This is a genomic window from Geomonas sp. Red276, assembly GCF_054784495.1.
Genome location: NZ_BLXW01000036.1, coordinates 1 through 52,223, shown reverse-complemented (window position 1 = coordinate 52,223; position 52,223 = coordinate 1). Strand labels below are relative to the sequence as shown.

Annotated in this window: 41 protein-coding genes and 1 pseudogene; 31 read left to right on the top strand and 11 right to left on the bottom strand. The window is 61.6% G+C overall.

Going from position 1 to position 52,223, the window contains the following annotated elements; genetic code table 11:
- Window positions 1–187: 187 nt before the first annotated feature.
- Window positions 188–493: a glutathione peroxidase gene (locus tag ACYVL5_RS19365; protein ID WP_460597222.1), complete on the bottom strand. Its 306-nt coding sequence runs from the start codon at window positions 491–493 to the stop codon at window positions 188–190.
- 54 nt (window positions 494–547) lie between these two features.
- Entirely contained in the window at window positions 548–1,039 is a 492-nt protein-coding gene (locus ACYVL5_RS19360) for a glutathione peroxidase (protein WP_460597221.1), read from the bottom strand.
- 429 nt (window positions 1,040–1,468) lie between these two features.
- Between ACYVL5_RS19360 and ACYVL5_RS19355 the strand changes: the two genes are divergently transcribed.
- Window positions 1,469–2,659 (top strand): FIST signal transduction protein, encoded by a 1,191-nt coding sequence (locus ACYVL5_RS19355; protein WP_460597220.1) that lies wholly within the window; start codon window positions 1,469–1,471, stop codon window positions 2,657–2,659.
- 17 nt (window positions 2,660–2,676) lie between these two features.
- Window positions 2,677–4,530, top strand: a complete 1,854-nt coding sequence (locus tag ACYVL5_RS19350; RefSeq protein ID WP_460597219.1) for an ATP-binding protein — start codon at window positions 2,677–2,679, stop codon at window positions 4,528–4,530.
- A 32-nt stretch (window positions 4,531–4,562) separates the two neighbouring features.
- Here the strand turns inward: ACYVL5_RS19350 and ACYVL5_RS19345 are convergent, their stop codons facing one another.
- Window positions 4,563–7,508, bottom strand: a complete 2,946-nt coding sequence (locus ACYVL5_RS19345; protein ID WP_460597218.1) for a hypothetical protein — start codon at window positions 7,506–7,508, stop codon at window positions 4,563–4,565.
- 581 nt (window positions 7,509–8,089) lie between these two features.
- Here ACYVL5_RS19345 and ACYVL5_RS19340 point away from each other — a divergent pair.
- The 14 genes from ACYVL5_RS19340 (at window position 8,090) to ACYVL5_RS19275 (ending at window position 29,201) form a co-directional block, all read left to right on the top strand.
- The gene (locus ACYVL5_RS19340; protein ID WP_460597217.1) at window positions 8,090–8,821 is read left to right on the top strand and encodes a hypothetical protein; all 732 of its coding nucleotides are present in this window, start codon (window positions 8,090–8,092) and stop codon (window positions 8,819–8,821) included.
- A gap of 469 nt (window positions 8,822–9,290) precedes the next feature.
- A complete protein-coding gene (locus tag ACYVL5_RS19335; protein ID WP_460597216.1) occupies window positions 9,291–9,686 on the top strand; it encodes a type IV pilus modification PilV family protein in 396 nt (131 codons plus the stop codon).
- A 10-nt stretch (window positions 9,687–9,696) separates the two neighbouring features.
- The gene (locus tag ACYVL5_RS19330; protein WP_460597215.1) at window positions 9,697–10,755 is read left to right on the top strand and encodes a PilW family protein; all 1,059 of its coding nucleotides are present in this window, start codon (window positions 9,697–9,699) and stop codon (window positions 10,753–10,755) included.
- Between the two features lie 4 nt (window positions 10,756–10,759).
- Entirely contained in the window at window positions 10,760–11,257 is a 498-nt protein-coding gene (locus tag ACYVL5_RS19325) for a PilX N-terminal domain-containing pilus assembly protein (protein WP_460597214.1), read from the top strand.
- Between the two features lie 9 nt (window positions 11,258–11,266).
- A complete protein-coding gene (locus ACYVL5_RS19320) occupies window positions 11,267–14,770 on the top strand; it encodes a pilus assembly protein (protein WP_460597213.1) in 3,504 nt (1,167 codons plus the stop codon).
- Between the two features lie 881 nt (window positions 14,771–15,651).
- A complete protein-coding gene (locus ACYVL5_RS19315; protein WP_460597212.1) occupies window positions 15,652–18,159 on the top strand; it encodes a PAS domain-containing protein in 2,508 nt (835 codons plus the stop codon).
- Window positions 18,160–18,491: 332 nt separating this feature from the next.
- The gene (locus ACYVL5_RS19310; RefSeq protein ID WP_460597211.1) at window positions 18,492–19,898 is read left to right on the top strand and encodes a sigma-54-dependent transcriptional regulator; all 1,407 of its coding nucleotides are present in this window, start codon (window positions 18,492–18,494) and stop codon (window positions 19,896–19,898) included.
- Between the two features lie 440 nt (window positions 19,899–20,338).
- A complete protein-coding gene (locus ACYVL5_RS19305; RefSeq protein ID WP_460597210.1) occupies window positions 20,339–22,222 on the top strand; it encodes a hypothetical protein in 1,884 nt (627 codons plus the stop codon).
- Window positions 22,223–22,240: 18 nt separating this feature from the next.
- Window positions 22,241–22,594 carry an STAS domain-containing protein gene (locus ACYVL5_RS19300; RefSeq protein WP_460597209.1) on the top strand — a complete coding sequence of 118 codons (354 nt, stop codon included), beginning with the start codon at window positions 22,241–22,243 and terminating at the stop codon, window positions 22,592–22,594.
- 3 nt (window positions 22,595–22,597) lie between these two features.
- Window positions 22,598–22,963, top strand: coding sequence for a response regulator (locus ACYVL5_RS19295; RefSeq protein WP_460597208.1), 366 nt, complete (start codon window positions 22,598–22,600; stop codon window positions 22,961–22,963).
- Window positions 22,960–25,263 (top strand): chemotaxis protein CheA, encoded by a 2,304-nt coding sequence (locus tag ACYVL5_RS19290; protein WP_460597207.1) that lies wholly within the window; start codon window positions 22,960–22,962, stop codon window positions 25,261–25,263. Before ACYVL5_RS19295 ends, ACYVL5_RS19290 begins: the two co-directional genes overlap by 4 nt.
- On the top strand, window positions 25,256–25,762 hold the full coding sequence (locus tag ACYVL5_RS19285) for a chemotaxis protein CheW (protein WP_460597206.1): 507 nt from the start codon (window positions 25,256–25,258) through the stop codon (window positions 25,760–25,762). The genes ACYVL5_RS19290 and ACYVL5_RS19285 overlap by 8 nt, the downstream gene beginning before the upstream one ends.
- Window positions 25,763–25,789: 27 nt before the next feature.
- Window positions 25,790–27,511 (top strand): methyl-accepting chemotaxis protein, encoded by a 1,722-nt coding sequence (locus ACYVL5_RS19280; protein ID WP_460597205.1) that lies wholly within the window; start codon window positions 25,790–25,792, stop codon window positions 27,509–27,511.
- 85 nt (window positions 27,512–27,596) lie between these two features.
- The gene (locus tag ACYVL5_RS19275) at window positions 27,597–29,201 is read left to right on the top strand and encodes a methyl-accepting chemotaxis protein (protein ID WP_460597204.1); all 1,605 of its coding nucleotides are present in this window, start codon (window positions 27,597–27,599) and stop codon (window positions 29,199–29,201) included.
- Between the two features lie 159 nt (window positions 29,202–29,360).
- On the opposite strand, the gene ACYVL5_RS19270 is transcribed toward ACYVL5_RS19275, so the two are convergent.
- Window positions 29,361–30,272 carry a hypothetical protein gene (locus ACYVL5_RS19270; protein ID WP_460597203.1) on the bottom strand — a complete coding sequence of 304 codons (912 nt, stop codon included), beginning with the start codon at window positions 30,270–30,272 and terminating at the stop codon, window positions 29,361–29,363.
- A gap of 294 nt (window positions 30,273–30,566) precedes the next feature.
- Between ACYVL5_RS19270 and ACYVL5_RS19265 the strand changes: the two genes are divergently transcribed.
- Complete coding sequence (locus ACYVL5_RS19265; protein ID WP_460597202.1) at window positions 30,567–31,034, top strand: CHRD domain-containing protein; 468 nt, start codon at window positions 30,567–30,569, stop codon at window positions 31,032–31,034.
- A 213-nt stretch (window positions 31,035–31,247) separates the two neighbouring features.
- On the opposite strand, the gene ACYVL5_RS19260 is transcribed toward ACYVL5_RS19265, so the two are convergent.
- Window positions 31,248–31,997, bottom strand: a complete 750-nt coding sequence (locus ACYVL5_RS19260) for an SPFH domain-containing protein (protein ID WP_460597201.1) — start codon at window positions 31,995–31,997, stop codon at window positions 31,248–31,250.
- A 90-nt stretch (window positions 31,998–32,087) separates the two neighbouring features.
- Window positions 32,088–33,062, bottom strand: a complete 975-nt coding sequence (locus ACYVL5_RS19255; RefSeq protein ID WP_460597200.1) for a quinone oxidoreductase family protein — start codon at window positions 33,060–33,062, stop codon at window positions 32,088–32,090.
- A 341-nt stretch (window positions 33,063–33,403) separates the two neighbouring features.
- On the opposite strand from ACYVL5_RS19255, the gene ACYVL5_RS19250 reads away from it, so the two are divergent.
- A complete protein-coding gene (locus ACYVL5_RS19250; RefSeq protein ID WP_460597199.1) occupies window positions 33,404–34,996 on the top strand; it encodes an MDR family MFS transporter in 1,593 nt (530 codons plus the stop codon).
- Between the two features lie 294 nt (window positions 34,997–35,290).
- Here the strand turns inward: ACYVL5_RS19250 and ACYVL5_RS19245 are convergent, their stop codons facing one another.
- The 3 genes from ACYVL5_RS19245 to ACYVL5_RS19235 all read right to left on the bottom strand — a co-directional run bounded on the left by ACYVL5_RS19245 (window position 35,291) and on the right by ACYVL5_RS19235 (window position 37,917).
- Entirely contained in the window at window positions 35,291–36,040 is a 750-nt protein-coding gene (locus tag ACYVL5_RS19245; RefSeq protein WP_460597198.1) for a DUF72 domain-containing protein, read from the bottom strand.
- 21 nt (window positions 36,041–36,061) lie between these two features.
- On the bottom strand, window positions 36,062–36,505 hold the full coding sequence (locus ACYVL5_RS19240) for a phosphatase PAP2 family protein (protein ID WP_460597197.1): 444 nt from the start codon (window positions 36,503–36,505) through the stop codon (window positions 36,062–36,064).
- Between the two features lie 401 nt (window positions 36,506–36,906).
- Window positions 36,907–37,917, bottom strand: a complete 1,011-nt coding sequence (locus ACYVL5_RS19235) for a cytochrome c3 family protein (protein WP_460597196.1) — start codon at window positions 37,915–37,917, stop codon at window positions 36,907–36,909.
- A gap of 141 nt (window positions 37,918–38,058) precedes the next feature.
- Here ACYVL5_RS19235 and ACYVL5_RS19230 point away from each other — a divergent pair, with 141 nt between their 5' ends.
- The 10 genes from ACYVL5_RS19230 (at window position 38,059) to ACYVL5_RS19185 (ending at window position 48,509) form a co-directional block, all read left to right on the top strand.
- Window positions 38,059–38,595, top strand: coding sequence for a DUF4124 domain-containing protein (locus tag ACYVL5_RS19230; RefSeq protein WP_460597195.1), 537 nt, complete (start codon window positions 38,059–38,061; stop codon window positions 38,593–38,595).
- Between the two features lie 88 nt (window positions 38,596–38,683).
- A complete protein-coding gene (gene nadC, locus ACYVL5_RS19225) occupies window positions 38,684–39,514 on the top strand; it encodes a nicotinate-nucleotide diphosphorylase (protein WP_460597194.1) in 831 nt (276 codons plus the stop codon).
- Window positions 39,511–40,497 (top strand): biotin--[acetyl-CoA-carboxylase] ligase, encoded by a 987-nt coding sequence (locus ACYVL5_RS19220; RefSeq protein WP_460597193.1) that lies wholly within the window; start codon window positions 39,511–39,513, stop codon window positions 40,495–40,497. Before nadC ends, ACYVL5_RS19220 begins: the two co-directional genes overlap by 4 nt.
- Window positions 40,498–40,629: 132 nt before the next feature.
- A complete protein-coding gene (locus ACYVL5_RS19215) occupies window positions 40,630–41,394 on the top strand; it encodes a type III pantothenate kinase (RefSeq protein ID WP_460597192.1) in 765 nt (254 codons plus the stop codon).
- Window positions 41,395–41,593: 199 nt separating this feature from the next.
- The gene (gene fusA, locus ACYVL5_RS19210; RefSeq protein ID WP_460597191.1) at window positions 41,594–43,690 is read left to right on the top strand and encodes an elongation factor G; all 2,097 of its coding nucleotides are present in this window, start codon (window positions 41,594–41,596) and stop codon (window positions 43,688–43,690) included.
- Between the two features lie 81 nt (window positions 43,691–43,771).
- The gene (locus ACYVL5_RS19205; protein ID WP_460597190.1) at window positions 43,772–44,866 is read left to right on the top strand and encodes an SPOR domain-containing protein; all 1,095 of its coding nucleotides are present in this window, start codon (window positions 43,772–43,774) and stop codon (window positions 44,864–44,866) included.
- Between the two features lie 9 nt (window positions 44,867–44,875).
- Complete coding sequence (locus tag ACYVL5_RS19200) at window positions 44,876–45,850, top strand: hypothetical protein (protein WP_460597189.1); 975 nt, start codon at window positions 44,876–44,878, stop codon at window positions 45,848–45,850.
- A 14-nt stretch (window positions 45,851–45,864) separates the two neighbouring features.
- Window positions 45,865–46,860 (top strand): GTP-binding protein, encoded by a 996-nt coding sequence (locus tag ACYVL5_RS19195; RefSeq protein ID WP_460597188.1) that lies wholly within the window; start codon window positions 45,865–45,867, stop codon window positions 46,858–46,860.
- Window positions 46,861–46,976: 116 nt separating this feature from the next.
- Window positions 46,977–47,513: a rubrerythrin family protein gene (rbr, locus tag ACYVL5_RS19190; RefSeq protein ID WP_460597187.1), complete on the top strand. Its 537-nt coding sequence runs from the start codon at window positions 46,977–46,979 to the stop codon at window positions 47,511–47,513.
- A gap of 174 nt (window positions 47,514–47,687) precedes the next feature.
- Complete coding sequence (locus ACYVL5_RS19185) at window positions 47,688–48,509, top strand: cytidylate kinase family protein (RefSeq protein WP_460597186.1); 822 nt, start codon at window positions 47,688–47,690, stop codon at window positions 48,507–48,509.
- A 470-nt stretch (window positions 48,510–48,979) separates the two neighbouring features.
- On the opposite strand, the gene ACYVL5_RS19180 is transcribed toward ACYVL5_RS19185, so the two are convergent.
- Complete coding sequence (locus ACYVL5_RS19180; protein WP_460597185.1) at window positions 48,980–49,834, bottom strand: PHP domain-containing protein; 855 nt, start codon at window positions 49,832–49,834, stop codon at window positions 48,980–48,982.
- A gap of 316 nt (window positions 49,835–50,150) precedes the next feature.
- Between ACYVL5_RS19180 and ACYVL5_RS19175 the strand changes: the two genes are divergently transcribed.
- The 3 genes from ACYVL5_RS19175 to ACYVL5_RS19165 all read left to right on the top strand — a co-directional run bounded on the left by ACYVL5_RS19175 (window position 50,151) and on the right by ACYVL5_RS19165 (window position 52,025).
- Window positions 50,151–50,381, top strand: a complete 231-nt coding sequence (locus ACYVL5_RS19175) for a hypothetical protein (RefSeq protein WP_460597184.1) — start codon at window positions 50,151–50,153, stop codon at window positions 50,379–50,381.
- Complete coding sequence (locus ACYVL5_RS19170; RefSeq protein ID WP_460597183.1) at window positions 50,378–51,034, top strand: endonuclease III domain-containing protein; 657 nt, start codon at window positions 50,378–50,380, stop codon at window positions 51,032–51,034. Before ACYVL5_RS19175 ends, ACYVL5_RS19170 begins: the two co-directional genes overlap by 4 nt.
- 133 nt (window positions 51,035–51,167) lie before the next feature.
- Window positions 51,168–52,025 carry an NAD(P)-dependent oxidoreductase gene (locus tag ACYVL5_RS19165; protein WP_460597182.1) on the top strand — a complete coding sequence of 286 codons (858 nt, stop codon included), beginning with the start codon at window positions 51,168–51,170 and terminating at the stop codon, window positions 52,023–52,025.
- 75 nt (window positions 52,026–52,100) lie between these two features.
- On the opposite strand, the pseudogene ACYVL5_RS19160 reads toward ACYVL5_RS19165, so the two are convergent.
- Window positions 52,101–52,223: pseudogene (locus ACYVL5_RS19160) on the bottom strand (IS1595 family transposase); the annotation flags it as partial.

Here is a 52,223-nt window from a genome sequence, read left to right as displayed (position 1 = left end):
GTTTCGATCTTGCTGCTATGCTTCCCCGCCTCGCTGCTGCCGCTGCCCGGACTGGCAGCCGACCAGAGCGGTGGTTACGCCTAGCGGAAGATTGGCGCTAATCAGGTAATCTTATGGGCGTCCCCTTGGGGTCCCCTTGGGGTTCTTGGGGTTCTCAAGTTGAAGGGAGGGATGTTGCCGGGAGTGCTCAATCCTTTTCACTTAACGCGGCTTCGATGTCCTTTTCCAGACTCTCGGGTGTCGTCGTCGGGGCGTATCGGGCGCGGACCGTGCCGTGGCGGTCGACTAGGAACTTGGTGAAATTCCATTTGATCGCCTCGCTCCCTAGCAGGCCTTTGGCGGCCGTCTTTAGATACTGATAAAGCGGCGATGCGTCGGGGCCGTTAACTTCGATCTTGGCGAAGAGGGGAAAGGTCACGTCGTAGGTGAGGGAACAGAAGCTTTGTATTTCTGTGATGTCCCCCGGTTCCTGGGCGCCAAACGGTGAGACGATGGGGCCAGGCTTTCAAAGTCTCAAGGTGAAGGGGGGGATGTTGCCGGGAGTACTTCAATCCTTCTCATTTAACGCAGCTTCGATGTCCTTTTCCAGACTCTCGGGTGTGGTCGTCGGGGCGTAGCGGGCACGGACTGCGCCGTGGCGGTCGACTAGGAACTTGGTGAAGTTCCATTTGATGGCCTCGCTCCCCAGCAGGCCTTTGGCTGCTGTCTTTAGATACTGATAAAGCGGCGAGGCGTCGGGGCCGTTAACATCTATCTTGGCGAAGAGGGGAAAGGTCACGTCGTAGGTGAGGGAACAGAAGTTCTGTATTTCTTCGATGTCCCCCGGTTCCTGGGCGCCAAACTGGTTGCAGGGGAAACCGAGGACCACAAACCCTTGCGGGGCGAATTTTCGGTATAATGCTTCAAGTCCTTTATACTGCGGGGTGAATCCGCATTTGCTGGCGGTGTTGACGATCAAGAGGACTTGGCCGCGGTAATCGGCGAGGGCCTTGTTCTCCCCGTCGGCTCTCTTCACTGGAATTTCGTAGATTGTCGGCATGGCTGCTCTCTTTGTCTTGATGGCGGTCTGGTTGTGACATACAGATAGTATTCAAGATTAATCGTGTGCGTCAATATGCGGCAGCGTCTTCAGCGACGTTTATTCCTGACCTCTACCCTTGGGCACTTCCAGGAACACCGCAAGGGAAGTGCTCACAATGTCACCAGGGCTTTGGGATTCCAACTTTTGGTGAGTAGTCATGAAAAGCCCCCGGACGAAAATCTGGGGCTTTTTACGTGCGAAAAAAGTGGATAGGGGGTGCCGCGCTTTTGGGTTGGCGGCCTTGCCTACGCGAAGAGGGGCGAGATCGCGCTGCGCGTCCCGGGGCGTCCCCGTCGGAACCGGTTTCTTTGATATTTCAAGCCCTTTTGCGTGATAATGACAGGAGAGGCCTGGCTTAGGAGTATTCCGGGCGGGGAGGTGGTAGCTATGGCAACCGCGGTCGGAGTGGGGCACAGCCTGCGCAAGAATCCCACGGAGGCGGGGAGAGAAGCGGTCCTGATGGCGTTGGAGCGCGGCGGAATCGAGAAGCCCGACTTCGTCTTTGCCTTCGCCACCGTCGGATACAACCAGCCGATGCTGATCCGCGCCATTCGCGAAGCGTCGTCGGGTGCGCCCTTGACCGGCTGCTCGAGCGAGGGGATCATCGTCCAGGGATTGGTGGCGGAAACCAACTTCGGGATTTGCGTGATGGCCGTCGCCTCCGACGAGCTTCGCTTCGCCAACCTGAAGGTGGAGAATATCACCTCCGGACCCGGCCGGGCCGGTGCCCGCCTCGCCGAACGGCTCCAACTACTGCTGGCCCCCGACAGCATCGCCTGCTTCCTCTTCGCGGACGGCCTTACCTTCGATTTCGACCCCTTCCACGCGTCGTTTCTGCGGTCGATTCGCTTGGACCGTCAGCTCCCCTTCTTCGGGGGGCTGGCCGCCGACAACTGGGCGACCCGCAAGACCTATCAGTACCATGACGACGAGGTCTTAAGCGACGGGATTTCCTGCGTGCTGATGTCGGGGGAGGGGAGGATCGCCTCCGGAATAAGCCACGGCTGCGTCCCGGTCGGCACCAGGCGGACCATTACCCGCTGCAGGGCCAACATAATCTACGAGATCGACGGCACCCCGGCCCTCGACGTCCTGAAGGAGTACGTGGATGACGGTTCCGCGAGCCAGTGGAACAAGATGGCTCTCAATCTCTGCCTCGGTTTCAAGACTCCCGAGTACCTGAAAAAAGAGTACGGCGAGTTCACCGTCCGCTACATCATGGACAAGGACGACCGCGAAGGATCGGTCACCATCCAGTCCGACGTGAGCGAGGGGACCGAGCTGTGGATCGTGCGCCGCGACAAGGAGCTGATCCGCGAGGGGTTGCTGACGGTTGCCGGCCAGATCAAGGAGCAGCTCGGGGACCGGAAGCCAAAGTTCGTGATGCAGTTCGAGTGCATGGGGCGCGGCAAGGTGGTCTTTCGCGAGCAGGAGAAGATCGACCTCCTGGCCGGGTTGCAGCTTAACCTCGGGGCGCAACTGCCGTGGATCGGGTTCTACACCTACGGAGAGATCGGCCCCATCGCCGGCTACAACTGCATTCACAATTTCACCGCGGTCATCGCCGCTGTGTACTGATCCCGGGCGGTGGAGTCATGAGTTTCCAGGATCCTACCGACAAAGGTAACAAAAACGGCAACGGGAAGCTCGAGGCGCTGGAGCGCGAAAAAGAGGCGCTCTCCCAGCAGGTCAAATCCCTCATCAAGGCGGAAGGGAAGCTCTACGAGTTCCAGGAGAAGCTGGATGCCCAGCTCAAGGAGTACCGGGAGCTCTACGATTTCAACCGCCAACTCCATGCGACCTTCGAGATCGACCAGATCCTGAGGCTGACGGTGGCCTACATCGTGGAGCACCTGGAGTTTGAAAGGGCGGTATCCTTCCGCCGGGGTGCGAACGGGGAGTACCGGGTCTGCGCCCACGACGGTTACTACGACCCGGCCGATGAGGAGACCGTCAAGACGGTCACCTTCCCCGCCTCTTCGGACTCCCTTTCCCCCCTGTTCGCCGGTGGAGAATTCATACTTTGCCATACCGGCTGTGCCGACCCCGATCTCGCCGCCCTGGGCGAAAATCTCAAGCTGAACGATTTTCTCATCTATCCGGTCGGGCACCCCGATACCCTCTACGCCTTCATCGTCATCGGCAACTCGGCCGAGAACGCGGTCATGTACCGAAGCCTGGCCGGATGCGCCCCCCTTTTGAGCATCGGCAACGTGGTCGGGGTGCTCTCGGCGGTGATCGAGAGCCGGATCTTCTACGAAGAGCTGGAGAAGTCGCGGGAGCAGGAGCGCTTGGCGGAGGCGAAGTACCGCGGGATATTCGAGAACGCGGTGGAGGGGATCTACCAACGCTCCCCGCAGGGGCGCTACCTCGACGCCAACCGCTCCCTCGCCCGCACCTTCGGCTTCGACAGCGCCCGCGAGCTTATGGAAGAGGTCTCGAGCATCCGCGACGATCTCTACGTCGACCCCTCCGATCACGATCGGCTGATGGCCCTGATCGCCGAACGGGAGGCCGTGGAGGGGTACGAAACCAGGATGTACCGTAAGGATGGCAGGGTGATCTGGGTCTCCATCAGCATGCGCGCGGTGCGCGGGGCGGACGGGAGTATCGTCTGCTACGAGGGGGCCACCGAAGAGATCACCGAGCGCAAGCAGGCGGAGGAGGCGCTGCGCGAGAGCGAAAAAAGATACCGCCAGTTGAGCGAGGCTCTCGAACAGCGTGTGAAGGAAGCGGTGGACGAGATTCGCGAGAAGGACCGGATCCTGATCCTGCAGGGGAGGCAGGCGGTGATGGGGGAGATGATCAGCAACATCGCCCATCAGTGGCGCCAGCCGTTGAACATGCTGGCGCTTTTGGTGCAGGAGCTGCAGATCACCCAGCAAAAGGAGGGGTTGACCGAGGAGTTTGTGGTTTCCAACGTCGGCCGCAGCCTCGAAATCATCAAGCAGATGTCGAAAACCATCGATTATTTCCGCTACTTCTTCAGGCCGGACAAGGAGAAGGTACCGTTCCGGGTGCTGGAGAGCCTGGAAAAGACGGTTGCCATCCTGGATGGAAGCTTCCGAAGCCACAACATCGAGATCACCCTCGCGACGGAGGGGGACCCGGTGGTGGAAGGGTTCCCGACCGAATTTGTCCAGGTCCTGCTCAACATCCTCATCAACGCCCGGGACGCATTGGTGTCGAGGAAGCCTCCCGCGCCCAGGATCGCAGTCAGGATGTGCGCTGAGGATGGGAAGACCGTGGTCACCGTCGCGGATAACGCCGGCGGAGTGCCCGAAGCGATCATCGACCGCATCTTCGACCCGTACTTCACCACCAAAGGGCCCGAGCAGGGGACCGGCATCGGCCTTTTCATGTGCAAAACCATCGTCGAAAAAAATATGGGGGGGAGGCTTTCGGTCCGCAATACCGGAGAGGGGGCAGAATTCAGGATCGAGATCTGAGACCCGGGCCGGCGTCCGGACGCTACGTCCGGTCACTCGGAGGGATCCCAGTCGGGCACCCATTGGTCGGGACGGTACCGGAAGGTGTCCCGTTCGTGGAACCAGAGCCAGATCTTTTCCCATCTTTTGGATTTCTTCCCGATAAAGAAGAATTCCCGCCACTTGAGCTCGGTCTCGATGAATTTGGTGATGTCCCGCAAGATAAGCTTCTTTTCTTCCCGGTGGTAATCGAAACAGTACCACTTCCCCTGCTCCTGGTGGGGAATCACTCTCCCCACACGGATCTTCTGGGAGTGCTGGTTGTTGGCCAGATTGTAAAAGGCCTGCCTCCCTTCGCCTATTACCAGCAGGGCAAGGTCACTGTTAAAGGATATGCAGTGATAGCGCTCGGTCTGGCTGATGCCGAAACTGTGCGCGCGGCTGAAGACCCTGAGGACATCCAGCTCGGCGCTTCTTTTTACCAGCAGGAAACCTTCCACCGCATAGGTGTGGTGGTTTTTCGTATCGATGCGGTACACCTCCGCCTCCCCGTTGATGCCATGCTTGACCGAAAGGTTCCGGTTGACGCTTTCCATGACTTCCTCGCCGGTGAGGATGAAGCTGTCCGGGAAACTCGAACGGCGCTCGACCATGAATTGGGGCCGCTGTCCCACGGTGTGGGTTTGCACGGTCCCCTTCGGATCCAGCCGCTTCCTCAGCAGTTTTGCCGGTACCCGTCCCTCCTCGTGCTCGATCATGACGTAGTAGTCGGAGTCCCTTTCGCTCGATGCATAGGTCGCCCGTATGCAGTAGCCGTCGTCGATCTCGAAGGCTTCCCTCATGCCGAACTTTGCCGAGAAGAACGCGCGGTCCAGGCTGATTTGGGCCCGCCACATGAGATCGCCGACGTTATCATCGCCCAAGGCCTCATGGAAGAGGAAGGTTCCGTCCGACATTATGTCGTACCCCTCGGCCTTCGCGAAAACGGGGGAGGTTACCCGGCACGCTCCCTGGCGGGCGAAGTCGATCAATACCAGCGACTCCTTGTCGTCCAGAAGGAAAACTTTGTCCTCACCGAGGAGGTAGAGTCTCAGCGGGGGGCGAGTGGTCAGATCGATCGGGAGGTCGTCGGAAAACTCCAGGGTCAAAGGCTCGTGTTCTATCTGATAGGCTTCGGCGAACTCGGCATCCACCACGCCGGTGGCATCTCGGTCGGCGATTTCGGCCTTAAGGAAGGCGATCCTTTCGCTGCACCCCAGCCGCATTGCCTCGCGGTACTGGTCGAGAAGGTCGGGTAGGTCATCCTTTTCCGGCACCAGGCCGGCAAGCCGCTCCTCCATGATCCGGACCAGTTCCTGCCGCTCATCGAGTGGGAGTACCGTCATCTTCTTTTTGATGCAGCCATGGCTGGCCCGTATCTCGGCGGGGCGGCAGTCGGGAGCCTCGCATCTGCCGAAGAGCGCCGCGATCTCTTTACGCGCCTTCTCCTGCCTCTCCTGCCAAAGTTGCCGGTAATCGGACTTGAATTCCGCGCTGGAACCGAACCACGGCTTGAGCTCCTCGTAGATTTCCAGCACCCCTTCCGCGTTGCCGGCGGCAAGCGCCCGCTTGGCCTTCACATAACGAAGCCAGGGCTCTTTTGCGCGCTCCCCGGTTTCTGCCGTCCGCTTGTTGTCATGGAGTACGGAAAAAAACGGCGAGAGGTGGATCACCTCGTCGGCCCGTTCCTGATATTCCGGTTGCCTCATCAGAAAAAGAAGCCGGTCGAAGCACTCCGGCCATGACTCCTGCCCGAGAAGCGTTTTGAGCGATTCCAGCTGGGTTTCGAATAGCTCCCTTTTTTGCCGATCCTTTTCCTCGCCGATCAGCCTCCTGATCTTTTCCCTGTTTTCCCGGTCCTCTTCGAGCAGGGTGCTCAGCAGGACGAGTCTCCGCTCGCCGCCTGGCTCGTTGTCCAGTCTTCTCCAAAGCTCGGCCAACCGGGTCCCGCCGTCGATGGCCTCGATGGCGGCAACGATGGAACCTGCCTGCTGGCAATGGGGATAGATCAGCAGCGCTTCCCGGGCTACTTGTTTCGCCTGCTCCAGGCAGCCGGTTTCAAATAAGGTTCGGGCCTTTTCCTCCAACGGTTCGGCCTTGCGGGAGAGCGCGGCTTCGATCTCCTTTTGCAGCGGGGCCCAAGCGGAAAGAAACCCTTCCTTTTCGTTGCCGATCTTGATCAGTTCGCGGGCGGTGAAAAGGTTGCCGTCCCTCAAGGCGATGTCAGCGTAGGCGAAGATACCTTCGAGACCCATCTCGCCGGGATGGAGCTCGTCGAGAATCGCGCGGGCTTCCGGGAACGAGCCTATGTGATGGTAGGCGATGGCTAGCGTCTCGCGGATACTCTTCTCCTTGAGAACGGCCTTGGGCTGGTTCAAGAGGGTCTCGATGCACCGATGGTAAGCGCCCATCTCCTGGAGCATCATCGTGGCTCCCCGGGCGACTACCGGGACGTCCCCGTTTCCGGTGGCGCGAAGTCCCGCCAAAACCTCCTCTGCCGCGGCGTAATCGTACTCGTCCAATAGCCTTTGGGCCTCCTTGAGGATTTCGTGCGGAGCATCGGCAGGTTTCGTCTCTTTGCGCCCTTTTCGGTTGGGACGAGGGGACTCTTCTTTTTCTTTGCCAAGGGGGACGGCGGTTTCCACTTTTTTGACAGCTGCCGTGGATAAGGCACCGATGCGGGCGTGGCACGCATCGATGGAGGGGAGGGCGCGATGCTTGATCAGGATGATGTTGGGGCTCGCAGGGTGGGGGACCAGGGCAAAGACTTCTCCGAAATTTTCCAGGAGGAGGTTTTGGAGCTGGTGCTTGACCGCATAGCCACGCTCCTTGTCGGTGTGGACAAGGGCCAAGCTGGTCGGATTCACTCTCTTGATGAGGTCGATGATTTCCAGCGATGACGGCACGTGCCCGGAGTTAAGAAGGTGCTCGGACGCTCGGACGTGTTCCTCCCAATTCATGATCAGCCCCCTTGTCATAGCGGCCCTGGTCAAATCACCAAGCGAGGTGAATATTATCAAAATCTAATCTGATGTCAAAATGTCCTCGGCCCTGATTTCCTCGGGAAAGCCCTCGCCGAATTCCCTGACAGTCACTTATTCGCATCAGGACCGCGGTTACCCATCGTTCCGGCGTCCCCGGCAGCGCCATCCCCTGGTAACTGGCAGATTTAATCCTCCTCGTTGGAAGAACTGTCGCAACTCGCACCTCATCTCTCGCAGCGCCGTAAAATTATTCACAGTGAAAAATTTTACAGTCTCAGAAAGTGACGGGAAATCAACGAATTCCAAATGGGAGTTTCACTAACTGTAAAAAAATGAACACTGAATAGAATTTAATTTGTGGATTTTGCTCATTTTTAGAGTTATAAATGCGCGGAATATGAAGATACTGCAGTCGATGGATATTTTGGCCCAGTTTTTGATCTAGAAAGAGGTTTTTGCATCATTCTTCAGCCGAACTGCTGCTGACACTCTCGGGAAATAGCACGGACAGGTGATCAATTGTATTGAGATGACGAATCCTGATGGAGAGGGGGGAGATGATGCGCTGGTACCAGGTGATATGGACGGTAAGTCTCGCGATTCTATTGGCGGCGTGTATGCCGCGACAGTCCATACAGTATCCCGTGACCGATATAGTGGCCGTGCCTGACAGCCCTTTTGACAAGGCGATTCTTGCCGTGAAACCGTTTCAGGACGGCAGGAAGCCTTTGATGACCAACTGCCCCGATATGGGGGTCGGCCAAATTCAAAAGGACGGCAAGACCTTCTACTATAACTGTGACAATTCCTACAAAACCGACTCTGTCACCAGGGAAATTTCCGCCATGATGGTGGCTCATCTTAAGGAGTCTCACCTCTTTAAAGATGTCTTGCTCGCCGACAGTGCCGTTCCTTCCGATGCCGACTATCTTCTCACAGGGCAGGTGTCCAAGTTCGACGGGCTGAAGGAATACAGTTCGGGTGCTGTCGTGGCAGCACAGTTCGGCCTCCTGGGAGCCCTGGTCAACCTTGCCCAGAACAATCCGTATGAGGGGACCACCGTTCTTGATGACGTGAAGTTGATCCGTCTGAAAGACAACTCCGTCATCTGGAGCGGCCAGATCACCGGCCACATAGAGGGGACCGACACCGTGGATCCGAGTGGCTGGTCTTGCTACACAAAGGCTAACCTGTCCTTAAGGGAAGCCAACGGCAACCTGGTGAATTCCCTCGTCAGGCACGAGGTGAGTTTGAACCTGCCGGCCGACCCGCCGGCGGAGAAAAAGTGAAGGCTGCTCTTAACTCTTTCCCTACGCGGGCAGGGGAGGGTGAGGCGAAGAGGATGGCGCCTGGCACCGTTTAAGTCCTGACCATCATGGACCTTGACGACCTGGTCACCGCGGTGATCCATCATTACGAGCAAATGGATGTCGAACCAGCGTTTTTGTGCCGCTGACCAGGATCTTCTGGCCTGCGTGATGGGTCCGAGACGGAGAACTTTTTGCATGAAGGGGAGGGGGGATGGGGGAGGCCGCCAAATGGCTGCATATTTCCCATCCGGCAGAGCGGCGAGAAATTTTGCACGGTCAATGGCTCTTATCACCCTTGTTTGTGTCATAAAACCGACTTTCAAGGCTAATTTCGCAGATTTTCATTGACATTTCTGCGTTTATTCCTTAGAAATATCGGGCGATCTGATGGCTCCTATTAGCAAAGCAGCTAACAGAAGGGCTATCGCGATCTCAGAAGGGACGAGTCGTGAGCGATATTCGACAGCCAAATGGCGAGGCAGGATTCACCCTCCTTGAATTGCTGGTATCGGTGATGCTGCTTGCCGTCGGTTTTCTCGGCACCTTTACCACCATCTGGGCCTCCCAGAAGGCGGGAAGTTCCTCCCGCAACATCACCCAGGCCGCGACTTTGGGCCAGGACCTGATGGAACAGCTGCTGTTTCGCAACTACACCGGGCTTAGAAACGGAACCTACACCTTCCCCACCACGCCTCCCTATCCCGCCTCCTTTTCCCGCAGTTATACCGTCCAGCAGGACGTTCCCGGTACCAACATGAAAACCGTTACGGTCACCGTCTCCTGGAAGGAGTTCAACGGGACCAAGACACGAACTTTGACTAGCGTGCGCCGCGCCGATTTTTAGGGGGAAGCAGGTGGATAAGAGGTCGTTGCTCGGTAGCGCCCAAGGCTACACCCTGGTGGAGATGGTGATCGTCATGCTCATCTTCGCCGTGGTGAGTGCCGGTATCTACACCACCTTCGATGCCGGCAACAAAAGCATCCTGAAACAGCAAGACGTCATCGGTATCCAGCAACAGGGGCGTGGCGCCCTGAGCAGCATGGAGCGCGATCTGCGCACCATCGGCTACGGCCTGGCGGACCTGGGAAACCTGACGATGAACGTCTACCCCCCAGGCGCCTCGGCTCCCGGGACCTGGAGCGTGGTGGAAAGTTACGACAACCTGAACACCGCCGGCGTCGCCCCCACCACCGATTGCATCCGGCTGCGCTATTTCCGCGCTTCGGCGGACGTGGCGGACGATATCTACATCACCCAGGACCACCCCAGTTCCGCCGCCGACACCTTCGTCAACAGCACCGACGGCTTCCGTCAGGGGGACCTCTTCGTCGTCTACGACCCGCGCGACCTCTCCCGACCGGGGACGGTGCTCCAGGTTTCCAACGACCCCAGCCAGGGCTCCTCTCCCAAGGACAAGTTGATCCACAACCCCGGCGCCAACGGCCCCTACAACCCGCCCAACGCGACTAACCTCTTCCCGTCCGGCGGCTACACGGTCGGGTCCCGGATCCTCAACCTGGGACAAAGCCGCACGGTCACCTACTACGTAGACAACAGGTTCAACCTCATCAAGGAGACCCGGGACAACCCGGACGTCACCCAGCCCCCCACCTCGGTTCGCCCCATTGCCTCCGGCGTGGAGGATTTCCAGATCAAGTACGGCTTCAAGGACGGGCAGTGGCTGGACGCGGTGGTGCTCGGCGACGCCAACCACGACGTCAACAACCTGCGTGCGCTGCGGGTGAGCATGGTCGTCCGCTCGATGAACCGTTCCGTCAACGGCGCCGGCATCACCGCGCCGGTGACCCTCTCCGGGCAGTTCGGCAACGGCGTCCCCCGCGGCGGGGACAAACTGCGGCGGGTGGTGATCACCACGGTGATCAACCTGCGCAACCTGGCAACCAGAGGATAGCCCGATGCCCTTAAAGAACGAAAACGGCGTTGCCCTGGTCATCGCACTCATGTTCCTGCTCGTGCTCTCACTGCTGGTCACCGTGGTGCACAAGGACGCCCTTTTGGAGTTCGTCTCCAGCCGCGGCTACGAGCAGTCTCAGCACGCCTTTTACCAGGCCGAAAGCGGCCTGCGCGATGCGCACAGCTGGCTCTCCGGGCAGGGACTCGCCCCGGAGAACAGCATCAATCCGCCGGCGTGGTTCTACAACATGTCCACCGCCATGCCGACCGCCTCCTCGGGGTGGTCACCCTACGTCGCCAACGGCAACTTCCGTTACCGCTACTACATGGAGCATCTAAAGGACGCGAGCGCCAACGTGAGCGGCGGCGAGAGCGCGAAGATCGGCACCACCACGGCATCCGGGGGCAAGGTGCACTACTACCGGATCACCTCGGAGGGTTCCGACAGCGCAAACATGGTGCACAAGGTCGTGCAGATCGTCACCACCGCGCGCTACTAGGAGAGGGAGATGAGCGTACAGAACGTTTACCTTAAGAGGCTTTCCCTGGTGATGGTGTCGCTCTCCCTTGCCCTGGTGATCTCCACCGCGGTCATGGCCGCCATCTCGCAGACGCCGCTCTTTCTCATGACCGGCGACAAGCCCAACATCTTCTTCGTGCTCGACAACTCGGGGAGCATGTGGAACATCTCCTGGCACCCCAACTACCCGGCGAGCGCCTCCGCCGCCACGTACCCCGCCTGGTTCGACAAGTTCTTCAACGGGTCCGGCGACAACTTCGTGCTCCGGCAGGACACCACCATCAACCGGCGGGTGCTCTACTTCAAGTCCAACGCCTGGAGCGGGGGGACCGGCAGCAACAACGCCGCCGATTTCACCAACTTCGCCGCCAGCACCCCGCTCCCTCCGGTGGGGCAGAGCTATGTGCTGAACGCCACCCAGAATACCGGCAACTACGACCGGGTGATGATCGCCGACGCCAACAACACCTTCTGGATCACCCCCTACAACTTCTCCTCCGGCGACGCCACGCTGGGGACCAGCAACTCCCAGCCGATCTACTGGAACAGCTCCAGCAAGACCTACCGCATCATCAACTCCGCCAACGGCACGGCGGGGACCACCAAGCCGGTCGGCGTCGCCCTGCCGCGCTCGGCCGACGCCGGCCCGAGCAACGACTACAACACCTGGTTCACCGGCTCCTACCTCAACTGGCTCTACTTCGTGGCCGATGCCACCACCCGCAGCCAGGTAGCCGAGACGAGCGCGTATGCCCAGTACCACACCACCCGCATCCACGCCGCCAAGGACGCCATCACCACCGCCATCAACTCGACCCTGAACGCCGACGGCTCCTCCAAGTACCGCTGGGCCGGCTTCACCTACACCACCGCCACCAACGCGGCGCCGCCGCGGCTGGGCGTCACCACCTGGGTCGATCCCGACTCGGCTGTCAACATCACTGCGTTAAAGACCGCCATCGCCGGGGTGTGGCCCACCATGGGGACTCCGCTGGGGGGGACCTTGCAGATGCTTTGGCAGTACGTCTGGCAGAGCACCACCAACTCGCCCGTCACCAGCCGCTGCCAATCGCAGTACCTGATCGTGGTCACCGACGGCTATCCGCACCAGCTGGACGACGCCGGCACCATGGCCTCCCCCGACCCGTCCGGGAGCCTCTCGGTGAAAAACAGCGACTACTGGTACAACCCGGCCTTCCCCGGCGACAACAACTGGCGCTCGAAGGCGCACATCGTCACCCAGAGGATGCACCTGGGCTTTGCCAAAACCTTCTCCGGCACCTCCTACACCATCCCGATCGACACCTTCGTGATAGGCCTCTCCTTCCCGGCCAACCCCGCCACGAGCCTCATCACCGATCCGAGTTCCATGCTCTACCTGATGGCGAACAACGGCGGCGGCGACGCCTACGGGGTCTCCGATTCGGTCGGCCTCATCAATGCGCTGAGCGCCACCATCAACACCATCGCCTCGCGCATCTCCTCGGTGAGCTCGGTGGCGGTAAACACCGCCTACGTCACCTCCAGCACCAAGCTCTACCGGGCGAAGTTCAACTCCGGCGACTGGATCGGGTACCTGGAGGCCTACGGCATCAACCCCGCCACCGGCGCGGTGGTAGGTTATCCCAATACCCCGTTGTGGGAGGCCTCCTCCTCGACTCCCAACGCGGCTTCGGGGACGGGTGGGCTCAACGGCCGGGCTCCTTCCAGCCGGGCGATCTACACCGCCGGCAACGACGGCTTCGGTAAGATCCGCAGCCGCTACGACTTCAGCGGCACCAACGTCGCCACCCTGGCCGGCTCCGCCTTCATGAACTTCTCCAGCGCCGCGACCTATACCTCTGCCTCGCCGGCCTGGCAGCTGATCGATTACGTGCGCGGTACGGACATCGCCGGGTACCGTCCCCGGGTCAGCAAGCTGGGAGACACCATCTACTCACAGCCGGTGGTGATCGGTCCCCCGACCGGCTTTTACAACGACCACCACTACGCCGACTTCAAGGCGAGCAACCGCGCCCGCAAATCGCTCCTCTACATCGGCGCCAACGACGGGATGCTGCACGCCTTCGACGCCGATACCGGCAACGAGGAGTGGGCCTTCATCCCCAACATGCTTCTCCCCAAGCTCAAGTACCTGCGCCTCACCCCCTACAACCACACGAACTACGTGGACGGCACCGTCACCGTGCTGGACGCCTACATCGACCCCACCGGCGGCGACAACCTGGCCGCCCGCTCCTGGCGCTCGGTGATGGTCTGCGGCCTGCGCGAGGGGGGGAAGGGGTGGTTCGCCCTGGATGTCACCGATCCGGCCAATCCGCAGCCGTTGTGGGAGGTCAACACCGGCAGCCAGGAGAAGGTGGGGAACACCACGGTCGGCATGGGTTACAGCTTCGGCACGCCGCTCATTCTCAAGCTGAAGACCGGCACCGGGCCGGAGGATTTCCGCTGGGTTGCCGCGCTCCCCAACGGCTACGAGAGCGGCACCACCGGCAAGTCGGCGTCGCTTATGCTGGTCGATCTGGGGACCGGGGCGGTGTTGAAGGAGATCGTGGTGGATACCACCACCAACTCCGCCTCCTACGCCAACGGCCTTGCCTCCCCCTCGGCGATCGACGTGAACGGCGACGGTTTTGCCGACTACATCTATGCCGGGGATCTCAAGGGGAACCTCTGGAAGTTCGACGTCTCCGGGGCGGGCCCCTCGGCTTGGGACGTGAGCTACCGCGCAACCGGCTCCGGCCATCCGGCGGTCCCGCTTTTCAAGGCCCAGGTCGGCTCGCCGGCCACGCCGCAGCCGATCACCGTGGCCCCCGAGATCGTCCTTCGGGGGGACTACCAGATCGTCTACATCGGCACCGGCAAGTATTACGAGCCCGGAGACGCCACCGCCACCCAGACGCAGAGCCTCTACGGCATCTACGACAAGAACACGGTGTCCAACAATCCTCCGGCGGCCGGGCTCCTTACCCGCAGCAATCTCCAGGTGCAGACCCTCACCGCGGTCACCTCGGCCTTGGGGGACCAGTTCCGGACATCCTCGGACAATCCGCTGGCCGTCACCGCGCTCGGCTGGTACGTCGATCTGCCGACCAGCGGGGAGCGGGTGGTGAGCGATCCGGTGGCCAAGTCCGGGAAGATCATCTTTACCTCCTTCATCCCCAATACCGACCAGTGCGCCTACGGCGGCACGAGCTGGCTCATCGAGCTCGACATCGCCACCGGCGGCACGGTCCCCAAGCCGGTCTTCGACGTGAACCACGACAGCGCCATCAATGGTGCCGACGTCCTGCCCCCTGCCGGCGGGGGGCCGGCCAAGGCCCCGACCGGCTCGTACCTGGGCGAGGGGCTCGCGGCGGCCCCGACCATCGTCGGCACGAGCGGCGGGCTGGAGTACAAGTACATAACCAGCACGACCGGCGCCATCAACGTGGTGCTGGAAGGAAGCGGTACCAACCAGCTCGGCGTGCGAAGCTGGCGGCAGCTCCGGTAGTTTTCGGCTGCCGCTGGCAGGGGATTTCATCCTCAACCTGTCCCTCCCCTTGAAGGGGAGGGTACGTTTTGGCATGACTTCACCTTGTGCAGGCTCGCCCTCGGAGAAGGCGCCCAAGCAACCAGCTCACCTCCGGCTTGCCGAGGCTTTACCGTAGATTCAAAATGAAAATCCCCCGTGTGCTCTTTTGTTGGAGCTGGCGGGGGATTTTTTTGTTTTATGCCTCTCCTCGACTTCCCATTGTGCAGGCTCACCATCTCCCGGAGGGGGAGGGGAGGTTGAGAATGGTCGGCTGCTCCGGAGGCTTCCGCAATAATCCGGACCGGCTGCTACACCAATGGTGATCGTGCCTGCTCCTTTGACTGCTGTTGTGGTTGTTGGGACTGTCTACATCTTATGCTCGCCGTCAGCCTGACGTAAAGAGCGTTCCTTGAGACCGCCCCGGATCGGGCTTCATGCCGAAAAAAGCGGGGATCATTCAGTTCATTTGTGCGAAATAATAATGGCTCACGGTATCCACCATCGAGTCATTCTGCCGCCGGACTGTTTCCTCAGGCATGTCCGTGATTACACACTGTCTTTGATCACTGGTTATCGGCGCCCCTCTGTTTTCGATCGGCATGTGGTGTGAAAATTGACACTCCGACATCATCCATATTAAATCACTGCAATCCTCTTTTGCTTTCCAGATAACGCCGGATTTACCTGTTGTGTTTCATCTTGCTATTCGGCTAAAATCTGCACTTACGGCAATAGAAGCGGCCGGACACGGTAATTGTTTCACACCTGTGCCTGAGAGCTTCGATAAGTGCAAGGAGTCTCTCTTGTCTCCCAAGCCCCGCATTTCAGTCCGATTGCTGCCTCCGACTAAGGAATAGGTAATGCCGAAGTCACTGCGGATACTGATAGTTGAGGACAACCCGGGCGACGCCGAACTGCTGAAGCTCCAGCTCCCGGCGGACGGCTCCGTCCTGGAGGCTGCCCGCGTGGCGTGCCTCTCGGAGGCCATCTCGTCGATCCGGGCGGGCCGGGTCGATCTCGTGTTCCTGGATCTCGGACTCCCCGACAGCTTCGGGTTGGACACGTTGCGGACCCTGAACCGGCAAACGCGGTGCAAGGTACCGATCATCGTTTTGACCGGCACCTGCGACGACGAGATCGGGGTGCAGGCGATCCGGGAGGGGGCCCAGGATTACCTGGTGAAGGGGGAGATCGACCATAAGCTCCTCACCCGTTCCATCAAGTACGCGGTGGAGCGGAGCCGTGCCGAGAAGGCCCTCAAGGAGATGAACGATACCCTGGAGCAGCGGGTAGCCGAACGGACGGAAGAGCTGTGCCGGGCCAACCAGACCCTCCAGGTCGAAATCGCCGAACGCCAACGGGCCGAGGAGGAGCAGCGGCGCAGCAAGGAGCAGTGGGAACGGACCTTCCACAGCGTTCCCGACCTGATCGCGGTGCTCGACGACCATCACCGGGTACAACACGTGAACGAGGCGATGGCGCGACGCCTCGGCGTCACCCCGGATGACTGCATCGGCATGCCCTGCTACCAGATCGTCCACCAAACGGCCTTCCCCCACGAGCTCTGCCCTCACGCGCAGACGATGCGCGACGGATGCCTTCATCGCGAAGAGCTGCACATGGACCGCTTCGGCGGCGATTTCCTGGTCACCACCACTCCTCTTTTGGACGGGCAGGGAAACAGCATCGGCTCCGTCCATATCGCCCACGACATCACCGAGCGTAAGCGGGCCGAGGCCGAGTTGCACGCCAGTGCCGAGCGGTTGGCCGCCGTCCTCAATGCCCAGCGCGAGGTCGCCGCTGCCAACCTGGACTACGCTTCGCTGCTGCAACGTATCCTCGAGATCGTTTCCCGCCTGACCGGGGCCGATGGCGCGAGCCTGGAAGTGACCGACGGCCACGAGATCGTGTATGAAGCCGCGACGGGGATCGCCTCCGGCTTCATGGGGCTGCGGTTGCAGATTGCGGGGAGCCTGTCGGGACATTGCCTGAGCATGGGCGAGTTGAAGAGATCCGACGATACCGAGAACGACCCGCGGGTCGATCGCGAGGCCTGCCGTCATATCGGGCTGCGGTCGATGGTGGTGATTCCGCTACGGTACGACGAGCACTCTTTCGGCGTCCTGAAGGTGATGTCCTCCAAGGCTTACGGCTTCGATGCGGCCGCCGAGGGGACGCTGCGCCTGATGGGGGAATTCGTGGGCGTAATGGTGGCGCGTCAGCGGATCCAGGGGGCGTTGCGGGAGAGCGAGGAGCGGTTCCGGGTCGCCCAGGAGCTTTCTCCGGACGGATTCTCGATCCTGCGGCCGGTACGGGACCATGCCGGCCATGTCGCCGATTTCAGCTGGATTTACGCCAACAGCACCATCGGGAGGTGGACCTGCACCGATCCCAAGGCCGTGCTGGGCCGGCGCCTGCTGGAAATCCTGCCCGGTTACGCCGGGCCTTTCCTCCAGATGTATCGGCAGGTCGCCGAAACGGGGCAAGCGGGCATATTGGAAGCTCCCTTTTTGGACGACCGGGCGGAGCAGATGTGGCTCCGGGTGGCGGCGGTGCCCATTGGGCAGGACCTCGCCATACTGGCTCAGGACATAACCGAGCGCAAGCGCGACGAGGCCGCGCTGAAGCAGATGAACGAAGAACTGGAGCAGCGGGTCGCGCAACGGACCATGCAGTTGCGGGAGCGGGACCAGATGCTGCTGTCTCAGAGCAGGCAGGCGGCCATGGGAGAGATGCTCGGTAACATCGCCCACCAGTGGCGACAGCCGCTCAACGCGCTGGGGTTACTGATCCAGGAGATTTCCCTGGTCTATGAGGTCGGCGAACTCGACAAGTCGTACGTCGACCAGGTGAGCAGCCGCTCGATGGCGATCATCCGTCACATGTCGGCGACCATCGACGATTTCCGCAACTTCTTCAGGGGCGACAAGGAGAAGGTCACCTTCAGCGTGCGAACCGTGGTGGAGAAGACGCTCTTTCTTATCGAGGATGGTTTCAAGGCCAACTCGATCACCATCGAGGTGGTGGGCAGCGGTGATCCCGCCGCCTATGGTTATCCCAACGAGTACTCCCAGGTGCTCTTGAACATCCTGATGAACGCACGGGATGCTTTCGAGGAGCGGCACATCAGCCGGCCGAGAGTGACCATCGCCATCGACGACCTCGAGGTGAGAATTTCAGACAATGCCGGTGGCATTGCAGCGGAGATAATAGACAAGGTCTTCGATCCCTACTTCACCACCAAGGGGCCGGCGGCAGGGACCGGGGTCGGTCTCTTCATGTCGAAAACCATCATCGAAAAGAACATGGGGGGCTTGCTGAGCGTCCGCAATAACGAAGAGGGCGCCGAATTCAGCATCAAGCTCTAGACCGCCGGACCCGGACGCCATGCCCGGGCAGGGGCCGCGATCCCACACCGGTCCCCCCGATCCCATCCCCAGTCCCCCCGATCCCATCCCCAGTCCCCCCGATCCCATCCCCAGTCCCCCCGATCCCATTCCCGGGCCCCCCGATCCCATCCCCAGTCCCCCCAATCCCATCCACAGTCCCCCCAATCCCATCCACAGTCCCCCCAATCCCATCCCAATCCCAATCCCATCCTGTAAGATTTTGTCCCGGCGGCTCAGGAGATAACCGATGCTTTTGGTCCGATTAATCGTGATATACCGGGGTAGAAATTTTCTCGTCCTTGCAGGTGCCTATGGAAACAATATCTCCCAGCTCGCCGGCCGTGTTGCTGGCGGACTCTGACCCGGAGACCCTCTCAAAGTATCAACAATTCCTTCAAGAAGCCGGGCTCGCCAACCAGGTGACGCTCTCCGACAGCCGGGAACTCCTTCCATTCCTCGCCGGGCGCGACGCCGGGGTGGTCCTTCTCGACCTTGAGGCGCCGCACCTCCCGGGATGCGAGCTCCTCGCCGAGGTGACCGCCAACCATCCCCAGACCCCGGTGATCGTCATCACCGCCGTCAGTGATCCCGCCACGGCCGTTTCGTGCATGAAAAACGGCGCCTTCGACTACCACGTGAAGCCGATTGACGGCGCCAGGGTGGTGGCCTCCATCAGGAAGGCCCTGGAGATGAGCTCCCTGCGTGGGGAAATCTCGCGGCTCAGCCATTCCCTGTTGGCCGGGAACCACGAGCGCTCCGCCGCCTTCGCTCCCATCATTACCCGCAGTCCCAAGATGACCGCGCTTTTCGGCTACCTGGAAGCGGTGGCTGGCACCGACCAGCCGGTGCTGATCACCGGGGAGACCGGCGTCGGCAAGGACCTCGTCGCCCGCGCGCTGCATCGCCTTTCCGGGGTGCAGGGGCGTTTCGTCGCCATCAACGCGGGCGGTCTGGACGACCAGATGTTTGCCGACACCCTGTTCGGTCACAAGCGAGGTGCCTTTACCGGGGCAGGGGAGGTGCGCGACGGCATGATCGTACAGGCTGCCGGAGGGACGCTCTTTCTGGACGAGATCGGCGAGTTGAGCCCGCTTTCCCAGGTGAAGCTCCTCCGCCTCTTGCAGGAACGGGAGTACTACCCGCTCGGCTCCGATATCCCGTTGCGCAGCTCCGCCCGGATCATCGTCGCCACCAACCAGCATCTGGAGCAGTTGATCGTCTCGGGGACCTTCCGCAAGGATCTCTACTACCGGCTCTGCGCCCACCACATTCACATCCCCCCTTTGAGGGAGCGCAAGGAGGACATTCCTCTGCTGCTCGAATTCTTCCTCGAAAAGGCGGCCCGGTCGCTGCGGCTGCCGAAGCCATCCTACCGGCCCGAGCTGTTCAATTACCTTTGCAGCTACCATTTCCCCGGCAACGTCAGGGAGCTGCGGTCGGTGGTGTTCGACGCCATGGCGCGCCACAAAGGGGGGAACCTGTCGATGACCTCCTTCCGGAAGGTGATCGGCAAGGCACCGGCTCCCACCGCCGCCGAGCGGTCGTACTGCGGCGACGCCCCCGGCTTCCAGCTTACCGGCCGCTTCCCCACTTTGAAGGAGATGGAAACCTACCTCATCGAGGAGGCCCTTCAGTTGGCGGGGGGGAACCAGGGAGCGGCTGCCGCCATGCTCGGGCTGACCCGGCAGGCACTCAACAAGCGGCTCTGCCGCCGGTAATTGAGGGGGGGCGGTCCTCTCGTTGAAGGATAGGGGAATTTGGCTGGTGCCGGAGATAGTGGCCGATCAGGTTTCCCTTTAGGCCTGGGTGGAGAGGCGAGATGGTTGCCGCCGAAAAGCTGCAAAAAATGTCGCACCGGCAAAAAATGTCTCACCGTGAATAAGTTACTTAAATGACAAGCTGAATGCAGATCCCGCCGCCCATTCCCCCGGACTTTTGTCGCAACTTCCTTTCCTTGAGCGCTTCGTTGCCCACCGCTATTCGGCCGTTTTTACCGCACTTTGGTATCTGCGCGAAATGGCATCATTTCTGCTTAGTGGTCCCCGATTCAGGATAAAAGGGGTCCTAAATATCCCGAAACGGGCGGGCGGTGCCCCCATTCCACCTTGTTAAGGGGGAGGTTCCATCGCCGTTGCCCGCCATCAACAAGAGGTTTCTGATGCATTCAACCCCCTTTGCCGTCCGGCCGACGGGCAGTGACGCCCCGAATCTCGGTCGACCGGCAGGGCCCCATGCCGGTTACTCGCTCACCCAGCCGCTACTGGACACCCTGGACGGAATGCTGCAGCAGCTCGAACGCCTCCCCCAGTTGACTGAGCGGAGCTTCCAGGCCGTCTCCGACAACCTGCGCGACGTTTCCGGACGGCTGCGGGCTATCTCCCGACACGCGGCCCAGGCTGCCCAACTGATGGCGGGAAGCGAGGGGCAGTCGGTGCTGGCCGACATCCAGCAGGCCCTGGAGATCATGTCCGAGCAGCTCCAGGGGGGAGACCGGGGGGCGGAGGCTTCGGTCGCGGGCCTGAAACGGATCATGGTCGAGTTGGAGGCGATCCAGCGCCTGGTGACCGATTTCCAGGACCGGGTCGGCACCCTGCGGATGCTCAAGACCAGCACCAACATCCTCGGGGCCAGGGCTGCCAAGGGGGGAGGCGGTTTCCTGACCGTCGGCAACGCCATCGGCAACCTCGCCCTGGACATCAAGCAGAAGTCCTCCGACATCCACGCCAAGAAGCGCTCCCTTTCGGCCGAGCTTGAAAGGGCGGTCACCAAGGTAACCAGCCTCAAGGAGAGCCAGCGCAAGCTGACCGGCAGCATCCTCGCCGATATCCGCCACGCCATCGCCAACCTTGTCCGGATGCACGACAACTGCGCCCGGGTGGCCGACGAGCTCGCCGGGCGTTCCGGGACCATGTCCAGGGCACTGGGGGAGGTGGTGGTGGCCCTGCAGTTCCAGGACATCACCAGGCAGCAGCTCGAGCATGCCGGGCGGGCCTTGGGGGGGCTGAGAATGGAGGTGGCCGAGTCGCTGGGACTAGGGGAGGGGGCACCGCCCGCTACCCAGAGTGTCTGTGCGTTGCAGTCGGCCCAGATCGCCCACAGCGTCACCGAGCTGGAGCAGGCGATAGGCCACGTGGCGCAAAACCTCAAGGGGGTTGCCGGCGAGGCTTCCTCCACCTCCGGCGCGCTCCATGAGCTCTTCGGCATGGCCGGTAGCGTCGGCGGCTCCTCCATTGCGGGAATCGAGGCCGGGCTCGCCTCGGTGATGTCCGCTTTCGCGGAGAGCCGCCGGAGTGCCGACCACCTGGCGGAGATCATGCTGGCGGTGACCAGCGCCATGGGGGAGATCACCTCCTTCGTCAAGGAGATCGACTACATCGGGTTCGAGATCAAGCTCATCGCGCAAAACGCCATCGTGAAGGCGGCCCAGGCCGGTAAGGACGGCGCCGCCTTCGGCGTCATCGCCGCCACCGTGGAGCACGAATCGGTCATCATCTGCCAGCGGGCACGTGCCATCACGGACAGCATCGTGAGGATCTCCGCCCAGGTTACCGCGCTCCAGGCCGACCTCCCGGCCCGGTCGAATTCCGCTTCCGGCTCCGCGCTGGCCGGAAACCTCGGTGACGTAGTGGCCGGCGACCTCGGGGACGAGATGGCTTCCGCACTCGGTACTCTGCGAAGCCTGTCGTCGAACGTGCTCGAGCAGTTGGAGCAGACCGACCGGATGGCGGAAGGGCTCGCAGGCGACCTGGAAGCCACCGTTGCCGCCCTGGAGGACCCGGAGCTCGGGTCGCTTTTGTACCGGGAACTGCCGGCGCAGCTCTCGGACCTGCAACATGCCGTCGTCGCCGCCTGCCAGGGAGGCCGGGAGCCGGGTGTCCGCCAGGCGCTCGACGCCTTGAAGCAGCAGTACACCATGCACAGCGAGCGGCAGATTCATGAACGTTTTACGGCCCAGGCATCGCAGGCCGGAGTGGTCGCCCCGGTTCCCCTTTCCGTTGCGGCGGATGACGAGTTCCTGGGCGCCAACATCGAGTTGTTTTAGAAAAGGAGCAGCAGAGTAATGCAGATTGAAATGGAGCCGGTAACCAACGGCGACCAGCCCGATACAAGGGAGGTATCGATCTCCGGTAAGGCCACCGTCATCGGGGTGGCCAACTTGAAGAAGGTGCTTTTGGAGGAACTGGAAGGGGCGGATGTGGTCACCATCGACGTGACTGGAGTCACCGAAGCAGATCTAACCTTCTTCCAGCTTTTATGTGCGGCCCATCGCTTTGCGGCGGACCGGGAGAAAAAGCTCAGCATTGCACCATCGAGCCTGGCGCGGCACCGGCAACTGGCCCTGGAGGTTGGCTACCAGACCGGGCCGGGCTGCTGCTGGGAACAGTGCAGCTGTCTGCAACAGAAGGAGGATTGATCTATGAACAGGACTATTTTGGCGGTGGACGATTCCGCCGGCATGCGCACCACCCTTTCTTTCACGCTGGAGGAAGCGGGGTACCGCGTCGTGGAGGCCAAAGACGGCGCCGAGGGGCTGGCCAGGATGAAGCAGGAGCAGGTCGACCTGGTGATCACCGACCTCAATATGCCGGTCTTGGACGGCATCAGCCTGATCCGCGCCATCCGGGACAATCCCGACCACCGCTTCACCCCCATCATCATGCTCACCACGGAATCCCAGGACGACCGCAAGCAGGAAGGGCGCCTCGCCGGGGCAAGCGGCTGGATGGTGAAGCCCTTCCGCCCCGAGCAGCTCTTGGCGGTAGTGAGGAAGGTTCTTAAATGAACGAGACCGTCGCCCAGGTCTTCCGCGAGGAGGTCGACGATCTGCTGTCCGAGCTGGAACTCTCGCTGCTCGAACTCGAAAAGCGTCCCACCGACAAGGGGGAAGTCGACCGCACTTTCCGGACCATGCATACCCTGAAAGGGGCGAGTGCCATGCTCGGGCTGGAAGAGATCACCTTCTTCGCCCACGAGGTGGAGTCGGTGCTCGATCACGTGCGGGCAGGGAGGCTCCCGGTCACCCCGGATATTATCCGCCTCACGCTTTCGGCCCGGGATCAGATCAAGTCCATGGTGCAGGCCCTCGACGGCACCGCTCCCGCCGACGAACAACTGACCCGCTCACTGGTGGGCGCTTTCCGTGACCTGGTCGGAGCGCAGGCTGAACGGCTCGTACTCCCGGCCCACGCCCCGTTGCCGACCACTACCGACGGCGAGATCCTCTGCCGGATCCGCTTCCGCCCCGACCGCGAGATCTTCAAGCGCGGCCTCAATCCCTCCCACCTGCTTGAGGAGTTGCGGGAGCTTGGGCGGTGCGAGATTACCTTGCACAAGGAGCGGATCCCTTCCTTCGAGGAGTTCGACCCGGAGCTTTGCTACCTGCACTGGGAAATCCTGCTCGTCACCAGCCATGACATCAACGCGGTTCACGACGTATTCATCTTCCTGGGCGACGGGGGACGGGTGGAAATCGAGCTCGTCTCCAATGGGGCGCCAGACGCGCCGGCCGGCCACGGTGCCGATACGGCGCCTGCGTCGTCGGCTGCGGCAAGGCTCCACCTCGGGGCTGCCGGACCCGCCCTCGCCGAGGAACCGGTGGTGCAGCCCGCGCTGATGCCGGCGGTCGAGGCGATGGTGGAGTCGATGGTGCAGGCTGGGGTAGAGCCCGGTGTTGAGTCCGGTGCGGAGGGTGCGCTTGAGCCTGCGGCTGGGTCTGGTGCTGAGTCTGCGGCTGGGTCGGGTGCTGAGTCTGCGCTAGCGGATGGAGCGGCTTCTCCGGAGCATGCCGAGGCGCCTGCCGTCGGCCAGGCGTTGGTGTCGGGTGAGTCCGGAGGGGCACAGCCCACCGTCGTCGAACGGGAATCCGAGAGGGCACGGCCGATCTCTTCCATCAGGGTCGCCTCCAACAAGCTCGACCAACTGGTGAACCTGGTGGGAGAGATGGTCACCGCGCAGATGCGGCTGGTACAGATCGGGCTCGGCTACGACGACCCCGCGCTCAACGCGGTGGCCGAGGAGATCGGGCGCCTCACCGAGGGACTCCGTGACACCGCCCTCGACATCCGGATGCTCCCCATCGAGGGGACCTTCAACCGGATGCTGCGCCTGGTCCATGACCTCTCTCACGAGTTGGGCAAGGAGGTGGAGCTCGTTACCGAGGGCGCGGAGACCGAGCTCGACAAGACGGTGATCGAGCGGATTGCCGATCCCCTCGTGCACCTGATCCGAAACAGCATCGACCATGGCATCGAACCGCCCGGGGAGCGGGTGGCGGCGGGTAAGGCTTCCAAGGGAACCCTGCGCCTTAAGGCGGCTCACTCCGGGGACAGCGTGATCCTTACCTTCAGCGACGACGGCCGCGGCATGAACCGCGAGAAGTTGAGGGCCAAGGGGATGGAGCGGGGGCTCATCCCGGCCGGGGCTGAGCTTGCCGACCGCGAGATCCTCGGCCTCATCTTCCACCCCGGTTTCTCCACCGCGGACAAAATCACCAGCATCTCCGGCCGCGGGGTCGGGATGGACGTGGTGAAGAAGGGGATCGAGGCGCTGCGCGGCACCATCGGGATCGCCAGTGTCCACGGCGAAGGGACCACCTGGACGCTGAAGATTCCGCTCACCCTGGCCATGATCGAAAGCCTGCTGGTGAGGATCGGCAACGAGCGCTACGTCCTCCCCCTGGCCCAGGTCGAGGAGTGTATCGAACTGAGCGAGCTGGAGGCGGCGAGAAATCACGGCCGCCGGATCGTGCAGCTGCGCGGTGCCGTGATCCCGTACATCTCGCTCAGGGAGCGCTTCGCGGTCCGGGGGCAGCGCCCCTCCATCGAGCAGATCGTCATCGTGGAGATCGACGGGAAAAGGATCGGCTTCCTGGTGGACGAGGTGATCGGCGAGCACCAGCTGGTCATCAAGTCGATCGGGAGACTCTTCCGCGCGGTGCGCTGGGTTTCCGGGGCCACCATCATGGGGGACGGGACGGTCGCCCTCATTCTCGACCTGCAGCAGCTCCTGGACGAGGAGGAGCAATTGGAACGACGCAACGCGGCCGACGAACAGGCCGCCTTCAAGGGGATTGCCTATGCCTGATACCGCCGTGACGGAAACCGCCCAGTACCTGACCTTTACCCTCGATGGAGAGCTCTTCGCCATGGACATCGTGAAGGTGCGCGAGGTCCTCGACTACACCGGGGTGACCCGCGTTCCCCGCACCCCCGACTTCGTGCTCGGGGTGATCAACCTGCGTGGCCACGTGGTCCCGGTGGTGGACCTGCGGCTTAAGTTCGGGCTCCCCGCCTCGGACCGGGGACAGAGCTGCGTAATCATCGCCGAGGTGACCGTGGACAACGAGACCACGGTGCTGGGTGCCCTGGCCGACTCGGTGCAGGAGGTGCTGGAACTCTCACCGGAGCAGATCGAGCCGGCTCCCCGCATCGGGTGCCAGCTGGATACCGAATTGATACTGGGAATGGGGACGCTGGATGAGCAGCTGATGGTGATTCTCAACGCCGACAAGGTCTTCTCGTCGGTCGAGGTGACACTTCTGCGGGACACCGGCTCCGAGCCGACGCTGGCCGCCAACTGCTGATCCACCGGCGCAGGAAGGGGAGATATCGTGCACATACGAGACATGAAGATAGCGACCCGGATGGTCTTGGGCTTCGGGATGGTAATCGGGATATTCCTGATCACGGCGGCGGTTTCCAGCTGGCTATTGCGGGGGATCGAGCGGAATTCGCGGGAGGTCGCCACCGAGACCGTCCCCTACCTGCTGGTCGCCCACCAGATGACCACGGCCGCCATCAGGGTGAGCGAGAGCCTCACCGATGTGGCCGCCACCCGCAACCAGGGCGGCTTGGTGGACGCCCAGAAGTCGGCCCGCGAATTCCAGGAATCCCTGGCCAGGTTCAAGGAGTACTTCGCCCGCAAACAGGACCAGCGCTCCATGAAGGAGGTGGAGGCGCTCTCGGTCGCCTTCGACCGCTACCTGAGCCAAGGAAAGGAGATGGCCGCGGTTTACGTCGAGGATGGGACCGAGGCGGGGAACCGGCTGATGGACTCCTTCGACCGCAACCGCGACCAGATCACCGAAGCGGTGGGACGGTTGCAAAAGGCCCAGGCCGAGACCGCCGCCCGCAACACCCATGACGTGGTCGACGCCGTCACCAAGATGCAGCGCGGCATGTTCTTCATGAGCGCCGCCGCGCTTTTTCTGGGGGCGTTATTGGCCATGTTCCTGACGAGAAGCGTGACGCGTCCGTTGAAGCAGGGGCTCTCGGTGGCCAACCGGCTGGCCGAGGGGGACCTGGGGACCGAGATCGTCGTCACCGGAGGCGATGAGACCGCCGAGCTTTTGCGGGCCATGCAGCACATGGTGGTGAAGCTCAGGCAGATCGTGGGGGAGGTCATGGCCTCCGCGGCCAACGTCGCCTCCGGGAGCCGCCAGCTTTCCAGTGCCGCCGCCCAGCTTTCCCGGGGAGCCGCCGACCAGGCGATGGCCGCCGAGCGGGCCTCCTCTTCCATGGAGCAGATGAGCACCACCATCCGGCAAAACGCCGACAACGCGGCCGAGACCGAGAGGATGGCGATGAAATCGGCCCAGGACGCCCGGGAGGGGGGGGACGCGGTGGTGGAGACCGTGGCCGCCATGCAACAGATCGCCAAGAAGATCAACATGGTGGAGGAGATCGCCCGCCAGACCAACCTCCTGGCCCTCAACGCCGCCATCGAGGCGGCACGCGCAGGCGAGCACGGGAAGGGATTCGCGGTGGTCGCCTCGGAGGTACGCAAGCTTGCCGAACACTCGCAGAAGGCTGCGGCCGAAATATCGGGGTTGTCGACCAACTCGGTGTTCGTGGCGGAGCAGGCGGGACGCTACCTGGTGCGCATGGTGCCGGACATCCAGAAGACATCGCATCTGGTCCAGGAGATAACCGCCGCCAGCAAGGAGCAGGACGTCGGCGCCGAGCGGATCAACCAGGCGATCCGCGAGCTCGACCAGGTGATCCAGCAAAATGCCGGCGCTTCGGAGGAGATGGCCTCCACCTCTGAGGAGTTGAGCAGCCAGGCGGAGCAGCTTCAACACGTGGTGGCCTTCTTCCGGCTGGAAGGGGCCGATGCCTCCCAGCCCGCTGCGGTTGCCACCCCCATCGGAACGCTCAACGGCGCGATTGCCCAAGGTGCGATGGCCCAAGGCTCCATGCCGTTTGCGCCCCGGCCCGCTTCGCCCCGCGCCCCCTCGCGCCAGCAGCTGCCCGCCGGTGTCCCTCTTCCCGGCGTGGACCTTCAGCTTGGCGGGGGAGCCGACCACCTGGACGACGCCTTCGAGAGATTTTGACTTTTTTGTCCCACCCACGGGTAGGAATGGATTCCCCGGCGCCGGCCGGGGAGGCAGCAAATGAAACAAAGGAGAACGAACAGCCATGAATCTGGCAAATTTCAAAATCGGCACCCGGCTGGGGATGGGCTTTACCCTGATCCTGCTGATCCTGATAGGGGTGGTTGCTACCGGTTACTGGGGCGTCAACGAGGGCACCGACCAGACCGTCACCATGCTGCGCGGCGACGCCACCATCGCCGAACATGCGGCCCGCGCACGGTCGAACATCCTTGGGCTCAGGCGCTTCGAAAAGGACATCTACCTCAACATCGACGATCCCCAGAAAAGAAAGGAGTACCTGCAGAAGTGGCAGGAGCAGCACGAGCATCTGAACGCGCGGCTGGCCGATCTGGATAAGACAGCTACCCTGCCGGCCGACCGGGAGACGGTGAAAAGCATGAAGGCGGAGCTCGCAGGCTATGAGGCCGGGTTCGGTCAGGTGTGGGAAAAGATCGCGGCCGGGCGCATCAAGACTCCGCAGCAGGCGAACGCGGCGATCACCCAGTACAAGAAGGAAATGCACCAGATGGAGGATCTCTCCAAGACGCTCGCCGACCAGACAAACAAGCGGATGGATTCCAAGGAGGCCATCATGCTTTCCCTGGCGCGGCAGACCAACGCCGTGCTGACCGTGGGGGCGCTCTTGGCGGTTGTGCTTACCATGGGGATCGGCTACCTCCTGCACCGCTCCATCACCGTGCCGCTGGCCGAGGCGCTCGGTCACTCGAGGCGGCTTGCCGACGGGGACCTGACCATGAAGATCGAGGTCGCGGGGAAGGACGAGACGGCCGAGCTTCTCCGGGGCATGCAGGAGATGGTCGCCAAGCTGCGCCACGTGGTCGGAGAGGTGCAGGTCTCGGCCCACAACGTAGCCGCCGGGAGCGAGGAACTCTCCAACTCCGCCCAGGAGACCTCGCAGGGGGCGAGCGAGCAGGCGGCTGCCGCCGAGGAGGCCTCCGCCGCCATGGAGCAGATGGCGTCCAACATCGCCCGCAACGCGGACAACGCGCTGATGACCGAGAAGATCGCGGTGAAATCGGCCGCCGCCGCCCGGGAAGGTGGGCGGGCGGTGGCGGAAACGGTGGACGCCATGAGGGACATCACCAAGAAGATCACCCTGATCGAGGAGATCGCACGCCAGACCAACCTTTTGGCGTTGAACGCGGCCATCGAGGCGGCCCGTGCCGGTGAGCAGGGAAAAGGTTTCGCCGTGGTGGCGGGGGAGGTGCGGAAGCTGGCCGAGCGGAGCCAGAAGGCGGCGGCCCAGATCAGCGAGGTTTCCGAGTCGAGCGTCGCGGTGGCCGAAAAGGCTGGGCGGCTTTTGGAGCAGCTCGTGCCGGACATCCAGCGGACCGCTGAACTGGTGCAGGATATCGCCGCCGCCAGCCAGGAGCAGGGCTCGGGTGCCCAGCAGATCAACTCGGCCATCCAGCAGCTTGACCTGGTGATCCAGAGTAACGCCGCCTCGTCGGAAGAGATGGCCGCCACCTCCGAGGAGCTGTCGATGCAGGCCGATCAGCTCCAGAACGCGGTGGCCTTTTTCCGGCTCGAAGGGATTACCGCCGTGCGGTTGCCGGTGCGGACCCCGAAGTCGATCATGACCGAACAGCTCGAGCCGCTTCCCCTTGGCGAGGCCGCCGCCGGGTGACCGGTTTCCTCTTCCTCACCCTGAAGCTCTCTACCATAAAGAAAAGCCCCCTGGCATTGTCAGGGGGCTTTTTGTGTTATTGAGCGGGAAGTAGGGCTTCCATTGGCGTCAAAGGATGACCGTTTCTCTCCGAATTGGCAGAGGGTGGATCTGGAAGGATCACCGGGGAGCAGGAGTTACCATGCCTGCGTGATCCACGTCTTCGTCCTGCAATTCGCCCGGGTCTGGTACAGGTGGCTGCCAGGATGCCGCGGGCGATTTGATGACTCTCTCATAAAGAGGCAGCGCTTCCGGCAGAAACGTCGTGAGCGAGCCGCCATAGCGAGGGTTGACTTCGAATATCTTCACGGTGTCATTGGCAAGCTTGTAGTTGAAACAGCAGATCCCCTGGTAGCCGACGGAGTTGAGTATCCGCTCGAAGAGATCTAAGAATCGGGAGTGGTCCACCGGCATACCTGCCAGAGGCCTGAAGTTGTTCCCCTTTATGAAGTACCTTTCCTGGAAGGTAAATTTCAGCGTTTTGAAGAACCGGATCTTCCCATCGGCCATGATGATGTGGGTCGTGTACTCGTCGCTTCCCTCGATGTATTCCTGGGTGAAGAAGTCTCCTGAGGTAAACCAGTCGCGGTATTGGAGCCCGCTTTCCGCATCGTGGATGACGGCCATGTCGAGTCCCCATTCACCGACCTTCTTCTTGATGATGAAGGGATAGTCCATCTTCTGGTTGGTCTTGGGGACGTAGTTGCCGAAGCCGTGAGAAATGAGGTGGCTGGCGAAGCGTTCCTTGTCGTCACAGAGCGTGATGGCGGGATCGGCAGGAACCAGTGTCCTCTTGCCGTTAAGGGCTGGGTGGCGATCGTTGATACGATGCTCGGCGGCCACGGTGAGGGGAACTATCAGGTTGAAAAGGGAGAGTGGGATCTCGTGGAGGTCATAGAAAAATGGCGTGTATTCGGACTTTTGGAGCTTCTTGCGGATTGCCCATTCCCAATCGTCGTGCCGGGAGAAAAGAACGGTCCTTCTCAACATGACCTTAGCAACAATAAATCGTATGACATCTTTCCATTTCATAGATCCGCCGTCCCTTGCTCCCTCACAGAAGGAGCCGATGAGTAACGATGACATTAACTCCGGTTCAGGAAGCAGGGCAATTAAAAAATATAAAAATTAATAAAAAATAATATTGCTCGGTGATTTTCGAGCCCCCGCTCCGTTGCTGCCGTGTCTGCTCCCCGCGTCTTCTCCTTGCCAATGCGCAAACTCGTCGTAGAATTCATCTGGTTATAAAGTGTTAACCTGATGGTGGTCCGACATCGGGCATCATGGCCAAACGGCCTTACCTTAAACCGGAAAGGGAGGAAACGTATGAGGAGCGTGAAACTGGCATTACTGGTGATGTTGGCGGTCCTGTTTGCTGTATCCACCGCGTTGGCGGCCGAAAAGCACTTCAAGGCGCACCTGACTCCGAAGGAGGAGATCAAGAAGCCGAAGGCTAAATCGTCCGGAAAAGCCGAGTTCAAGGTCAACAAGGATGGCACCGAGATCAGCTACAAGCTGTACGTGAAGAACATCAAGGACATCAACGGCGCCCACATCCATATGGGCAAGAAGGGCGAAGACGGTCCCCCGATCGTGATGCTGTACAAGGAGCAGAAGAAGGGTAAGTCGCACGGCCTTCTGACTGAAGGAAAGATCACCGCTGACGACATGATGGGTGACTACAAAGGGAAGTCGATCAACGACCTCGTTACCTTGATGCAGTCCGGCGACGCCTATGTGAACGTCCATACCGACGCCAACCCGGACGGCGAGATCCGCGGGCAGATCAAATAGGAAAGAGTAGGGTGGGCACCCCGTGCCGACGCGGTCCTGGTATCGGCTCAGCGGTCGTTATGTCGGCTCGGCTTTGCTCACTCTGCCGGAGAGATGGTGGGCTGGGGGCTGCCCACCCTACAACGAGTCAGGCGTTTGACGAGGCAAAAAGAAGGGGCCGGCGGCATTTTTACCATGCCGTCCGGCCCCATTTATTTCTTGCCCGGCGGAGTGCTACGGCTTCCGGTTGACCATCCCCGTGGCGACGTTGATGAGCTCGTAGGGGAAGAGGATGGTGCTGTTCTTCTCCGCGGAGATTTCGGTCATCGTCTGGAGGGTTCTCAAGTGAAGTGCCGACGGTGTCTCGGCGAGCTTCGCGGCGGCTTCCGCCAGCTTGACGGAGGCTTCCAACTCACCGCTGGCGTGGATGATCTTGGCGCGGCGCTCCCGTTCGGCCTCCGCTTCCTTGGCCATCGCCCGCTGCATTCCTTCCGGGAGATCGATGTTCTTCATCTCGACGTGATCGATCTTGACCCCCCATTTGCCGGTCTGGCTCGCCAGGGTGCTACCGAGCGCCTCCTGGAGTTTCGTCTGCTCGCCCAGCACCTCGTCCAGGATATGCTGGCCGATCACCGCGCGCAGTGCGGTCTGCGCGAGCTGGTTCAGGGCATACTGGTAATTCTCCACTTCCACAATGGCCTTTTGTGGCTCGACTACCTTGGCATACACCACGGCGGTGACCCGGATGGTGACGTTGTCGCGGGTGACGACGTCCTGGGCGGGGATCTCGGTCGCCACCGTCCGGAGCGAGACGGTGGTCATCTGCTCCAGTGCAGGTATCAGCAGGATGAGGCCGGGGCCCCGGACACCGACGAAACGCCCCAGGCGGAAGACGACGCCCCGCTCGTACTCCTTGAGGATCCGGATGGAAGCGGCGAGGATGGCGATGATAATGAATAACACGACTGGGGTTGCGACTATCATGTTGAGCCTCCTTGGATGCACGTTTTCCCTGCCCGCACCCTGCCTTGCCCCTGATCGCCAGGAGCGCGGAGGGGGGCGAAGGGGAAGGGATCAATCGGGGAGGAGGATTCCTGAGCCGGTAGTGGCGCGGGATTCGAGGTCTCGATGGGCCTGGGCCGCCTCCTCCAGACGGTAGCGGTGGTTTATCTCGATGGTGACTCTGCCCGCCGCTACCACCTCGAAGAGCTCCCTCGACATGCTATCGAGATCGGAGGTCTTGGCCGTATAGGTGGCCAGCCCCGGCCGCGTCAGGTAGAGCGATCCCATGGGGGAGAGGCGGTTGATGTCAAAGGGAGGCACCGGACCCGAGGCGTTTCCGAAGCTGACCAGCATCCCGAACGGGCGCAGGCATTGCAGCGAGGTTTCGAAGGTGTCCTTGCCAACGCCGTCGTAAACCACCGGCACTCCCTCCCCCTTGGTGATCTCCTTTACCCTCTCGACGACGTTTTCGGTCCGGTAGTTGATACAGAAATCGGCACCGTGGTCGCGGGCCAGCCGGCATTTCTCCTCGGAACCGGCGGTGCCGATGACCTTCGCACCGAGGGCTTTAAGCCACTGGCAGGCGATGAGCCCGACGCCACCGGCGGCGGCATGGAAGACGACGGTATCGTTTCTCAGCACACGGTACGTGCGGCGGATCAGGTACTGTGCGGTCAAGCCCTTCAGCATCATGGCCGCTCCCTGGTCAAACCCGATGGCGTCGGGAAGAACGCAGAGACGGTCGGCCGGTATCAGGCGCTGCTCGCAGTAGGCTCCGATCCGGCCCGCGTAGGCCACCCGGTCGCCGGGCTTTACCCGGGTCACCCCTTCACCGACCGCTTCGACCACACCGGCCCCTTCGTTGCCGGCCACCGCCGGGAGAGGGACCTTGTAAAGGCCGCTTCGCTGGTAGGTGTCGATGAAGTTGATCCCGACCGCCTTATGCCGGAGCACCACCTCGCCCGGTCCCGGAGCGGCCAGTTCGATGTCGGCTACTTTGAGTACTTCGGGGCCGCCGTATTCATTGAAAATGATGGCTTTGGTCATAATAGTCCTCCAACCGCTCGATATGCTTGGTTCTTTTAACTCAAAAGGGTACTTTCGGCCAACTTAATGATACCGAGCTTGCGGGGATCGGCAACTGACGGCAGCGATTCCAATGAAAAACCCTTTGGCTAGGCCAAAGGGTCTCTTCAAGGATGCGTCGGGGGGGCGGCGGAGAGTTTTCGACTCCGGCCGGATGTGGCTATTTCGATTTCGCAGGAACTACTTCAAGATCAATGTTTACCTATGAAGAAGGGGGCCTTTTTCGTGCAGGAAACGATTGTCAAACGGGGACTTTCCGCATAACATGCAGACGAGTTTCGCATCGCGCACCTGGAGAGCAGATGAGCCGTACCCACCACGAAGAACCTTCCGAACCGATCTCCCAACGGGAAATACGCACCGTTTTTGCCGGATTGATGCTGGCCCTGGCCTTGGCCGCCCTGGACCAGAACATCGTCGGCACCGCGCTTCCCCGCATCGTCAGTGACCTGGGCGGCCTCGCGCATCTCTCGTGGGTCGTTACCGCCTTCATGCTGACCTCGACCACCACCACGCCGCTGTACGGAAAGCTGAGCGACATGTTCGGGCGCAAGGCGCTCTTCGTCGTCTCCATCGTCGTCTTCCTGATCGGCTCCTGCCTTTGCGGGCTCTCCTCGACCATGATGCAGCTGGTCCTTTTCCGCGGTATCCAGGGGCTGGGGGCCGGGGGCCTGATCGTTCTCGCCCAGACCACCATCGCCGACCTGGTCGCCCCGCGTGACCGGGGGCGCTACCAGGGGCTTTTCGGCGCGGTGTTCGCCTTCTCGAGCATCGCCGGGCCGCTGCTGGGCGGGTTCATCACCGATGCCCTTTCCTGGAGATGGATCTTCTACGTCAACCTTCCGGTCGGTGCGCTGGCCCTGGCTCTGATCGCCTTCGGTTTCCGCCGACCCCACCGCCGCGTCACTCACCGGGTGGATTATCCCGGCGTGTTGCTGCTGACCGGTTGGACCACCACCTTTCTCCTGCTCCTTACCTGGGGCGGGGTGACCTACGCCTGGAATTCACCCGTCATCCTGGCGCTGGCGGCTGCTGCCACGGTGTTTTTCTGGTTGCTGGTCTGGCAGGAACGCCGGGCGGCCGAGCCGGTCATCCCCCCGCAGATCTTCGGCAACAAGGTCTTTCTCGTCTCCTCCCTGACGCTCGCTTTTACCTTCGTTGCGCTTCTTGGTTCTTCGGTCTTCATGCCGCTGCATTTCCAGCTGGTCCTTGGAATGTCCCCCTCCCGGGCGGGATTGATGATGGCTCCCATGACGGTGGGGCTCATCGCCTCGTCCTTTCTCGGCGGACGGCTGGTCTCCCGGACCGGAAGGTACAAATTTCTCCCGGTGACCGGCCTGGCCATGGCTGCCGCCGCGCTCCTCTCGGTCAGCCGGGCCGCCTCGGCCGGGAGCTCGCTGGTCCTGCTGGAGGCGTCGGTGACCGCGCTCGGTTTCGGCTTCGGCCTCGTCATGCCCAACCTGACCGTTGCCATCCAGAACGCGGTCCGTCCCGCTGAAATCGGCGTGGCCACAGCGACCGCCGGATTCTTCCGCTCACTGGGTGGCGCCTTCGGGGTGGCCTTGGCCGGGGCGCTGGTGAGCTTCCAGCTGCAATCGGAAGGAGTCGGCTCCGTGAACGGCGGTGCGCGGTCCATCCTCGAGCACGGGATCCAGCAGATCGCCCTCCTGCCGCCAGCCCAGAGGGAACTGGTCATCTCCGTCTACCGTCACGCCATCAGCACCACCTTCCTGGCCGCCGCCGGTGCCGCCCTGGCCGCCTTCTGCGTGGTGCTCCTCCTCCCCGAGGTGCCGCTGAGGAGAACGACTCCCGGCGCCGCTATCGAGGAAGCAGCCGAACGGGCGGAGAGGGCCGAGGGGGCGGAACCCATACCCGCTGAGGCCTCCGGTTCCTGACCCCGCCAGCTTTCGCCTCCGGCTCCCACCAGCTTTCGCCTCCGGTTCCTGACCCCACCCGCTTGATCCAAATTCGCTAGGCAAGAAAGGCCGCCTCCCCGGGAGAAGCGGCCTTTCTCTTTTCTGCTTTATGCTGTTCTCCACCCAGCCTGGTCCTGTCGGGTTTGCCCCTCATCTTCCCCCGGGTGGCCCCTCACCCTAACCCTCCCGGGGGGAAAGGGGATCGTGCCTCACTCTCCTTCAAGGGAGGGGCGGGGTGAGGATGGGGTGCCTCGTACGATGTAGCAGATGGAGTCACTCGGCGACGATGTGATGGACATTCGCCAGGATGGATTTGAGCTGGGCAGCGTTCTGGGGCGCGGCTCCCCCGGCGTCGTTGTTGAAATAGATGAAGACGTCCCGTCCTTTGTCCAGGTAGCGCGCGATGCGCTCTGCGTCCCTTTCCAACTCTCCGTCACTGTAGGAGCCGTTGTAGCTTCCCTGCATGCCGTGGCGCCTGATGTAGACGAAGTCGCCGGTCAGCGGGAGGTCGTTCACAAAGGGAGGGGAATCTGCCATGCAGAGGGCGACCTTCCTCTCTTTGCAGGCCGACACCACCTCGTCGGCAAGCCAACTCTCGTTCCTGAATTCCAGTGCCGTCCGGTAGGGATACTGCTCAAGGAGATTCAGAAACTCGACCAGTCTCCCGAGGTCCAGACCGAACTGGGGTGGAAACTGCCAAAGGACGCACTGCAACTTCTCTTTGAGCTCGTTGGCGGGGGTGAAAAATCTCTTCAGTGGCTCTTTGATGTCGTGAAGCCGTTTGATGTGCGTGATGTACCTGCTCCCTTTGATGGCGAACTGGTATCCGGGACGGCTCTCCTCATACCAGTGTGTGAAGGTTTCGGCTGTCGGGGTGCGGTAAAAGGTGACGTTCAGTTCCACCGTCGCGAATACCGTCCGGTAGTGGGCGAACCATTCCTTCTGGGGGAGATCCTCAGGGTAGAAGTTGCCTTTCCAGTGGGCGTAGCTGAACCCGCTGCATCCGACCGACACTTTCGGCATGGTGCCACCTCCGCAGGGAATCTACCACGAACGTTGCCAGCGAAGCCCCAGCCAGTCGGGGCCCACCACCGGGGCTAGATGGGTTGCGTATTCAGGGGTGACGAAGAGTTTGGCGACCAGGTAGGCGAGGGCACTGGCCGCGAGGACGTCGCGGACGTGGTGGTCACGGTTGTCTACCCGGACGTAGGCGACGTAGCCGGTCAGGGCCCAGGCGGGAACTCCGTATTTCCAGCCGTAGCGCTCCTCGAGGAAGGAGGCCCCGGCCCCGGCGAAGGCGACGTGACCCGACGGAAAGCCGTAGTCACCGCCGTTGGGGCGTTTTCCGAGGCTGGTCTGGTTGAATCCGAGCCGGGCCAGCGAGTTGAGCAACTGGTTCGCTCCCAGGTTCCTCAAGAACTGCTTCTCTCCCTCGGTGTCGTCCTTCAGGTAGGCAATGGCGAGCGCGCCGACCGGCACGATTGACATGGCGACATGCCCCGTGATGGCGTCTGCACCCCCGGCGGGAACGGATCGGAAGATAAGGAGAAGGTTCAAAATGATGGCTATGGTAACGCGGCGAATATTAGGCATGAGTGAATCTCCTCGTTAGCCTGACGGTTTGCCGACGGTATGGATCCAGTATATCGAAATTGTGCCTCGTCGCTGAGAGAGCGGCCGGCAGTAGAGGGGATAGTTGGGCGGAAGGGTGGAGGCAGGGGAGGGCGATGAGGAGGGCGAACGAGCGGGGGCTCAGCGGGCTTGGTGAGCTGACCGGGTGAGCTGGGCGGGAGGGAGAGTTGGAGCCGGCCGAAGCTTGGCGTGATCAGGAAAACAAAAAAAGGCGGAGCCCGAAAGCCCCGCCTCTATTATTTCGTAATGGCTGCCGTTTACTTCTGGTGGCAGCTCTCGCAGTCGCCGGAGGCGCTGAAGGCGGTTTTGCCGTCGTGGCAGGCGCCGCAGGAGTTCCCTTTCTCCATCTGGTACATGGTGTAGTGCTTCCCGCCGGTGCTGTACGGGAAGATCTTGGTGTGGCAGTCCTTGCACTTGAACTTGGAGAGGTGAGCCTTGTGGTCGAAGCGGGCCACGCCGATGGTGGTCTTGAAGTCGATCACGCCGGGGGTGAAGGCTTTGTGGCACTTGTTGCAATCGCTCACGGCGTAGAAGGCGGTCTTGCCGTTGTGGCAGGCGCCGCAGGATTTACCGTTGGCCATGTCGGCCATGGTGTTGTGTTTCGCGCCGGCCTTGAACTGGAAGATCTTGGTATGGCAGTCCTTGCAGGTGTACTTGGCGGTGTGGTAGTCGTGGCTGAAGACGACCTGGCCGATACCCTTGACCGGGAAGGTGATGTCGTGGGTCTTCATCCCTTTGTGGCAGCGGCCGCAGTTGCCGACCACGGTGAAGGCCCGTTTGTCGTTGTGGCAGGCGCCGCAGGAGCGCCCCTTCTCCATTTCGGCCATGGTCGAGCGGCCGCCGGGGAGGACCTTGGCGTTGTGGCAGCCGTGGCAGTCACCGTTGGTCTTGCCAACGTGGAAGGTGTGGTTGAAGGCTACCTCGCCGCCACCCTTGATCTTGAAATCGACGGTTTTCGGAGTGGACTTGTGGCATTTGTTGCAGCTTTTCGAGTCGGCCACACTGAAGGCCTTCATCCCGGTGTGGCAGGCGCCGCAGGATTTAGTCTTTTCCATTTCTGCCATGGTGAAATGACGACGCTCTTTCAGGTTGAAAATAGCGTTGTGACACACCTTGCAATTGTTGTTATATTTCTTCAGGTGGAACTCATGGCTGAAGGTAACCGACTCGGCGTTTTTAATAGGGAACTTGATGTCCTTTGTTTCCACCGCCCATACCTGGGCGCTGCAAAGGATAAGAAGCGTGAGGATGGCGAGGCGCAACTGCATGGTCCACTCCTTGTGACATTGTTTTAATCTGCCGTCCAGGCAACAGCGGCATAATATACACAGGGTTTGCCGCATCGTCAACGAAAAGTATTGGTTGTTACTTATATTTTTTCCGTCCCGGCCGGCCGGGAAGGAGGTCGTGTGAAATTACGATTCGTTTGGATTTCTCTTCTGATTTTGCTCGCCAGCGGGGCAGCCGATGCCGCCTTTTACCGGTGGATCGACGGCAACGGAGTGGTTCATTTCACCGACAACAAAGACAACATCCCTGCCAAGTACCGGAAGAAGGCCACCAGGTTAAAGCTTCTGGAGGAGCCATCCCTCAATGCCAAACCTGCCACCCCCCCGCCGGCTTCGCCGCCTTCGCCGGTAGCGCCCCCCCCGAAAGGTCCCGAGCTCTACGGCGGCCACGACCAGGCCTGGTGGAAAAACCGCTTCACGACCATGAAGGCCGAGATCCAGGCTGCCAAGGATCGCCTGGCTGAAAAACAGACCAAACTGGTGGAACTCAGACGCAAGAGGGTGATCTACCAGAGGACCAGAGACCGGGAAGCCTACAACACCATGAACGAATCCATCACCGCCGATGAACAAACTCTCAACAATCTGGTCGTCAACGGGGAGGCTCTCACCCAGGAAGCCGACCGGGCGGGAGTCCCTGCGGAGTGGCGCCAGTAGCCAAAACTGTGTCTTTATTAGCGGTTGCGGGGTCGGTTAAGCTGTGCTATAAAAACTTGCCCCTTTTTATACGGAGAATCGCCATAAGATGAACGGAATTGACAAGATAATCGAAACCGCCCTCGCCGAAGACATCCACACCGGCGACATAACCACGCTCTCCATCCTCCCCAAATCCCGCAGTATGCGCGCTCGACTGGTTGCAAAGGAATCCCTGGTCCTGTCCGGGATCAAGGTGGCCGAACGGGTCTTCACCCTGCTCGATCCTAACTGCCGCTTCGAGGCGCTCTTCGCCGACGGCGACCGCGTCGAGAAGGGTGACATCATCGGCCGCATGGAGGGGGATGCCGCGCTCCTGCTCCAAGGGGAGCGGGTCTCTTTGAACCTTCTGCAGCGGATGTGCGGGATCGCTACCCAGACCGCTGCCTACGTGAAGGAATTGAAGGGGACCGGCGCGCGCGTGGTGGATACCAGGAAAACCACCCCCGGCCTGAGGGTGCTCGAAAAGTACTCGGTCAGGGTCGGTGGCGGGACCAACCACCGCACCGGGCTTTACGACGGCGTCCTCATCAAGGAGAACCACATCGCTGCCGCCGGCGGGATCAAGGAGGCGGTGAAGCTTGCGAGGAACTACATCCCGCACACCCTGAAGATCGAGGTGGAGACCGAGACCCTGCAGGATGTGGCGGAGGCTTTGGAAGCCGGTGCCGATATCATCATGCTCGATAACATGTCGCTGGCCGAGATGACCGAGGCGGTGGTGCTCATCGGCAAGCGCGCGCTGGTGGAGGCCTCCGGGGGAGTAAACCTGCAGACCATCCGCGCCATCGCGGAGACCGGCGTCGACATCATCTCCGTGGGGGCCCTTACCCACTCGGTCAGGGCCGCGGACATCTCCATGCTCATGGAGGGTGCTTGAGGGAGGCCGAGGTCGATGCCAGGATACTGGCGCTCTTTAGATCGGGAGACGGTTTCGTCTCCGGCGAATCGCTGAGCAGGCTGCTCGGCGTCTCCCGCACTGCGGTCTGGAAACGAATCAAGGGTCTGAGGGCCGCCGGTTACGAGATCGAGGCGGTGCCCGCCAAGGGGTACCGGCTGGTGGCGGCACCGAGCACCCTCAACAAGTTCGAGATCGGCGAAGGGCTTAAGACCGCACGGATCGGCCGGCCGCTTCTCTGTCTCAAAGAGACCGAATCGACCAACACCGTCGCCTTCAAGATGGCCGAAGAGGGCGCATCCGAGGGGACGGTGGTGATCGCCGAGGGGCAGACGGCGGGGAAGGGGAGGCTCGGAAGGGTCTGGCTTTCTCCTCCGGGGGTGAACCTGTACTGCTCCGTGATCCTGCGGCCTCCGATCACTCCGGTCGCCGCCTGCCAGCTCACCTTTCTCTCCGCTGTCGCCGTCGCGCGCGCCATAGAGGAGTGCACCGAGCTCATCCCCCAGATCAAGTGGCCCAATGACGTTCTCATTGCCGGTAAGAAGGTCGCCGGGCTTTTGAACGAGATGAACGCCGAGACCGAGAAGGTGAACTTCGTGGTGCTCGGCATCGGGGTGAACGTGAACGTTCGGGTCTCCCAGTTGGGCGGGACCTTGCGCCATCCCGCCACCTCCCTTCTCGAAGAGGGGGGCGTGGAGGTGGACCGGCTCAAGTTCACCAAGACCCTGCTGGTCGAGCTCGACTATCTCTATGACCGGTTCCTCGCCGAGGGGGACGCCCCCATCCGGGCCGAGTGGCTCGAGCGGGCGCCGGTCCGGGGACGCAAGGTTTCGGTAAGCACCGGCGACCGCTTGTTCACCGGGATCGCCCGGGGGATCGACTCCTACGGCGGCCTCCTGGTCGAACTCCCCGGGGGACAGATTGAGACCGTCATGTCCGGCGACGTGGCGCTCATCGAGGAATAGAGTTCCCTGGTCCCCCCACTGATAAAGGGGGACAGGGGGGATTGCCTTTCACGGGCCGCCGCTGAAATCCCCCCCAGCGCCCCTTTGTCAAGGGGGGAGTAGATAACTAAAAACCGTAGTTGGAGGTTTCATTTGCTGCTGGTGATCGACGTCGGGAACAGCAACATCGTGCTCGGCATCTACGACGAAGAAAGACTGGTCAGGGACTGGCGGGTGTCGACCGACAAGTCCAAGACCATTGACGAATACGGCATCCTGTTTCACGACCTTTTCCGGCTGGCCGGCATCGGCTTCGAAGACGTCAAGGACATCATCGTCTCCTCGGTGGTTCCCACCCTGACCGGGGTACTGGAGAAACTGGCCCGCCAGTATTTCCGCATCACCCCCTACATCGTGGGTCCCGGCATCAAGACCGGGATGCCGATTCACTACGACAATCCCAAGGAGGTCGGCGCCGACCGGATCGTGAACGCCATAGCCGGTTTCGAGAAGTACCGGCAGGCGCTCATCATCGTCGATTTCGGGACCGCCACCACCTTCGACTACGTCAACAAGAAGGGCGAATACTGCGGCGGAGCCATCTGCCCGGGGCTTGCCATCTCGATGGAGGCGCTCTTCCAGAAGGCGAGCAAGCTTCCCCGTGTCGACATCGCCCGTCCCGCCTCGGTGATCGCCAAGAACACGGTGAACTCCATGCAGGCCGGGATCTTCTTCGGCTATGTGGGGCTCGTCGACGGCATCGTGCAGCGGATGAGGGCCGAGGGGAAGGAAAATCCGAAGGTGGTCGCCACCGGGGGGCTAGCCTCGCTAATCGCGCCGGAGTCGGCCACCATCGAGGCGGTGGACGAATTCCTCACTCTGGAAGGGCTGAGGATCATCTACCAGCGAAACAAGTAGCTCCGGTTTCTTTCTCTGAAGGAAACGGGCGCGGTATCATTTAAGTGAGCTCTTTCGAAGAGACACAGACAAGGGGGTAACCGGGACAGGTTCAAACGAGAGAGTTGAAAAGAGGTTAAGTTTTTCGTTCGCTTTACTCACCGGTCGGGTTTCGTTTCAGAGTGGATCATGACTGATTCTTATTCTAACGGAGGGCACCATGGGAAGGTATGAAACGGCTAAACTGCGCAACCTTGGAATTGTAGCTCACGGCGGTGCCGGGAAGACCTCTTTGGCCGAGGCGATCCTGTACAACTGCGGCATGATCGACCGCCTGGGCCGGGTGGACGACGGCACCTCCACGATGGACTTCGAACCCGAGGAGATCAAGCGTCGGATCTCCATCACCTCCTCTTTGGACCACTGCGAGTGGAAGACCTGCTCCATCCACCTCGCCGACACCCCGGGATACGGAAACTTCATCGCCGACACCCGCGCCTGCATGCGCGCCCTCGACTGCGCCGTCGTGATCCTCTCGGCCATCTCAGGCGTCAAGGTCCAGACCGAAGAAGTCTGGAAGTGGGCGAACGAATTCGAAATTCCCCGCATCGCCTTCGTCAACAAGATGGACCGGGAGCGCGCGAGCTTCCTGCGTGCCATCGACGACATGGAGAAGGCGCTCGGGGCCCGCGGGGTCGCCATCCAGTGCCCGATGGGCTCGGAGGAGAATTTCTCCGGCGTCATCGACCTCGTGAAAATGAAGGCCTACCGCTACGCGGACGACCTTTCCGGCCAGTGCAAGGAGGTGGAGATCCCGTCCGAGTACATGGCCGAGGCCAAGCGGCTGCGCGACATGATGGTCGAGACGGTGGCCGAGGCGTACGACGCCCTCACCGAGAAGTACCTGGAGACCGGGGAGCTGACCGAGGACGAGATTTACGACGGCCTGCGGATCGGCACCCTGCGGAACACCTTCACCCCGGTACTTTGCGGCTCGGCGACCTCGAACATCGGGGTGAGCCACCTGCTCGACGCCATCTGCGCCTATCTCCCGTCCCCGCTGGACCGCACCCCGGCGGTGGGGACCGATCCGGTCAAGCAGGAGGTCGTGGAAAGGGCCCCTGCCGAGACGGAGCCGTTCTCGGCGCTGGTCTTCAAGACCACCTCCGACCCGTACACCGGCAAGATCTCCATCTTCAGGGTCTACTCGGGGGTGCTCAACTCTGATTCGACCATCTACAACTCCACTAAAGGGGTCGAGGAGCGGATCGGGCAGATCTACGAGTTGGAAGGGAAGAAGCAGCACGCGATCAAGCAGGCGGTGGCGGGCGACATCGTGGCGGTCACCAAGCTCAAGGAGACCATCACCGGCGACACCCTCTGCGACCAGGCGAAGCCGATCGTTTACGAGCCGGCCCAGCAGCTGCTGCCGGTGATCAGCTACGCCATCGAGCCCAAGACCAAGAACGACGAGGACAAGATCCACGGCGCCCTGCACCGGATGATCGAAGAGGAGCCGACCCTCGAGTCCCATCGCGATCCCCAGACCAAGGAGTTCATCATCTCCGGCATGGGGCAGGTCCACCTCGAGGTCATCGTCGAGAAGATGAAGCGCAAGTTCGGGGTGGACGTGTTGCTCAAGACCCCGAAGGTCCCGTACCTGGAGACCATCCGCGGTAGTGCCAAGGTGCAAGGGAAGTACAAGAAGCAGTCCGGCGGCCGCGGCCAGTACGGCGACTGCTGGATCGAGCTCTCGCCCATGCCGCGCGGCGAGGGGTACCTGTTCGAGGACAAGATCGTCGGCGGGGTCATCCCGCGCCAGTACATTCCGGCGGTCGACAAGGGAATCCAGGAGGCCGCCAAGGAAGGGTTCCTGGCCGGCAACCCGGTGGTGGACTTCAAGGTGAGCCTCTACGACGGCTCCTTCCACACGGTCGACTCCTCGGAGATGGCCTTCAAAGTGGCGGGGTCCATGGCCTTCAAGAAGGCGATGGAACTCTGCAAGCCGGTGCTCCTCGAGCCGATCGTCAACATGAAGATCACCGTGCCGGACGAAAACATGGGTGACGTCATCGGCGACATCAACTCCCGCCGCGGGAAGGTGGTCGGGGTGGAGCCGAAGGCCAACTCCCAGATCATCCGGGTGGTGGTCCCGATGTCCGAGGTACTGACCTACTCGAACGACCTGCGCTCCATGACCAGCGACCGCGGCCTCTTCACCTCCGAGTTCTCCCACTACGAAGAGGTGCCGAGCCACCTGGCCCAAAAGGTCATAGCGGAGAGCCAGAAGGGTAACGGCAACAACAAGGCCGCCTAGGCGGCCGCAAGCATGCCTCCCCCGTCCCTTGCGGGGCGGGGGAGGCCACTAAAATGTACTGTTTTGAGGAGGATGAGCTACATGTCAGATCGTTTTTCGCCGGAAGATAGTGAACTGGTGCCGGAAAAGAAAAAGTCGCAGCAGTCGTTGCTGCTGCTTCTGTTACTGCTCATTCTCCTCTTTGTCTATCTGTACTTCTTCACCGGACTGATCAAGCCGCGCCCGGAAGAGGCGCCCCCCAAACCGGTCGCCGAGGCACCGGCGGTGAAACAGAAGCTGCCGCCGCGGACCGGCGCCCCGGAGGCCGCCAAGGCACCCGAGGCGGGCCAGCCCGCTCCGGCGGCCCCCGCCGCTCCGGTTCCCCCGGTACAGGCCAAGCCCGCCCCGGCTCCGGCCGCCCAGGCCAAGCCGGCCCCTGCTGCCCAGGCCAAGCCAGCCCCGGCTGCCCAGGCAAAACCGGCTCCGGTGCCTCCCGCCCAGGCCAAGCCCGCTCCGGCGGCTCCCAAAGCCGCTCCCGTACCTGCTGCCCAGGCGAAGAAGCCCGAGGCCCCCAAGAAGGCTGAGCCGGTGAAGAAGGCCGAGGCCAAGAAACCGGAACCTGCCAAAAAACCGGAAGTGAAGAAAGCGGAAGCTGCCAAGCCGGCCCAGAAGCCGGGCGCTGCCAAGGAGGCCAAAGAGGCCAAGGCCGCCAAGCCGAAGGCGGTGGCCAAAGCGGCCCCGGCCTTCGCGCTCGACATCGAGGGGGACCTTGCCCCGAGCGAGGCGGCAACCGTGACCGCCAAGCTGAAACAGGCCGGGATCGGCAACGTCTCCAAGACCAGCGTGCAGAAAAGCGAGGCGATGCACCGCCTGTACCTGGCCGATTTCGCCGACCACGACGAGGCCAAGGAAGAGCTCGACCGTCTCAAGCAGGTCGCTCCCGGCGCCTTCATGCTGAAGGAAAACGGCCGCTACGCCGTCTACGCAGGTTCCTACCTCAGGGAAGGGAAGGCCGCCGTCGAGCAGGACCGCCTGTTCAACAAAGGGGTAAAACTCCTTCTGAAGAGCGCCAACATCAAGGTCCCCGTGTACCGGATGCGCGCCGGCAGCTTCAAGGACAAGGCTGCTGCCGACAAGGCGGCGGCCAAGCTCAAAGGTGCCGGTGTGACCGCCAAGGCCGTCAAAGTCGGCAAGTAAGAGGCTCGGGTGTCCGAAAAGAAGGTGACCTTTACCATATCCGCGGCCGCCGCCCCTTTCGTTGGGAACGACAAGCCGCGGAGTGAGCGGTTGAAGGCCGCCAGAGGGCAGGTCCCGCTGTCTCCCGATGACCTGGTCGTCCTCGTCTACTACCTCTGTCACGACGGCGATCCGGAAGTGAAGGCCACCGCCATCGCCTCCATGCGGGCCATGCCGGCCCGGTTCCTGGTCCAGGTGCTCGCCAACAAGGAGCTGCACCCGCGCATTCTCGACGCGCTGGTGCAGCTCCACTTCAACAAGCCGGAAGTCGTTCCCCTGCTTAAGGCGCACCCGATGCTGAGCGAGCGCTCTGCTGCATTTCTCGCACGCGAGGCGGCTTCCGCGCCGGCTGCCTCTGCTTCCCCTGCCGCGCAACCGCCAGTTCAACCGGCGGCCCAGCCTGCTGCCTCGTCGGAAACTCCGGCAGGTCAAGATGCCGGGGAGGAGGCGGAAAAGTCCGGCGAGGGAAAAGAGGAGAAGGAAGCCGCGCCCGATCAGGAGGGCGAGGTCGACGAGACGACGGAAGAGTTCCAGTCGAAGTACCAGCTCTCCCAGAACATGGGGGTAGCCGACAAGATCAAGATGGCGCTTACCGGTGACAAGGAGTGGCGCTCCATCCTGATCAAGGACTCTAACAAGCTCGTGTCCGGCGCCGTCATCAAGAACCCGCGCATCACCGAGGCCGAGGTGCTGGCCATTGCCAAGTCTCAGGTGCAAAACGATGAGATCATGCGGGTCATCTGTGCCAACAAGGACTGGATCAAGAACTACCTGCTCAGGAAGGCGCTCATCGAGAATCACAAGACACCGCTTCCCGCGGCGCTCAGGTTCATCCCGTCACTGACCGAAAAGGACCTCTCCGCGCTGGCCAGGAGTAAAAACGTCTCCACGGTGATCGCGACCCAGGCGCGCAGGATACTGATGGGAAAAATAGAAGGCAGATAACGGGGGTTACCAATATGGCCTTGATCAATCAGGCTAAGCGCGAGATAAATTCCAAAATCGTCTTTTTCGGACCCGGTCTTTCGGGCAAGGCAAGCACGCTGAAGCACGTCTTCAACAAGCTGAAGCCGGAATTCCGCGGCGTTCTCAAGGCCATGAACGTGCAGGGCGCCCGCATGCTCTTTTTCGACTTCACTCCGCCGGGCGACGGCAATATCGACGGCTTCAAGGTCCGCTTCCACGTCTACACCGTTTCCGGCAATGCGGTCGATCCCTCTGCCTGGAAGATGGTGCTCAAAGGGGTCGACGGGATCGTCTTCGTGGCCGACAGCCACCCGCAGCGCGCCGAGGCGAACCGGGAGAGCCTGGATCGTCTCAACGAGTACCTGGCGGGATACGGCCAGAGCACCTCGACCCTGCCGGTGGTCCTCCAGTACAACAAGAGCGATTTGAAGGACGCCCTTTCCCAGGTAGAGCTCGATGCCATGCTCAACCTCGATCGGGTGCCCAGCTTCACTGCCAGCAGCTATACCGGTGACGGCGTTCTCCAGACCCTCCTTGCCCTGGTCAAGAATGTGCTGGTCGGGATGAGGAGCAAAGGGGTGGACGGGGGCGTCAGCGGTGACGCCCTCCAGCATATGGTGGAGGAGGTCCCTCTCCACGCCGGCGCCGGGAGTACCGCCGCCGATGTTCCCCCGCCGGTGCGTGAACCCGCTGCCGATCGTCGCGGGCGCCCGGGCCAGGAAGGCGAAGCTCCCACGGTATCGGCACCCGCTGCGGCGGCGCCCGTTCCCACGGCCCCTGCCGCAGCGGAACCTGTCCCCGCTCCGCCCGCCGAGCCTTCTCAACCTGCCGCTTCGGTTGCCGCGGCCGGGGATATCACCCTTGAACTCTCGGGCACTCCCCAGGCCGTCGGGCAGGGGTGTATCAGGATCCCGCTTACCATGCGCAGCGGCAACCAGACCACGTCCGTTTCCATCACGTTATCCCTGTCCGTCGAGGATGGGCGCTAAGACGGCACCATCCGTACCGCAGTTTGAGGCCCACGGAAAGCGCTTCTCCAGCCAGACCGGACCACCCCGGCAGGGTAGGAAGGGGCGTTTTCCCACCACATGAAAGGAGGGGCAGCATGGCTGAACTGAAAGGGAGCAAGACCGAGAAGAACCTGTTGGAAGCCTTCGCCGGGGAGTCCCAGGCGCGCAACAAGTACACCTACTATGCCTCAGTGGCCAAGAAGGAGGGATACGAGCAGATCGCGGCTCTTTTCCTGGAGACCGCGGAGAACGAGAGGGAGCACGCCAAGCTTCACCTGAAGGCCCTCGGCGGGATCGGCGACACCCTGGCCAACCTCAAGGCAGCCGCAGCCGGGGAGTACGCCGAGTGGATCGATATGTATCCCCGCATGGCCAAGGAGGCCCGCGAGGAGGGCTTCACCGCCATCGCCATCGTGTTCGAAGGGATCGCCAAGATCGAGAAAGCGCACCAGGAGCGCTACAAGGCCCTCCTGGCCTCCCTGGAGGAGGGAACCGTCTTCCACTCCGACGAGCCTACTTCCTGGAAATGCCGCAACTGTGGTCACATTCACGAAGGGCCCGAGGCTCCCGCCGGGTGCCCTGTTTGTCATCATCCCCGCGGTTACTTCGAACGGGTCGCTGAGAATTACTGATCCAGCCCCGCGCTCCCCTGTCTCGTGAGTAGAGCAGGGGGGCGCGGCGCCCGTTTGAATCCATTCATCTGTTTTACACGGCCTGTCGTTGATGGCCTTTTTTCAAATTCCTTGTATACAATCAGGCTGACATGTTATGATGCCCTGGTTTCTCATTAGCTAAGGAGGCTACGGATGGCAATCATCACCATTTCCAGAGAGATGGGCACAGGTGCCTACGCTGTCGCCAAGGAGTTGGCCAAGCGGCTGAAATATCCCCTCGTCGACCGTGTGAAGATCGAGGAACTGGCACCGAATTACGGTCTGACTACTGAAATACTGGAACGGGTTGACGAGAAGCCTCCCTCCTACCGTACCGCCGAAGACCGCCTCAAGGCCGCACACCTCGCCACCATGGAACTGATCCTGCTGGATTGCGCCAGAAAAGGGAACGTCATCCTGTACGGCCGCGGTGCGCAGGATCTCATCAAGGGGCTCAACAACGTCCTCAAGGTGCGGTTTGTCGCTCCCTTCGAGGATCGCGTCGAGAAGTTCGCCGAGCGCGAGTGGATCGATCCCGATCTGGCCCGCGAGCTGATCAGGAAGAGCGACCACCAGTTGGGAGGCTTCATCCACTTCTACTTCAACCGCGACTGGAACGATCCGCTCGCCTACGACATCGTCTTCAACACCACCCGCATCTCCCAGAGCGCCATGGTGGAGAGCATCGTGGCGGCCGTCAAGGACCCCCGTCTCAAGGAGGCGGAAGAGGAGTCCATGGAGTTGCTTGATGACCTCATCATCGCCAAGAGGGTGGAGGCCGAGCTCTTGAAGTCGAGCCTCGCTCGTGCCCTTCGCTTCTGCATCGTTTCCGAGCAGGGGGTCGTCACTCTTTCCGGTCATGTCCAGTCGGAAGAGGAGATCGATGAGGCGATCAAGCTCGCCTCCGAGGTGGAAGGGGTCGTCGACGTGGAGGCTGACCTCGACGTGCTGAACTTCAAGCCGGCCAAGGACTAACGGAGGCACCAGCCTCACCATGGCCTCCTGGGGATCGGTTGGGTGGGGCGGGATAAACGGCAGGAATAAATAAAGGCGGGGCAATGGAATCCGGGTGGTACCGGGGCGTTGCCCCGCTTTTTTTGTTGGTAATCTACCTTCGCCCCCATCGGGAGGAGGGGCTGGTGAGGGGGCGGTATCGGCAGCGGAAAACCACCCTCACCCGGCCTGCGGCCACCCTCTCCCCTAAAGGGGCGAAGGTACATCTCCGGCCTATAGAGAGGCAAAGCGGGAGTTCAGGGAGTTCAGGGTGTTCAAAGAGTTCAAAGAGTTCAAAGAGTTCAAAGAGTTCAGGGGAGGAAAGGGGAGGAAAGGGGAGGAAAGGGGAGGAAAGGGGAGGAAAGGGGGAAAAGACATGGAATGGTGGCTGAAAGGTTCCCTCCCCTTCAAGGGGAGGGACAGGGTGAGGATGGGGGGGCCAACTGAAGGTTTTATCTCCGGTCCCGGGCCTTCTTGATGCTTTCCGCGCAGATGTAGGGAATCGCCAGGTTTCCCCGGCCGCTCCCCATCTCGATGCCTTCCTCGATACCGTGGTAGTCTGAGCCCCCGGTCCAGATAAGCCCCATCTTCTCCGCGTACGCTTTGAGATAGGCGCTGTCCTGCTCTGTGCAGACGTTGTTGTAGGCCTCGACCCCATCCAGCCCGAGCGCGATCAGGGAATCAAGGATGGCGGTCAGCACCCCCCTGTCCTGGGTCACGGTGGTCGGGTGCGCCAACACCGCCACCCCGCCCAAACGATGGATGGTGGTAAGCGCCTCCTCCATCGGGAAGTACCGCTTCGGTACGTCACACGGGATGAGGTAGCGGACGAAGGCGTCCTGCATGTCCTCGGCGTACCCCTTGGCCATCAGCACCTGGGCGATATGCGGGCGCCCGAGCGCGCCTTCGGCCAGGGCGGCCGCTTCTTCACAGGAAATCGGCTCCCTTTTCTCCCAGCCGAGCTTCTCGTTGATCCGTCCGACGATCGCCTCCCCGCGGCGCTCCCGGCGATCCCGGAATTCCTTCAGGGTCTCCTGGAGCCCGGCGTCGTGATAATCGAGGTAGTATCCCAGCAGGTGGACGTCGCGGTATCCCTGGTAGGCCACCGAGAACTCGATGGCGGGGATCACCTCCAGCCCGCAGGCCTTGCCGGCGGCAAGGAGTTCGTCGGTACCGTCTACGGTGTCGTGGTCGGCGAGGGCTATGGCCTTGAGCCCGAGCCGGCAAGCCATTTCGGCGAGCTCGGCGGGGGTGCGAACCCCGTCGGAATAGTTGGAATGAATGTGCAGGTCCACCAGGTTGCTCATGCGGTCTCCTTGGCCTCCCATCCGCTCCCCTTGGGGGGCTGGACGTGGAGGGTGGTCAGTCGGGTCATTATAGGGCTTTTCCCGGTTTGTGCAACCTTTACCCCCGTTCCTTCACTCGACCCCCGGCGGCGGAACTCAATCCTTCGGGTGCCGGTTCATTTTCCAGCCGCTCCTTCAGCTTCCACTCGCCGTACCCGATAAGGGAGACATTCCCCTCATGAAAGGGAGAAGCGACTGCCGGTCTGGAAATGGGTTGCCTTGCCAGGTTCGTTCTAGTATAAAAAGACTATTTTTCCGGTTGGAATCAGGGGGATTTGTGGCAAAAAATAAGGGGATGTTTTGGGCCGTGCTGGCCATCTCCATCTTCGTTCTTGGAGGGATCTCCACCTTCACCGGCCTTGGTCTCATTGGCTTCATGAACGGGCGGAACCTCCTCAACCTGGGCGACGGGAGGACCTTCGGTCTTCTCCTTCTCTGCGTCGGTCTTTGCGCTTCCATCATGGGAGTGCTGATCATGCGGATCGTCAGGAACCGGGTCTACAGATGAAGGAAGACCAGATCCACCAGGCGATGGCGATCGTCGCCGAGGCGGTCAAGCAGTGGGTGACACCCGCGGTCACCATCGTCGCCACCCAGGACGGCGATCCATTCAAGGTGCTCGTCTCCTGTATACTTTCCCTGCGGACCCGGGACCAGGTGACCGCCGAGACGTCGGCGCGTCTCTTCGCCCTGGCCGACACCCCGGAAAAACTCATTCATCTCTCCGTCGAGGAGATCGAGAAGGCGATCTATCCGGCCGGCTTTTACCGCAACAAGGCCCGGCAGATCCTGGAGATCTCCCGGGAACTGGTCGACCGTTACGGTGGCCGGGTTCCCGACGACCTCGACGAGCTTCTGAAGTTCAACGGGGTAGGGCGCAAAACGGCCAACCTGGTGCTGACCCTTGGGTTCGGGAAAGCGGGGATCTGCGTCGACACCCATGTCCACAGGATCTGCAACCGCTGGGGATACATCAAGACGAGGAATCCCGAGGAGACCGAGAATGCGCTCAGGCTGAAGCTTCCTTCCCAGTACTGGATTCCCATCAACGACATGCTGGTCACCTTCGGGCAGAACATGTGTACTCCGCTTTCTCCCAAGTGCAGCCAGTGTCCGCTGTACCAACTGTGCGAGAGAGCGGGCGTTTCGAAGTTTCGTTAAAACAATGTTTGCATTTCGTCGCCATTTAAGTATAATGAAAAACTGACCTTTCGGAATGAACCAGCAACACTTGCCTAAACAGGCTTACTGATATCACCGTTGCCGACGCATCGGCCACCTTGGGGGGTTATTTATGCTGAAGAAAATCGGTTTTGTAGGATTGGGGACCGTTGGCCTGCACATGGCTGCCAACCTCACCAAGTCGGATTATGAACTGACGGTTTACGACCAGGATCCCCAAAACGTATCGGAACTCGCCAAGCTGGGAGTTACGGTTGGCGAAACCCCGATGGCCACTGCCAAGGGTAAGGATCTGGTCATCGTCATCGTCCCGGAGAGCCGTCACCTGGTCTTCGGCGAGAAGGGCGTTCTTGAGGGGATCGACGCCGGCACCATCATGGTGGACATGGGGACTCACTGCATCGAGACCATCGAGCGGATGGCCGAGGAGTGCGCCAAGCGAAGCGTCTCTTTCCTCGAGGCACCGGTCTGGGGGAGCAAGGAGCACGCCGCCAACGGCCTGCTGACCATCCTCGCCGGGGGCGACGAGTCGCTGCTCGGGCGCTGCCGTGAGCCGTTCTCCTACTTCGGCCTCAACATCATCCACATCGGCAAGATCGGGGACGCCACCAGGATGAAGCTGATCGTCAACCTGCTCCAGGCCGAGATGATGCAGACTCTCTCCGAAGGGCTGGTCTTCGGCGAGAAGATGGGCTTCAAACCGGACAAGATCCTCGAGGTGCTGGACTCCGGCGGGGTCGCTTCGCCGCTGTTCCACTCCAAAGGGCGCAGCATCGCCCGCGGCGACTTCAGCCGTAACCTCGCGCTCAAGTACGTTCATCGCCAGATGCAGCGGGTACTCGAGCAGGCCGACAAGCTGAAGATCGATCTCCCCTCCGCCAAGACGGTCACCTCCGTCTACGGCAAGGCTGTCGAGGACGGCTTCGGCGAGGAGGATTTCTCCGCGGTCATCAAGGAGCTGCGGAAGTAGCCCGATGCTGCAGATGTAAGAAAGAATCCACAGGGGGACGTCGAAAGGCGTCCCCTTTTTCATTCCTGATCCTGATTAGCGCCAATCTTCCGCTAGGCGTAACCACCGCTCTGGTCGGCTGCCAGTCCGGGCAGCGGCAGCAGCGAGGCGGGGAAGCATAGCAGCAAGATCGAAACGACGGTTAAAGCGGTACTGATA

Excerpts from the sequence above, each read along its gene's own strand:
- ACYVL5_RS19360 (WP_460597221.1), bottom strand. The coding sequence starts at position 1,039 with ATGCCGACAATCTACGAAATTCCAGTGAAGAGAGCCGACGGGGAGAAC.
- ACYVL5_RS19355 (WP_460597220.1), top strand. The coding sequence starts at position 1,469 with ATGGCAACCGCGGTCGGAGTGGGGCACAGCCTGCGCAAGAATCCCACG.
- ACYVL5_RS19350 (WP_460597219.1), top strand. The coding sequence starts at position 2,677 with ATGAGTTTCCAGGATCCTACCGACAAAGGTAACAAAAACGGCAACGGG.
- ACYVL5_RS19345 (WP_460597218.1), bottom strand. The coding sequence starts at position 7,508 with ATGAATTGGGAGGAACACGTCCGAGCGTCCGAGCACCTTCTTAACTCC.
- ACYVL5_RS19340 (WP_460597217.1), top strand. The coding sequence starts at position 8,090 with ATGATGCGCTGGTACCAGGTGATATGGACGGTAAGTCTCGCGATTCTA.
- ACYVL5_RS19325 (WP_460597214.1), top strand. The coding sequence starts at position 10,760 with ATGCCCTTAAAGAACGAAAACGGCGTTGCCCTGGTCATCGCACTCATG.
- ACYVL5_RS19320 (WP_460597213.1), top strand. The coding sequence starts at position 11,267 with ATGAGCGTACAGAACGTTTACCTTAAGAGGCTTTCCCTGGTGATGGTG.
- ACYVL5_RS19315 (WP_460597212.1), top strand. The coding sequence starts at position 15,652 with ATGCCGAAGTCACTGCGGATACTGATAGTTGAGGACAACCCGGGCGAC.
- ACYVL5_RS19310 (WP_460597211.1), top strand. The coding sequence starts at position 18,492 with ATGGAAACAATATCTCCCAGCTCGCCGGCCGTGTTGCTGGCGGACTCT.
- ACYVL5_RS19305 (WP_460597210.1), top strand. The coding sequence starts at position 20,339 with ATGCATTCAACCCCCTTTGCCGTCCGGCCGACGGGCAGTGACGCCCCG.
- ACYVL5_RS19300 (WP_460597209.1), top strand. The coding sequence starts at position 22,241 with ATGCAGATTGAAATGGAGCCGGTAACCAACGGCGACCAGCCCGATACA.
- ACYVL5_RS19295 (WP_460597208.1), top strand. The coding sequence starts at position 22,598 with ATGAACAGGACTATTTTGGCGGTGGACGATTCCGCCGGCATGCGCACC.
- ACYVL5_RS19290 (WP_460597207.1), top strand. The coding sequence starts at position 22,960 with ATGAACGAGACCGTCGCCCAGGTCTTCCGCGAGGAGGTCGACGATCTG.
- ACYVL5_RS19285 (WP_460597206.1), top strand. The coding sequence starts at position 25,256 with ATGCCTGATACCGCCGTGACGGAAACCGCCCAGTACCTGACCTTTACC.
- ACYVL5_RS19275 (WP_460597204.1), top strand. The coding sequence starts at position 27,597 with ATGAATCTGGCAAATTTCAAAATCGGCACCCGGCTGGGGATGGGCTTT.
- ACYVL5_RS19270 (WP_460597203.1), bottom strand. The coding sequence starts at position 30,272 with ATGAAATGGAAAGATGTCATACGATTTATTGTTGCTAAGGTCATGTTG.
- ACYVL5_RS19265 (WP_460597202.1), top strand. The coding sequence starts at position 30,567 with ATGAGGAGCGTGAAACTGGCATTACTGGTGATGTTGGCGGTCCTGTTT.
- ACYVL5_RS19260 (WP_460597201.1), bottom strand. The coding sequence starts at position 31,997 with ATGATAGTCGCAACCCCAGTCGTGTTATTCATTATCATCGCCATCCTC.
- ACYVL5_RS19255 (WP_460597200.1), bottom strand. The coding sequence starts at position 33,062 with ATGACCAAAGCCATCATTTTCAATGAATACGGCGGCCCCGAAGTACTC.
- ACYVL5_RS19250 (WP_460597199.1), top strand. The coding sequence starts at position 33,404 with ATGAGCCGTACCCACCACGAAGAACCTTCCGAACCGATCTCCCAACGG.
- ACYVL5_RS19245 (WP_460597198.1), bottom strand. The coding sequence starts at position 36,040 with ATGCCGAAAGTGTCGGTCGGATGCAGCGGGTTCAGCTACGCCCACTGG.
- ACYVL5_RS19240 (WP_460597197.1), bottom strand. The coding sequence starts at position 36,505 with ATGTCAATCGTGCCGGTCGGCGCGCTCGCCATTGCCTACCTGAAGGAC.
- ACYVL5_RS19235 (WP_460597196.1), bottom strand. The coding sequence starts at position 37,917 with ATGCAGTTGCGCCTCGCCATCCTCACGCTTCTTATCCTTTGCAGCGCC.
- nadC (WP_460597194.1), top strand. The coding sequence starts at position 38,684 with ATGAACGGAATTGACAAGATAATCGAAACCGCCCTCGCCGAAGACATC.
- fusA (WP_460597191.1), top strand. The coding sequence starts at position 41,594 with ATGGGAAGGTATGAAACGGCTAAACTGCGCAACCTTGGAATTGTAGCT.
- ACYVL5_RS19205 (WP_460597190.1), top strand. The coding sequence starts at position 43,772 with ATGTCAGATCGTTTTTCGCCGGAAGATAGTGAACTGGTGCCGGAAAAG.
- ACYVL5_RS19195 (WP_460597188.1), top strand. The coding sequence starts at position 45,865 with ATGGCCTTGATCAATCAGGCTAAGCGCGAGATAAATTCCAAAATCGTC.
- rbr (WP_460597187.1), top strand. The coding sequence starts at position 46,977 with ATGGCTGAACTGAAAGGGAGCAAGACCGAGAAGAACCTGTTGGAAGCC.
- ACYVL5_RS19185 (WP_460597186.1), top strand. The coding sequence starts at position 47,688 with ATGGCAATCATCACCATTTCCAGAGAGATGGGCACAGGTGCCTACGCT.
- ACYVL5_RS19180 (WP_460597185.1), bottom strand. The coding sequence starts at position 49,834 with ATGAGCAACCTGGTGGACCTGCACATTCATTCCAACTATTCCGACGGG.
- ACYVL5_RS19170 (WP_460597183.1), top strand. The coding sequence starts at position 50,378 with ATGAAGGAAGACCAGATCCACCAGGCGATGGCGATCGTCGCCGAGGCG.
- ACYVL5_RS19165 (WP_460597182.1), top strand. The coding sequence starts at position 51,168 with ATGCTGAAGAAAATCGGTTTTGTAGGATTGGGGACCGTTGGCCTGCAC.